Source organism: Nocardia fusca NBRC 14340, from assembly GCF_001618425.1.
GTDB classification, from domain to species: Bacteria; Actinomycetota; Actinomycetes; order Mycobacteriales; family Mycobacteriaceae; genus Nocardia; species Nocardia fusca.
Map to the genome: position 1 here is coordinate 1 of NZ_BDCU01000059.1, position 57,671 is coordinate 57,671.

Annotated in this window: 50 protein-coding genes and 1 pseudogene; 28 read left to right on the forward strand and 23 right to left on the reverse strand. The window is 67.3% G+C overall.

Annotated elements, in window-relative coordinates:
* Positions 1 to 50: 50 nt before the first annotated feature.
* The 3 genes and pseudogenes from NF4_RS37225 to NF4_RS37235 all read left to right on the forward strand — a co-directional run.
* A pseudogene (locus NF4_RS37225) lies at positions 51 to 924 on the forward strand (IS5 family transposase); the annotation flags it as partial.
* A gap of 177 nt (positions 925 to 1,101) precedes the next feature.
* Positions 1,102 to 1,329 carry an AAA family ATPase gene (locus tag NF4_RS37230; RefSeq protein ID WP_157120727.1) on the forward strand — a complete coding sequence of 76 codons (228 nt, stop codon included), beginning with the start codon at positions 1,102 to 1,104 and terminating at the stop codon, positions 1,327 to 1,329.
* Positions 1,330 to 1,377: 48 nt separating this feature from the next.
* The gene (locus NF4_RS37235; protein ID WP_063131282.1) at positions 1,378 to 1,644 is read left to right on the forward strand and encodes a P-loop NTPase family protein; all 267 of its coding nucleotides are present in this window, start codon (positions 1,378 to 1,380) and stop codon (positions 1,642 to 1,644) included.
* A 169-nt stretch (positions 1,645 to 1,813) separates the two neighbouring features.
* Here NF4_RS37235 and NF4_RS32770 read toward each other — a convergent pair whose 3' ends face one another.
* The gene (locus NF4_RS32770; RefSeq protein WP_063131346.1) at positions 1,814 to 2,140 is read right to left on the reverse strand and encodes a histone-like nucleoid-structuring protein Lsr2; all 327 of its coding nucleotides are present in this window, start codon (positions 2,138 to 2,140) and stop codon (positions 1,814 to 1,816) included.
* A 971-nt stretch (positions 2,141 to 3,111) separates the two neighbouring features.
* Between NF4_RS32770 and NF4_RS32775 the strand changes: the two genes are divergently transcribed.
* Entirely contained in the window at positions 3,112 to 3,318 is a 207-nt protein-coding gene (locus tag NF4_RS32775) for an SHOCT domain-containing protein (protein ID WP_232330754.1), read from the forward strand.
* 344 nt (positions 3,319 to 3,662) lie between these two features.
* Here the strand turns inward: NF4_RS32775 and NF4_RS32780 are convergent, their stop codons facing one another.
* The 4 genes from NF4_RS32780 to NF4_RS32795 all read right to left on the reverse strand — a co-directional run bounded on the left by NF4_RS32780 (position 3,663) and on the right by NF4_RS32795 (position 6,850).
* Complete coding sequence (locus NF4_RS32780; protein WP_063131284.1) at positions 3,663 to 4,085, reverse strand: DUF302 domain-containing protein; 423 nt, start codon at positions 4,083 to 4,085, stop codon at positions 3,663 to 3,665.
* Between the two features lie 43 nt (positions 4,086 to 4,128).
* Entirely contained in the window at positions 4,129 to 4,374 is a 246-nt protein-coding gene (locus NF4_RS32785; RefSeq protein WP_063131285.1) for a YgaP family membrane protein, read from the reverse strand.
* Between the two features lie 42 nt (positions 4,375 to 4,416).
* Positions 4,417 to 4,683, reverse strand: coding sequence for a metal-sensitive transcriptional regulator (locus tag NF4_RS32790; RefSeq protein WP_063131286.1), 267 nt, complete (start codon positions 4,681 to 4,683; stop codon positions 4,417 to 4,419).
* A gap of 82 nt (positions 4,684 to 4,765) precedes the next feature.
* Complete coding sequence (locus NF4_RS32795; RefSeq protein ID WP_063131287.1) at positions 4,766 to 6,850, reverse strand: MMPL family transporter; 2,085 nt, start codon at positions 6,848 to 6,850, stop codon at positions 4,766 to 4,768.
* 265 nt (positions 6,851 to 7,115) lie between these two features.
* Between NF4_RS32795 and NF4_RS32800 the strand changes: the two genes are divergently transcribed.
* On the forward strand, positions 7,116 to 7,724 hold the full coding sequence (locus tag NF4_RS32800; protein WP_063131288.1) for a mycothiol-dependent nitroreductase Rv2466c family protein: 609 nt from the start codon (positions 7,116 to 7,118) through the stop codon (positions 7,722 to 7,724).
* Positions 7,725 to 7,729: 5 nt separating this feature from the next.
* On the opposite strand, the gene NF4_RS32805 is transcribed toward NF4_RS32800, so the two are convergent.
* Both NF4_RS32805 and NF4_RS32810 read right to left on the reverse strand, forming a co-directional pair.
* Positions 7,730 to 9,097: a wax ester/triacylglycerol synthase family O-acyltransferase gene (locus NF4_RS32805; RefSeq protein ID WP_063131289.1), complete on the reverse strand. Its 1,368-nt coding sequence runs from the start codon at positions 9,095 to 9,097 to the stop codon at positions 7,730 to 7,732.
* Positions 9,098 to 9,185: 88 nt separating this feature from the next.
* Positions 9,186 to 10,547, reverse strand: coding sequence for a wax ester/triacylglycerol synthase domain-containing protein (locus NF4_RS32810; RefSeq protein ID WP_232330755.1), 1,362 nt, complete (start codon positions 10,545 to 10,547; stop codon positions 9,186 to 9,188).
* A gap of 266 nt (positions 10,548 to 10,813) precedes the next feature.
* On the opposite strand from NF4_RS32810, the gene NF4_RS32815 reads away from it, so the two are divergent.
* Entirely contained in the window at positions 10,814 to 11,740 is a 927-nt protein-coding gene (locus NF4_RS32815) for a universal stress protein (RefSeq protein ID WP_063131291.1), read from the forward strand.
* 40 nt (positions 11,741 to 11,780) lie between these two features.
* On the opposite strand, the gene NF4_RS32820 is transcribed toward NF4_RS32815, so the two are convergent.
* From NF4_RS32820 to NF4_RS32840, 5 genes are all read right to left on the reverse strand, one after another.
* Positions 11,781 to 12,692, reverse strand: a complete 912-nt coding sequence (locus NF4_RS32820) for a universal stress protein (RefSeq protein WP_063131292.1) — start codon at positions 12,690 to 12,692, stop codon at positions 11,781 to 11,783.
* 16 nt (positions 12,693 to 12,708) lie between these two features.
* On the reverse strand, positions 12,709 to 13,596 hold the full coding sequence (locus NF4_RS32825; protein ID WP_063131293.1) for a universal stress protein: 888 nt from the start codon (positions 13,594 to 13,596) through the stop codon (positions 12,709 to 12,711).
* 58 nt (positions 13,597 to 13,654) lie between these two features.
* Complete coding sequence (locus NF4_RS32830; protein ID WP_063131294.1) at positions 13,655 to 14,632, reverse strand: Acg family FMN-binding oxidoreductase; 978 nt, start codon at positions 14,630 to 14,632, stop codon at positions 13,655 to 13,657.
* Positions 14,633 to 14,701: 69 nt separating this feature from the next.
* The gene (locus NF4_RS32835) at positions 14,702 to 15,451 is read right to left on the reverse strand and encodes an SDR family NAD(P)-dependent oxidoreductase (protein ID WP_063131295.1); all 750 of its coding nucleotides are present in this window, start codon (positions 15,449 to 15,451) and stop codon (positions 14,702 to 14,704) included.
* Positions 15,452 to 15,588: 137 nt separating this feature from the next.
* Positions 15,589 to 16,125 (reverse strand): flavodoxin family protein, encoded by a 537-nt coding sequence (locus tag NF4_RS32840; protein ID WP_063131296.1) that lies wholly within the window; start codon positions 16,123 to 16,125, stop codon positions 15,589 to 15,591.
* 332 nt (positions 16,126 to 16,457) lie between these two features.
* Here NF4_RS32840 and NF4_RS32845 point away from each other — a divergent pair, with 332 nt between their 5' ends.
* The gene (locus NF4_RS32845) at positions 16,458 to 16,910 is read left to right on the forward strand and encodes a CBS domain-containing protein (protein ID WP_063131297.1); all 453 of its coding nucleotides are present in this window, start codon (positions 16,458 to 16,460) and stop codon (positions 16,908 to 16,910) included.
* Between the two features lie 28 nt (positions 16,911 to 16,938).
* Here NF4_RS32845 and NF4_RS32850 read toward each other — a convergent pair whose 3' ends face one another.
* Genes NF4_RS32850 through NF4_RS38920 form a run of 3 tightly spaced genes read right to left on the reverse strand, consistent with a single transcriptional unit; the run spans position 16,939 to position 21,241 of the window.
* Positions 16,939 to 18,417, reverse strand: coding sequence for a bifunctional aminoglycoside phosphotransferase/ATP-binding protein (locus NF4_RS32850; RefSeq protein WP_198165559.1), 1,479 nt, complete (start codon positions 18,415 to 18,417; stop codon positions 16,939 to 16,941).
* 50 nt (positions 18,418 to 18,467) lie between these two features.
* Positions 18,468 to 20,768 (reverse strand): phosphoenolpyruvate synthase, encoded by a 2,301-nt coding sequence (gene ppsA / locus NF4_RS32855; RefSeq protein WP_157120728.1) that lies wholly within the window; start codon positions 20,766 to 20,768, stop codon positions 18,468 to 18,470.
* A complete protein-coding gene (locus tag NF4_RS38920; protein WP_063131299.1) occupies positions 20,768 to 21,241 on the reverse strand; it encodes a DUF2267 domain-containing protein in 474 nt (157 codons plus the stop codon). Before NF4_RS38920 ends, ppsA begins: the two co-directional genes overlap by 1 nt.
* Positions 21,242 to 21,752: 511 nt before the next feature.
* On the opposite strand from NF4_RS38920, the gene NF4_RS32865 reads away from it, so the two are divergent.
* From NF4_RS32865 to NF4_RS32900, 8 genes are all read left to right on the forward strand, one after another.
* On the forward strand, positions 21,753 to 22,706 hold the full coding sequence (locus tag NF4_RS32865; RefSeq protein WP_063131300.1) for a 1-phosphofructokinase family hexose kinase: 954 nt from the start codon (positions 21,753 to 21,755) through the stop codon (positions 22,704 to 22,706).
* A 101-nt stretch (positions 22,707 to 22,807) separates the two neighbouring features.
* On the forward strand, positions 22,808 to 23,683 hold the full coding sequence (locus tag NF4_RS32870) for a hypothetical protein (protein ID WP_063814777.1): 876 nt from the start codon (positions 22,808 to 22,810) through the stop codon (positions 23,681 to 23,683).
* Positions 23,684 to 23,804: 121 nt separating this feature from the next.
* The gene (locus tag NF4_RS32875) at positions 23,805 to 24,878 is read left to right on the forward strand and encodes a CBS domain-containing protein (protein WP_063131301.1); all 1,074 of its coding nucleotides are present in this window, start codon (positions 23,805 to 23,807) and stop codon (positions 24,876 to 24,878) included.
* Positions 24,875 to 26,662, forward strand: coding sequence for an acetate--CoA ligase (gene acsA, locus NF4_RS32880; RefSeq protein ID WP_232330756.1), 1,788 nt, complete (start codon positions 24,875 to 24,877; stop codon positions 26,660 to 26,662). Before NF4_RS32875 ends, acsA begins: the two co-directional genes overlap by 4 nt.
* Positions 26,663 to 26,664: 2 nt before the next feature.
* On the forward strand, positions 26,665 to 27,663 hold the full coding sequence (pdhA, locus tag NF4_RS32885; protein WP_157120733.1) for a pyruvate dehydrogenase (acetyl-transferring) E1 component subunit alpha: 999 nt from the start codon (positions 26,665 to 26,667) through the stop codon (positions 27,661 to 27,663).
* Positions 27,660 to 28,631, forward strand: coding sequence for an alpha-ketoacid dehydrogenase subunit beta (locus tag NF4_RS32890; RefSeq protein WP_063131303.1), 972 nt, complete (start codon positions 27,660 to 27,662; stop codon positions 28,629 to 28,631). Before pdhA ends, NF4_RS32890 begins: the two co-directional genes overlap by 4 nt.
* Before the next feature lies 1 nt (position 28,632).
* On the forward strand, positions 28,633 to 30,201 hold the full coding sequence (locus NF4_RS32895; RefSeq protein WP_063131304.1) for a dihydrolipoamide acetyltransferase family protein: 1,569 nt from the start codon (positions 28,633 to 28,635) through the stop codon (positions 30,199 to 30,201).
* Positions 30,198 to 30,455 carry a hypothetical protein gene (locus tag NF4_RS32900; protein WP_198165561.1) on the forward strand — a complete coding sequence of 86 codons (258 nt, stop codon included), beginning with the start codon at positions 30,198 to 30,200 and terminating at the stop codon, positions 30,453 to 30,455. Before NF4_RS32895 ends, NF4_RS32900 begins: the two co-directional genes overlap by 4 nt.
* 22 nt (positions 30,456 to 30,477) lie before the next feature.
* On the opposite strand, the gene NF4_RS32905 is transcribed toward NF4_RS32900, so the two are convergent.
* Positions 30,478 to 31,029, reverse strand: a complete 552-nt coding sequence (locus NF4_RS32905) for a flavodoxin domain-containing protein (RefSeq protein ID WP_063131306.1) — start codon at positions 31,027 to 31,029, stop codon at positions 30,478 to 30,480.
* Between the two features lie 232 nt (positions 31,030 to 31,261).
* Here NF4_RS32905 and NF4_RS32910 point away from each other — a divergent pair, with 232 nt between their 5' ends.
* The 3 genes from NF4_RS32910 (at position 31,262) to NF4_RS32920 (ending at position 34,383) form a co-directional block, all read left to right on the forward strand.
* Positions 31,262 to 31,933, forward strand: a complete 672-nt coding sequence (locus NF4_RS32910; RefSeq protein WP_063131307.1) for a DUF2267 domain-containing protein — start codon at positions 31,262 to 31,264, stop codon at positions 31,931 to 31,933.
* Positions 31,934 to 32,114: 181 nt separating this feature from the next.
* Positions 32,115 to 34,151 (forward strand): erythromycin esterase family protein, encoded by a 2,037-nt coding sequence (locus NF4_RS32915; protein ID WP_063131348.1) that lies wholly within the window; start codon positions 32,115 to 32,117, stop codon positions 34,149 to 34,151.
* Between the two features lie 16 nt (positions 34,152 to 34,167).
* The gene (locus tag NF4_RS32920) at positions 34,168 to 34,383 is read left to right on the forward strand and encodes a hypothetical protein (RefSeq protein WP_063131308.1); all 216 of its coding nucleotides are present in this window, start codon (positions 34,168 to 34,170) and stop codon (positions 34,381 to 34,383) included.
* Between the two features lie 45 nt (positions 34,384 to 34,428).
* On the opposite strand, the gene NF4_RS32925 is transcribed toward NF4_RS32920, so the two are convergent.
* Entirely contained in the window at positions 34,429 to 34,851 is a 423-nt protein-coding gene (locus tag NF4_RS32925) for an Hsp20/alpha crystallin family protein (protein ID WP_063131349.1), read from the reverse strand.
* Positions 34,852 to 35,217: 366 nt separating this feature from the next.
* On the opposite strand from NF4_RS32925, the gene NF4_RS32930 reads away from it, so the two are divergent.
* On the forward strand, positions 35,218 to 35,478 hold the full coding sequence (locus NF4_RS32930; protein ID WP_063131309.1) for a DUF1918 domain-containing protein: 261 nt from the start codon (positions 35,218 to 35,220) through the stop codon (positions 35,476 to 35,478).
* 32 nt (positions 35,479 to 35,510) lie between these two features.
* On the opposite strand, the gene otsB is transcribed toward NF4_RS32930, so the two are convergent.
* Entirely contained in the window at positions 35,511 to 39,497 is a 3,987-nt protein-coding gene (gene otsB, locus NF4_RS32935) for a trehalose-phosphatase (RefSeq protein WP_063131310.1), read from the reverse strand.
* A 40-nt stretch (positions 39,498 to 39,537) separates the two neighbouring features.
* Complete coding sequence (locus NF4_RS32940; RefSeq protein ID WP_063814778.1) at positions 39,538 to 40,524, reverse strand: Acg family FMN-binding oxidoreductase; 987 nt, start codon at positions 40,522 to 40,524, stop codon at positions 39,538 to 39,540.
* Positions 40,525 to 40,858: 334 nt separating this feature from the next.
* Here NF4_RS32940 and NF4_RS32945 point away from each other — a divergent pair, with 334 nt between their 5' ends.
* Positions 40,859 to 41,728 (forward strand): universal stress protein, encoded by an 870-nt coding sequence (locus NF4_RS32945; protein ID WP_063131311.1) that lies wholly within the window; start codon positions 40,859 to 40,861, stop codon positions 41,726 to 41,728.
* A gap of 86 nt (positions 41,729 to 41,814) precedes the next feature.
* On the opposite strand, the gene NF4_RS32950 is transcribed toward NF4_RS32945, so the two are convergent.
* Entirely contained in the window at positions 41,815 to 42,816 is a 1,002-nt protein-coding gene (locus NF4_RS32950) for a zinc-binding alcohol dehydrogenase family protein (protein WP_063131312.1), read from the reverse strand.
* A gap of 26 nt (positions 42,817 to 42,842) precedes the next feature.
* Complete coding sequence (locus NF4_RS32955) at positions 42,843 to 43,298, reverse strand: pyridoxamine 5'-phosphate oxidase family protein (RefSeq protein WP_232330757.1); 456 nt, start codon at positions 43,296 to 43,298, stop codon at positions 42,843 to 42,845.
* Positions 43,299 to 43,679: 381 nt separating this feature from the next.
* Between NF4_RS32955 and NF4_RS32960 the strand changes: the two genes are divergently transcribed.
* The 7 genes from NF4_RS32960 to NF4_RS32990 all read left to right on the forward strand — a co-directional run bounded on the left by NF4_RS32960 (position 43,680) and on the right by NF4_RS32990 (position 52,761).
* Entirely contained in the window at positions 43,680 to 44,621 is a 942-nt protein-coding gene (locus NF4_RS32960) for a DUF302 domain-containing protein (RefSeq protein WP_063131313.1), read from the forward strand.
* Between the two features lie 216 nt (positions 44,622 to 44,837).
* Entirely contained in the window at positions 44,838 to 45,485 is a 648-nt protein-coding gene (locus NF4_RS32965) for a response regulator (protein WP_063131314.1), read from the forward strand.
* A 75-nt stretch (positions 45,486 to 45,560) separates the two neighbouring features.
* Complete coding sequence (locus NF4_RS32970) at positions 45,561 to 47,300, forward strand: sensor histidine kinase (RefSeq protein ID WP_063131315.1); 1,740 nt, start codon at positions 45,561 to 45,563, stop codon at positions 47,298 to 47,300.
* A 182-nt stretch (positions 47,301 to 47,482) separates the two neighbouring features.
* Positions 47,483 to 48,574 carry an Acg family FMN-binding oxidoreductase gene (locus tag NF4_RS32975; protein WP_063814779.1) on the forward strand — a complete coding sequence of 364 codons (1,092 nt, stop codon included), beginning with the start codon at positions 47,483 to 47,485 and terminating at the stop codon, positions 48,572 to 48,574.
* Entirely contained in the window at positions 48,571 to 49,473 is a 903-nt protein-coding gene (locus tag NF4_RS32980; protein ID WP_063131316.1) for a universal stress protein, read from the forward strand. The genes NF4_RS32975 and NF4_RS32980 overlap by 4 nt, the downstream gene beginning before the upstream one ends.
* Positions 49,474 to 49,530: 57 nt before the next feature.
* The gene (locus NF4_RS32985; RefSeq protein ID WP_084533763.1) at positions 49,531 to 52,263 is read left to right on the forward strand and encodes a cation-translocating P-type ATPase; all 2,733 of its coding nucleotides are present in this window, start codon (positions 49,531 to 49,533) and stop codon (positions 52,261 to 52,263) included.
* Between the two features lie 57 nt (positions 52,264 to 52,320).
* The gene (locus NF4_RS32990; protein WP_084533757.1) at positions 52,321 to 52,761 is read left to right on the forward strand and encodes an HIT domain-containing protein; all 441 of its coding nucleotides are present in this window, start codon (positions 52,321 to 52,323) and stop codon (positions 52,759 to 52,761) included.
* Between the two features lie 191 nt (positions 52,762 to 52,952).
* Here the strand turns inward: NF4_RS32990 and NF4_RS32995 are convergent, their stop codons facing one another.
* A complete protein-coding gene (locus NF4_RS32995; protein WP_063131317.1) occupies positions 52,953 to 53,942 on the reverse strand; it encodes an Acg family FMN-binding oxidoreductase in 990 nt (329 codons plus the stop codon).
* 419 nt (positions 53,943 to 54,361) lie between these two features.
* Between NF4_RS32995 and NF4_RS33000 the strand changes: the two genes are divergently transcribed.
* On the forward strand, positions 54,362 to 56,944 hold the full coding sequence (locus tag NF4_RS33000) for a cation-translocating P-type ATPase (protein WP_232330758.1): 2,583 nt from the start codon (positions 54,362 to 54,364) through the stop codon (positions 56,942 to 56,944).
* Positions 56,945 to 57,014: 70 nt separating this feature from the next.
* Here the strand turns inward: NF4_RS33000 and NF4_RS33005 are convergent, their stop codons facing one another.
* The gene (locus tag NF4_RS33005) at positions 57,015 to 57,584 is read right to left on the reverse strand and encodes a CBS domain-containing protein (RefSeq protein WP_063131318.1); all 570 of its coding nucleotides are present in this window, start codon (positions 57,582 to 57,584) and stop codon (positions 57,015 to 57,017) included.
* Between the last annotated feature and the right edge of the window lie 87 nt (positions 57,585 to 57,671).

Consider the following 57,671-nt stretch of genomic DNA (forward strand, 5'->3'; position numbering starts at 1 on the left):
GGCAGTGTCCTCAAAGCCTGTGCGGTCGAGGTGCGGGTTTGATTTGATGTGTGGTCGTGGCGCGTAGGCATGAGTTGACCGAGGAACAGTGGCGCACGATCGAGCCGTTGTTGCCGGTCTCGGGGGCAAAAGGCCGTCCGCGGGTGGATGACCGGCGGATCCTGAACGCGATGCTCTACAAGGCCAAGACCGGTGTGGCGTGGCGGGACCTGCCCGAACAATACGGGCCCTGGAAAACGGTCTACAACCGGTTCTGGCGGTGGTCCCGCAACGGCACCCTGGCGATGCTCGTGGCGCAGGTGCAGGTGATCGCCGAAGCGATCGACGAACTCGATCGTGAAGTGTCGGTGGCTTCCTCGCTCGTGCGCGTTCATCAGCACGCCGCCGGCGCTCGAACGCGTGTGGTTCACAGAGGAGGACAACGGATCCGGGTGCGGGCACAGCGAACCAGTTGATCATGCCATCGGACGTTCTCGTGGTGGCCCGACTACGAAAATCCATCTGGCTTGTGACGGCCACGGCCGGCCGCTGACGCTGCTGCTGACCGCGGGCAACGTCAACGATTGCACCATGTTCACCCAGGTCTTGGCCGGGATCTGGATACCGAAACCCGGTCGAGGCCAATTATGGAAGCGACCGCGGCGGATCCTGGCGGACAAGGGATACTCCACCCGCGCTATCCGCGCTCATCTGCGCACTCGTGGGATCGCCGCCACGATCCCCGAACGCGTCGATCAGCAGGCCAACCGGCGTCGCCGTGGCAGTGCCGGTGGCCGGCCGCCGGTGTTCGATCCGGTGGCCTACCGGCGGCGCAACGTGGTCGAACGCTGCTTCAACTGGCTCAAAGAGTATCGAGCGATCGCCACTCGTTACGACAAAACCGCCACTTCCTACCGCGGGATGCTCGACCTGGCTACCCTGCAATGCATATTTAATTGCGCATATCTGAGTATCACAATTCCACGAACAGCGTGGAAGAGCCCGGTCCGCGAGCCAATCCACTGAAGCTGGAGTCCGCAAGCCGCGCGGCCGTGTCGACTCGATCGACTTGGTGTCACCGGACACGAAACGTGTCCTGCCGAGCGCCACTACCGTGAGGCTATGCCCGGCCCACTCCCCCAGCCCGGAACGCTCCTCGTGCTGCGCGGCAACTCCGGATCCGGCAAATCCACCATCGCCCGCGCCCTGCACCAGCACTTCGACCACGGCCGAGCCACCCTGATCGCCCAGGACAACATCCGACGCACCATCCTGCGCGAACCCGACACCCCCGACGCCTTCAACATCGAACTGATCGAACTCATCGCCACCACCTGCCTACCCCGCTGACAACTGGTCATCGTCGAAGGAATCCTCGACACCGACCACTACTGGCCCATGCTCGAAACACTCACCCGAGCACAACGCGCCTTCTTCTACGCCTGGGACCTCACATTCGAACAAACCCTCACCCGGCATGCCCAACGGCCACAAGCCACCGAGTTCGGCGAGACCGCAATGCGGTCGTGGTACCACGGATGGCAACCACTGCCCTTCGTCACCGAAACCCGCATCGACCACACCTGGACCCAGAACGCCACCACCGAACGGATCCTTCACGACCTACACGAATCAGAACATCAGGACCAGACCGCGTCGAGCTGAGCTCCGAGCGAAACATCGGACTACTCCCCCCTGGGGGACCCAGACCAAGTCTCTCGCAACACCGGTTCACGGCCCAGGTCAGTCATTCATGCCCATACAGGCCGCCGGAAACACCTTGCAGCACAACGACAGTTCCGCGGACACCTGACCTGTCAGGCTCGCCCTGGAATCAGCTCGCCGCCCGCTGGTATGCCTGCAGCACCGTGGAGGGAATCCGGCCACGCTCGGGCACGTCATGCCCATTGCGGCGCGCCCACTCCCGCACCGCCTTCGCATCCTTGTGCCGACCCGCCGCATGAGCCTTGACCCGGCTTCGTCCCCCGACCTTGCGCGCGAACGGAATCCACTTGTCCAGGCCGGCACGGAGATCCCGCGCATTCGCCTCGGACAGGTCGATCTCATAGTCCACCCCGTCGATCCCGAACGAAACGGTCTCAGCGGCCGCGGACGCGCCATCCAGATCGTCGATCACGGTCACCACAACCTTGCGCGCCACTCTCCACACCTCCACTAACCAAAACCCGCCCGACCACTGCACTCTCCGGCAGAGTAACAGCGCCTCACCGGCCCCCGCGCACAACACCGACGAAAACAGTTCCCTGCCGGGACGGCATCCAATGGATACATCCAGCGCTGCGTGCCAAGATCAGCGCCTGGACACTCAGGACGAGGATTCGCGGTGCCCGCCGACAGCGCCGGTCCATGTCAGAAAGCGCTTACGGTGACCAATCCTGTCCCGCAACTGCGCCGGTCCCAACCATGACAGGAGCCTGTCGCAGGCTGGTTTCTCATCCTTGATGCCGGTCACAAACGGTCTTTCGGAATGGCTCGTGACTCCGGTCCGAGGTACACCAGCCACTCTTGGTGCCCGTTGACGACGATGCGGGGGAATGTATCCCAACCACAGGTCAGTCGGCCGATATTGCAGAACCGGAATGACATCAGCGATATGGCGAAATGTGGCGCGCTACGATGACCTGCCGTTTTCTCAGTACTCTCTCAGCTCAACCCGAGTTGAACCCCCACAAGTACCCACCTGCGGCTTCGCGTTGATCCAATGAAACAACCCGCTCCACCCGCGTAGATAACCGCAGGTAGAACGGGTGACACGGCATAGTGGTTGTGTCCGGAGGGGGAATCGACCACTACGCCCACGCATTCCGTCAGCGCCATCTTCTGGTCGTCCAATAGGGCGGCGCTGGCCTGTTTCGGAACGCGGGGCTATTGCTCTGGACGGAGCACCCGGCATCGCCGGTAACCGCGATCGATCCCGAGCCAGCGAAGGTCGATCGCACCCACCACGAGCAGAAGGGCCTTATGGCCCTCGGGTAGCGACTCGAGGCACTGGTGGTACCGAGCGGGCGCGACCACGCTCGATGGCAAAGAACAATCTCGAGCGAGGAGATTTCGACGTACTGGTGCGGGCACGGTATGAACGGTTGGGGCGTTGTCCTGATGGTCATAGCGATGGTGCTGCTTACCGGACTGATCACGGTTGCCGTCGTCGCGATCATCCGCACGGTGTCGGCCTCACCGCGGTCTTGGGGAACTTCTTCTCTGCCGGGAACGAATGCCGAGCAGCTGCTCGCGGACCGCTTCGCGCGTGGGGAGCTCGACGACGAGGAGTACCGCCGCCGCCTGCACACCTTGCGCACCGGATCTCCTCCGCGTTGACCCGGCCGCCGGCACCGGCCACGCACAACGGGCGAGGTCGATCCGCTGAATCGTCATCGGACCGATCGCGCGCCACCATAACCGGGCCGCAGATCGCAGCCATTTCGTTGGGCGCCTCGACACCGAACGCCTCCAGCGGAGTGCGCTCACCCGGTAGTCAACGCGCGATACGTCATTACGTCCTCTACCGGGCCGAGCGTCGCGCCGGGTAATCAACCGGTGGCAATCCGCGATGGTGCCGTCGACAGCGCTACCGGAACATCACGGCAGGGGTCCGCGGCGGCGGCGCTTCTGTCTCCCGGCCGTTCGGCCGTGGGCATACGCCGAATATGGAGCTCGCCTTGTCAATGCGTGGTTGCATGGAGAGAGTTGATGGCAGCCCGGAGTCTCATCGAGGCCTCCTCGGCGACGGATGTCAGTGCTGATTCTCCGGTGACCTGAACCATAACGTTCGGATTCATCGCTTCGACCAGTACATCGGTGTCCTTTGCGGGATCACGACGAACGATAACGTTGCAGGGCAACAGGAGCCCGATCTGGCGATCGATGTCGACAGCGCGGTGGGCCAGCGGTGGATTGCAGGCACCGAGGATGAGATAGTCCTCCATTTCGTGGCCGAGCTTGGCCTGGAGCGTGGCGCGCATATCGATTTCGGTGAGTATGCCGAATCCTTGCTCCGACAAGGCCGCGCGCGTGCGTTGCACCGCGTCGTCGAACGTGGTGGTCAAAGTGGTGGAAATCGCCAGTCCGGTGGTGGTGTCGGTCATCTGCTCATCTCCTGTTCCGGTGGGTGGCTGTGTCCGCGCGGATTCAGGTGCGCGGGTTCGTGCAGGTGAAGGAACCGGCGGGGACGCCGAGACGTGCCATGATCAGTGTCGCTGGGCACCAGCCGACCGCACTGTAGAGCAGCAGGTTCGCTCCGACGAGCATGGCAAGGACCAGCCACCACGGGGACAGCACGGCGGCCAGGCCGGTACTCACCAGGACCAGGACTCCGGCAAGCGACGGGACCAGGCGGTCGATGGTCCATTCGCGGTGACGTACAAGGGTCGACATATTCGTCCGTCCTTCTGCTGACGGTTCCTGGACACGCGGAGGTCAGGCCAACGCGAGGAACAGTTTTTCCAGCTCGTCGACAGTCATCGGGTTGGTGTCCGCATCCTCGCGGTCGAGGCATTCACGCAAACCGGTGGCGACGATTTTGAATCCGGCGCGGTCCAGCGCGCGGGATACGGCCGCGAGCTGGGTGACCACGTCTTTGCAGTCGCGTCCGGCCTCGATCATCGCGATGACACCCGCGAGTTGGCCGTGGGCGCGGCGCAGCCGGTTGAGTACGGGAGCGATGGTGTTCTCGTCGCCGATCATGGTGTGTTTCTCCTCTTCACGTCCCCCACCTCATAATACCCCCCAGGGTATCGGGTCAGCGTGAGTCGGGCAGGGACATCGGTCAGTGGTGAGCGAAACTGATGCTCGGCAGCACTCTGCGCAACCAGCGGGGCGACCACCACGCACCGTGGCCGGTCAATCGCAGAATGACCGGTAGCAGGACCAACCGCACCACGAGCGCGTCGAGCAGGACCGCGACGCCGAGGATGATTCCCATTTCCTTGGGTGGCAGCGGCTGGGCCAGAGCGAAGGTGAAGAACACCGCGACCATGACCGCGGCCGCCGCGAAGATCACCCGCCCGGAATGCGCCAGTCCGTCGATGTGGGCGGCCTTCGGGTCCTCGGTGCGCTCGTAGTGCTCTTTGGCGGTTGCCAGCAGGAACACGGTGTAATCCATGGCGATCGCGAAGATCATGGCGAAGAAGAACACCGGACCCCAGCCGTCGAGGAATCCCTGCGGGGTGAAGCCGAGCAGGCTCGCGCCGTGACCGTCCTGGAAGATCAGTTTCGCCACACCGAACGCGGCGGCGGTCGACAGCAGGCTGACCAGGGTGCCCAGCGCCGCGATGAGTGGAGCCTGCAGCGCGACCAGCAGCAGCACGAAACCGAGTACGAGGATCACGCCGACGATGATCGGCAGATAGTCGTCGAGCGCCTGCTGCAGATCCAGGTTCTCCGCGGGTGCGCCGCCGACGATCGCCTGGTCGGGTAGCCGCTCCCGCAGGTCGTCGAGGATCGCACCCATGCGTTCGTCGGAGGGGTCGACTTCGGGCAGGGCCTGCAGCATCACCAGATCCGATCCGTCACCGGAGGACTGGGCGGGGGTGACCATGGCGACACCGTCGGTGGCCGCGGCCAGACGTCCGGTTTCGGCTGCGTCTCCGGCCGGGGCGACGATCTGCAGCGCTCCCGGAGCACCGGGGCCCAGCTGCCGTTGCACGAGTTCATACCCTTGACGCACCGGTGCGTCCGCGGGCACGACCTGGATCGAGGGCATCGCGACCTTCAACCCCAGCACCGGAATCGACAGCCCGATCAGCACGGCGAGCGCGGCGACCGCGAACGGCCACGGGTGGTTGTGCAGCGTCGCGCCCCATCGCGCGAAATGCGGGGACCGGTGCTGTTGCCGTTTCGCGTACGGGAGCGCACCTGCGTTGATCTTCTTGCCCAGGGCGCCCAGCGTCGCGGGTAGCAGCGTCAGGGTAGCGGCGAGTACGAACACCACGGCCAGCATGATGCCGACGGCCATCGTGCGCACCGCCGGAGCCGGGACGAGCAGCACCGCCGACAAACTGACCAATACCGTGATGCCCGACAGCACAACCGCCTTGCCGGCGGTGTCCATGGTTTCGGCGACCGCCCGCCGGGTGTCGGCTGTTCTGGTCAGCGCGTCCCGGAAGCGCGCGACGATGAACAGGGCGTAATCGATTCCGAGCGCGAGGGCGAACATCATCGCGAAGTTCATCGCCCACACCGAGATGGGTGTGATCTGGTTCAGCAGCACCAGTCCACCGGCGGAGGCCACCAGACCGGCGACGGTCAGCAGCAGCGGCAGCCCCGCAGCGACCAGGGACCCGAATGCCAATACCATGATCGCGAGCGTTACCGGCCAGGAGAACAACTCGGCCTTGACCATGGCGTCGTGATTGGCCTTGTTGAAATCACTCCAGAGGGCGGACGCGCCCGTCGGATAGACCTCCACTCCCCCGTCCGACAGCGCCGTCAGGGCCTCTTTGTGGTCATCGACTGCCCGAACCATATCGTCGGTGGATGCGTTCGCGCCCGCGATGAGGATCCCGGTGTGACCGTCGGGACTGATCGTCGTTCCCGGCTGCGGAGCGATCACGGGCCCGAATCGGTCGTCCCCGGCGAACACCTGAGTGATCTCGCCGATCACCTGGGTCATCGCGGGACTGCCGACGGTCTCGGTGCCGGAGTGCACGACCACCTGCACAGCGGCCGAGGAGTTCCCGCCGAAGTGCTGTTCGGCGACTTCACGCACGCGCACCGACTCCGACCCGTCGGCCTGCCAGCCCGCACCCGCGAGCGAGGTGAACACACTGGGCGCGGCGGCGCCGAGGGCGATCAGCACTACCAGCCATACCCCGAAAACCAGGCGCGCGCGCCCGGCCATGGTCGCACCCATTCGCGCGAGCGGCCCACCCAGCGGCGTGGGCGAGGGTGTCGGGGCGACCGCGGTCGCAACGCGTGTCGACCCGCCGCCTCCCCGCTTCCGAGTTTCTTCGCTCATCGGCACACTCCTCCGTTCATATACCCCCGGGGGTATTCATCCCGGCCGACTATACCCCGGGGGGTATATTGATGCCATCGGGCCACTCGTGCATCGCGCTTCCACGGAGGACTCGCACAAGCCGTCCCGGCCCACGAGCCGCACTGAAGGAGGAACGACCATGATCGAGATCGATCTGTATCTGGACCCGGTGTGCCCGTTCGCGTGGGTGACGGCGGGCTGGTTGCTCGACAGCGCAGCCGACGCCCACCGGGTGACTCTGCGGCAGATGAGCCTGGCGGTGCTCAACGAAGGTAACGACGCCGATACCGGCCACCAACCGATGATCGATCGATCGCGTCGGGTGGGCAGACTATTCGCCGCGGCTGCCGAACGGTACGACGAGGCCGTCTTCACCACGCTCTACCGGGAATTCGGATCACAACTACACATGGAAGGCCGACCGCCGGAAACTGCCTCGTTCAACGCCTTGTCCGGCGCCGGCCTCGACCCCGCGTTGACCGGTGCACTCGACGAGGCCGCATACGATCCCGCGGTGGCTCGCTTTCACCGAGCGAGTCAGGACACGCTCGGCGGCCCGGGCGGCAGCCCGATCATTTCGATCGACGGACGCGGATTCGCCGGACCGGTCCTCACCGCGCCGCCGCGCCCCGAGCGGGGCCGTGCATTGCTCGAGGCCCTCGTCACCACGGCCACTGTCCCGGAATTCGCCGCTCTGCAACGCCCCTACCAGGGACCGCCGTCCTTCTCCCCCACCGAAGACCGGTGAGACGCCTACCCGTTCTCCCCGTCCTTCGCGGGCGGACCGGAAGAATCGCGACCGCAGGCGGCGCGCGCGGCGAGTTCACTTACGGCGCTTCGGATCCCGTCCGCCAGCATGTCGATATCGGGGGTCGTGTCGTAATCACCGGTGATTCCGAACACCAGGTGATCGTGGTAGCTGAGAATCGCGATCGCGGTCCGCAGGCGCATAGCGATCGGCACCGCGGGCAGCAATTCCAGCACTTCATGGCCTTGGAGTGTGAGCTCGTGCCGCGGTCCTGGGACATTGGTCGCCACCGCGGCGACACTGCGCTGGGGAAACCGCGTCGCGAGTCGCAGAGTCCACGCCACTGCGGCGAAGGGTAGCCATTGAGCCAAGCCGAGGACCGTATGCTCGGCACCCGCGGCACCACCGGATTTCTGGGTCTGCATGGACGTATGGACGGCGCGCAGGCGGTCGACCGCGTCGGTTCGGTCGATCGGCAGGTACGGCAGAACTGCCGAGACCTGGTTGTCCAGAACATATTTCGCGTGCTCGGCCCGCATGGACACCGGCACGAGGATGCGCAGTCCGTGTGTGGTCGGTGTCTCGCCGCGCCCCAGTAACAGTTCGCGGTAGCCCGCGGTGATCGCGGCGAGGACCACGTCGTTGACGGTGACCCGGTACTTCGCCCCGATATCGGCGACCACCGGAAGCGACACCCGTACTGCGATGTATCGACGCCGGTGCCCGATGGGCCCGTTGAGCGAGGACACCGGTCCCGGTTCGACCACGGCCGCGCCGACCGGAACGAGACGACGCACCGTGTCGAAGGCGATCCTGGGCATCGACACCGGAAGCTTCAGCAAGGCCGGGAGTTCGGGTGGCCGCTGTGCACGACGCGGAGGTGCCCGCTTGCGCGCGGCCGACGGCGGCGGATCACAGAGGTTTGCGAAAACTGCCACTCCGGAGATTCCGTCCACCAGGCTGTGGTGTGCTTTCAAGACCAACGCCCAGCGGTCCTCGGTCAGGCCCTCCACCACGACGCATTGCCACAGCGGGTGGTCGCGATCGAGACGCTCTTCGATTTCGGTGGCCACCAACTCCCACAGTGTCCTCTCGTCGCCGGGTCGTGGCAGGGCTGTCCACCGAATATGGTGAGCGAGGTCGAAGGCGGGGTCGTCCTCCCATTGCGGGGCGGTCACATCGAATGGGGCGCGATGTACTCGTTGCTTCATCCGGGGCATCCCGCCGAGCCGCTGCCCCAGCGTCGCGGTGAAAGCGTCGCGTGGGGGCGGCGGACCGTCCAGGATCGCGACAACCGCGATACCGAGGCTGATCCGCCGATCGGCGTCCTCCAATTCGATGAAACCGGTGTCGAGTGCACGGAGCTCGGTCATCACGCACTCCTGTCGCGAGGGTGTTGCCGCACGGTCGGCACGCCGCCGGTGGCTGTGGCGTAGATGTCCGACCGGCCGGTCATGATCCTCATCTCGCAGCGGCATCCGCGCCGGAACCGAGCGCCGACACTGCGCGGAACCCGGAATCGAGGCAGGCGGTGAATTCCGGCAGATCCGGCACCGCCGCCGTATCGACATTGATTCCCACACAACATGTTCCGAGATAGGAGATCAATGTCGCGTTGAACGCGGTGCCGATGGTCGGACCGAACGCGTGGATGCTCTCCACCTCGGCGCCCGCGAGGTAGAGCGGGACCGGTGAGCCCGGTACGTCGGAGGCGACGAAGTCGATGTGCTTCAGCATCTGCGCCAGCGCACCACTGGGCAGCCGGTTGAATACGGCCGCCACCGCGTTGGACAGTGGGATGGCGGGTTCACGACGCCAGCGGTCGACGAGATCGTGCACCACCCACATCAGGTCCAATACGTCGTCGGTGTGGACCGGAATACCGAATCTGGCCAGGGTGATCCGGTTTCCGCCGATCGGATCGTCTTCGGCGCGGATACTGATCGGGACCGTCACCCGCAGCTGCTCTATCGGCGCGTCGTATCGAGCGTGGTAGGAACGCAATCCCAGGAGCAGGGCGGTGAGGAAGGCATCGTTGACGGTGCATCCGGCCGTGAGTGCGGATTCGGTCAGCTGTTGGAGCGGCACCTCGAGTACCGTCAACCGCCGTCCGAGGCTGCGTTCGGTCATCACCGGCGACATCGTGGTGACCACGGGACGGGCCAGGCGCGCCAGCGAGGACGTGAGGGCCGCGCCGCCGCGTGCGGCGGCGACCGGATTCCAGGCCGCTCGTCCGAGCGCCGCCACCGCGGACACTCCGCCACGGAGCAGTCCATACCCCGTCGACCAGTTCCACGCCAGCGTATCGGCGACCTGCCCGGACACGGACCCGCTCAGTCCGCGGACCGGTCCGCGTTCTGTCCCCGCTCGGGTGATATCCAGTATCTGCCCGGCGATCTCCATACCGCCGACGCCGTCGGTCAAACTGTGGTGGACCTTGAGAACAGCCGCCGTGCGCCCTTCGGGCAAACCTGTCAACAGGGTCAATGTCCACAATGGGCGGGCGGGGTCAAAGGCTGTCATCACCTCGTTCCGGGCGAACTCGAGCACATCGGACCGATCCGCCGCACCCGGCAGCGCGGCGCGGCGAAGATGCCAGGACAGATCGAAGTTCGGGTCCGGTTCCCAGCGGGGCGGGGCGAGACCCAGCGGCACCGTGGACAGGATGTGCCGGAACCTCGGGACCACCCGGGTTCCCCGGTCCACTACCCGCACCACCGTGTCCCATTGTGGCTCCGCGTCGAGAACGAGCACCGAGACGATGGTCGAACGGAGCACGGGATCCTGTTCCATGCTCCAGGTGAACAGGTCCGACTGGGTCATATGAGAGGCACCGGAACCCATCCTCGGCTGCTTTCGTTGTGGGCGATCGGTAAGAACGTCGTCATCTTCACTGTTCCCCCACCGTCCGATCGCCGGCAGAGGCGAAGGTCACCGATCCGCGGTATCGGAACCGCCACGCCGTCCACCGGAAGGAATGGACTATCGCCTTTCGGCCCCCGGGTTCGTGACAAACGACAGGCGTGCCGGGCCGGGAGGGCTTCTAGCCTAGGAATACTGTGCCCCGTCGAGCCGAAGGGACTCACGACATGGCCGCCCACCGCACGGACCGACCACACAATCTGGCCTCCGCTGCCATCGTGGTGGGTACCGACGGTTCCGCCGCCTCCCACCGGGCAGTGCACTGGGCCGCGGAAACCGCGGCCCAGCGTGGCCGGACCCTGCACATCGTGCACGGGCTCGATCTCACGGCCGCCGCGGCCGCACTGGGCTCCTACGACGTGCTGGCTCCCGGCGTCATCGACGACATCCGCCGGTGCGGGGCGGAGTACATCACCTCGGCGACGCACCTGGCCAGGGCAGTCGCTCCCAGCGTCCGGATCCGTACCGAGGTCCGCGAGGCGGAATCTGCGCGCCTGCTCATCGCGCGATCGGCCGACGCGCATATGGTCGTCCTCGGCGCGGCCGGCGACAGCGGGACGTTCGCCCACCTCGGCTCCACGCTGCTCGCTGTCGTCGCACACGGGCGAGGGACCGTGGCGGTGGTCCGGCATCGTGGTGCCGAACTCCGGTCCGGCGGCGGATACCCGGTGGTGGTGGGCATAGACGGCAGCGCCCGGAGCCAAGCCGCCCTCGCCGCCGCCTTCCACGAGGCCGCCGAGCGCAGGACCCGGCTCGTGGCGGTACACGCCTGGTGCGATCAGCGCTTCGATCGCTTTGCCGGATACCCGAATACGATCACGGACCCGGTAGTAGCCGCCTCCGCACAGGCCCTCCTGTCCGAACAACTCGCTGGTTGGCAGGAGAAGTATCCCGATGTCCCGGTCCTCCGCAAGGTCTACCCCGCCGGGCCGGTTCATCAGTTGATCGAGTGGTCGAGGCTGGCGCAGCTGGTGGTCGTCGGCAACCGCGGCCGGGGTGGGTTCCGCGGCCTGTTGCTGGGATCCACCGGCAATGCGCTCGTCCAGCATGCGCACTGTCCGGTCATGGTCGCCCATACCGAACAGCACCGCTGATTCCTGCTTCCGGCCCACGAATTGACCCGCGCCTCGCAGCTCATCGGGCGTCCCGCGCGCGGACGATGATCATCGGAGTATCCACGGCATGCAGCAGCGCGTTGCTGGTCGAGCCGAGCAGCATGCTCGGGAAACCGCCGCGCCCGTGGCTGCCCACGACGACCAGCTGCGCGTCGTCCGAGGCATCGAGCAGCGAGCGGACCGGCCGGTCCGCTGTCACGATCCGCTGGACGGGGACGTCCGGATATCGCTCGCAATAACCGGCGAGGTTCTCGGCCAGCTCCGCTTCCGCCGATGCCCGGGCGCTGTCCCAGTTGCGGACCGGGATATCGAGCCCGCTGGTATCACTCCAGGCGTGCAGCGCGGTCAACCCGACTTCGCGGCGCGCCGCCTCGTCGAAGGCGAGTTCCACCGCCGCGACGCTGTTGCCGGTGCCGTCGACGCCCACCAGCACCGGCCGGCCGGCCGATACCACGTCCAGTGGGGTGTCGGCGTGGATCACCGCGACCGGGCACTGCGCGTGGCGGGTGACCGCCGTACTCACCGATCCGAGCAGGCCGCGTTGGAAGGCGCCCAGGCCACGGCTGCCGACCACCAGCATCCGCGCCGTGGACGACTGCGTGATGAGTGCGGGCACGATGAGCAGATCGGTCGCCTCGGTGGTGATGGCGAGTTCGTGGCCCGGGGTCGCTGTCCGGGCCACGTGCGCCGCCTCGGTGAGGATTCGCTCACCCTCTTCACGCATCCAGCGCAGATCGTTCTCGGTCGCGATCGCTTCGGGTCCGAAGCCGGACGGAATCGTCCACGAATTGACGAGGTGCAGCCCGCAGTGATGCATACCTGCTTCGACAGCGGCCCAGGCAACCGCCCGGTAGGCGCTCGGTGAACCGTCCGCCGCCGCGACTATCAACGCCTCGGAGTGTTCCTGCGGGCCGGATCCATGGTCTGCCATCGGCTTTCCTTTCCTGCTAATTCCTCATCGGCCGACCGTGCACGACCATGAGCGGGCATTCCGCCGCGTACAGCAGCGCGACTGTGGTCGCCCCCAAGACGGTGCCCGGGGCTCCGCCACGGCCGCGGCGGCCCACGACCAGCAGCTGGGCCCACGCCGATTCGGCGGTCAGCGTCCGCGCGGGCGCATCGGTCCGGACGACCCTTTCGACCTTTACCTGGGGATAGCGCCGGGCGGGACCGGTCATCCACCGGCCGAGCAGAGCTTCGTCGGTGGGACGCCTATCTGTGGGTAGTGCGATTCCGCTGGTATCGCTCCAGGCGTGCACCGCCACGAGCCCCACCCCGCGACGCGACGCCTCGGCGAAAGCGGTCTCCAGCGCGACCAGGCTGTGTGGGCTACCGTCGACCCCGACCGCTACCGGTTTGTGCCGGGAGACGGGGTCGGTGCCGGATTGCCCGGATATGACAGCGACGGGACAGTGCGCGTGCGCTGTCACCGCGGAGCTGAGCGAACCGATGACCGTCGGGGCGACCCCACCGCGGCCGCGCCTGCCGACAGCCAGCATCGCCGCCCGCGCCGAGCGGTCCAGGAGGGTCGGGGTGACCAGTTCGAAGGTCAGCTCTGTCGTGATCGCCACCGAGCCGCCGACCGTCGCGCGTGCCGCTCGCACCGCTTCGTCGAGCACCCACTCCCCGTCCGCCCGCAGCCATTCGATCTCTGCCTCGGCCGGCACCGAGGTCCCCGAACGAGGCGGCAGTGCGCACGAAGTGAGCAGATGCAACCTTTGCCCCTGCAGCTGGGCTTCCAGCCCGGCCCATGCCGCGGCACGCAGCGACGGGAGTGAGCCGTCGACACCCACCACGATGGGTGTGCCGGCTTTCTCGGCCGGGACCTCTGCCATCGGTTGCTCCGTCCTGGTCCGGCGGCGCGTAGCCGGTCTTCACCTACCGACAAGCGATCTAGCGCAGGGGGCCGATCATTTCGTCGAGCGGGCGGCGCGGCGAGACCGGGATATCGTCCGCGCCCGCCGGCGCCGACCCGATCCGGACGACCAGCTGCGGATAGCCGATACCCTCGAGCACCCGGCCGCGCACCATCTCCCGGGTATCGGGTAATTCGAAGGGTTCGGTCATCGGACAGGTCGCCATGCCGAGCATCGTGGCCGTCAGCAGCACTGCGCTGCCCGCTTCTCCGGCCCGGAGCCGGGAGAGCCGATCGTCGGAGTCGGTATGGATCAACAGGAGGCTGCCGCCCTCGGTCATCTCCCGGACACCGGATTCGCGCAGTGTGGCGCCCGCGAACTCGCGAGTGAGCGGGTCCGCGGCCACGGGTACGGCGTTGCGCGCGGGTACACCGTCCGGTGCGGCGTGATGGCCGCTCCACATCGAGAGTTCGGCGCGATAGTCGGGGTCGGTCCGGTGCTTTTCGGCGGCCCGCGCGAACGCCGCCACCAGGACCGGGCGGTCCGCGTCGGTGGTGATCTCACGGATATCGGCGCCCTGCTCGGTGGCCGCGGCAGCGAGGGTGGCGAGATCACCGGCCGGGGTCTCCCGGGCCGAAACCCGGCGCCGGTCGGTATGTCTGCGGTTTATCGCGCGCGCCAGCTCTTCGTCGTCCGCGGTCGGAGTCGCACGGGCGAATTCGATCGCCGCGAGGTGCGCCGGGTCAGCGGGGTTCGGGAGCCGGTGGACGATGGTTCGCCACCCCATCGATTTGGCCGCGACGCGGAAGTGGTGCAGCGCCACCCCGCAGCTGAGGATCTCGTCACGTCCGTCGGGATCGGTATGCGGCAGCCGTCGGCTGTCGTCGGCATACAGGTGAACGGTTCGATCTCCGATCCGCCACTGCCAAGGTTGGGTGTTGTGCACCGAGGGTGCCCGGACGGCCAGCGCCAGGGCGGCACGAACGGCCTCGGTGTCCGGATGAATCCCGGCCATGATGGGTCCTCGCTCTCGGATCGGCGTCTTCTTGCGGAAGTTCCGGTCATGCGGACGGCACCGCCTCGGTCACGACGGTGCGGGAAGGTTCAGGACTTGTCCCGCGGTGGCGCCGCCGTCCAGGACGAATTCCGAACCGGTGGAGAAGGTCGCTTCGGTGATCAGGAAACGGACCATCGCCGCTACCTCCTCCGGTTCGCCGAAACGCGGCAACGGCTGGGCCGCGGCAACCGATTCGTCCATCACCTCGGTCATCGGAGTGTGAATCGGGCCGGGGTGGACCGAGCACACCCGGACACCGGCCCGGCCGAGTTCGAGCGCGGCGGCTTTGGTCAGCCCGCGCAAACCCCATTTGCTCGCAACGTAGGCGCCGAGTCCCGCGTACCCCATCAGACCGGCCGTCGACGAAATGTTCAGGATGACCCCGCCGCCCGCCGCGCGAAGCCGGGGGGCCGCGTAGTGCATACCCAGCCAGGCGCCGTAGAGGTTCACATCGACGACATGGCGGAAAGCCATCGGCGATTCCGTTTCGACATCACCGAAATCGAGGATTCCGGCGTTGTTGACCAGGATCGCCAGCGGCCCGTACACGGCCTCGGCTTCGTCGAGTACCCGCCGCCAGTCCGCTTCGTCGGTGACGTCGAGCCGTTGGAACAGCGCGTGGGGTCCCACCGACTCGGCGAGTGCTGTACCGGCGGGTTCGAGCAGGTCGCCGATGACGACGTCGATATTGTCCTTGGCCAGGGCGCGGACGATGGCGGCACCGATACCTCGGGCGCCGCCGGTGACGAGCGCGCTGCGGCCGGTGAATGCACTCATCTCTGCACCTCTCGTCGCCGGATCATCAGTCCTCAGCCTCCCGTTTTCCCCCGCCGGGCGAGACAGTCGAAAGTCACCTGTCCTGGTGTCCTCCGGCAGCAGATGACGCCGCACCGCCGATACGACCGAGCGGCCCGCTATCGAGACTGTTGTGCGCGGCGATCGGCTTCCTCGGACGCCAGGTGCTCGGCCCATAACCTGGCGCGGTCGAACTCGCCCGGGGCGAGGGGTCCTGTCATCCCTACGACGTAGAAGTCGATCGGGCGCCGGACGAGTGCGAATCCTGCCCGGCGCAGCCGTCTGCCGATACCGCGGGCCGCGGAGCCGGGCAGGTGGCCGGGGTGTTGCATCTTGGTCCCGAACGCCGCCGCTCGCGCACCGGCCGAGGTCCGGTGTTCGGCCTCGAGCCATTCCCGGATACCTGTCGCGCCGCCCGTGACGTCCGGGCCGCCGAATCGGTCGGCCGCCTCTTGGCGCGTTCGGCGGCGGCTCAATCCGAAGGCATGTGTGGGGCCGCCGACGACGAGCAGATCCACCGGCGAGTGAGAGGTGGGCCCGGCGGCGGCCACGTCCACCGATTCGACCTCGGCGAATTCGCCCAGGCCCCGGGCGATGGCGGCGGCTGCGGCCTCGGTGTTGCCGAAAACGGACTCGTAGACGACGCGTGCACGCATGTCGGATCTCCTCGGCGTTCTGTGAACAGCGACTGTGTATATCGCGTCTCCGAAGCTAATGATGGAGGCGTCGCGCCGACAGAGCCGAACGAGGGGATTGTCGAGTGACCTTCGGTCATCGAACCCAGCGGTCGACGCAGTGGGCGGCACCCCGGAGATCGCGCAGCACGCCGATGAGAGGGCGGTACGAGGAGGTGCAGCGCCGTCGCGAAGCAACCCGTTTCACATCGACTACAGAAGACCTGCCGCAGAGTACTTAGTCCCCTGACGCCACCCGATTCCGGCGGCGAGTATGGGCACATCACCGAAGATGTGACATCAGGGAGGCAACCATGACGACCGCGCAGGCTGTGATGCACGAAGAAGTGGCCCATATAGGGGTCCGTGACACGCTGGACATCGCGGCACAGCAGATGCGTCAACGCGGCATCGGCGCCCTGCCGATTTGCGATGGCGAAGGCAACCCGGTAGGCATCGTCACCGATCGCGACATCGTCGTGAACTGTGTCGCGCTGGGACACAACCCCGCTACTGCCACCGCCGGTGAGTACGCCCAAGGGGACGAACTGCACACAGTGGAGACTGGTACCGATATCGGCGAGGCTCTGGCACTGATGGAGCGCTACCAGATCCGTCGGCTCCCGGTTACCGACCACGGCCGGCTGGTGGGCATCATCACCGAAGCCGACCTGGCCCGGGAACTGCCGGAGCAGGAGGTCGGCGAGTTCGTCGAGGCGATATGCGAACCTCAGCTGCCCGCCCAGGCCGAAGCACCTACGGCGTAGGCACCTACGGCGTAGCCGTCGCCACCGCTCATGGGTTCGGATTGCGGGAGACCGTAGCGGCCCGCGCCGCAGCCCCGTTCATCGGCGCTGCTGTCCGCTCCTCGCCGGCGAGATCATCCCAAACCCGGCAGGCCGCCGAGACCGACAACACCCGAGGCGCGTCGGTGTCGATATCCACTGCGTCCGGCCAGGGGTCAACGGCACCGGCCAAAGCAGTGGCGATCTGCGGGGTGGCCTCGGAAAGACTGTTGCCGCGGTGCCGGATCCGGTCAAGCGCCACGGTGGCCGGACAGACACAGCGTATCGACCCGGTACATGCGCCCGCGGCCGATGCGGCGGTCTGAGCGACCTTTCGCTGGTCGGCATCGAGCCAGCTGGCGTCCAGAACGACCGAGACGCCGGCACTGAGCAGCGTCTGCGCCCGGCGCACGAGCTCGGTGTACACGCGGTCCCTGTTCGCGAGGGAGTACGCGCCCCGATCGTAGACACCACTTTCGCCGGCGATATCGCCGGTGGACCGTAGCTCCCGGCGCAGCCCGTCGCTGGACAGCACCACGGCTCCGGTCCGCGCCGCCAGTCCAGTGGCCAGTGTGGATTTGCCGGAACCGGGCAGACCGCCGACGAGGACGAGTCGCACCGCCGACCGTCGCAGATGGCCCACCGCGATCCGGAGATGCCGGTGCGCGCGGTCACCCGCGGCGGCATCGCCCTGCCCGGCACGGATCGCGTCGACCTTCGCACGGACCAGCGCACGGTAGGCGATGTAGTGGTCGACCAAGGATTCCGGGGCGGTGTCGCCGGATCGTCGACGATATTCATGCACAAGGGTTTCCGCGTGACCGGGGTGGCCCAGGAACTCCAGGTCCATAGCGAGGAACGCGATATCGTCGAGACAATCGACGTAGCGCAGCCGATCGTCGAAATCCAGGCAGTCGAGGATCCGGAACCCGTCGGACAGTTCGAAGATATCCTCGGCGAGGAGGTCACCGTGGCCGTCGACGATCCGTCCCCCGGCGATGCGGGTCTCCAGCAGCGGCCGCCGGCCGGACAGGTACCGCTGCGCCAGTGTTCTGATCGTGTCGAGCACCTCCGGGTCGAGGACATCGCCCCACTGTTGCCGCATGTTCGCCATAAGGTCGTTCCATCGCTCCGCCAGCGCCTCGACGGTGCCGGCGCGGTCGATATCGGGTCCACGCCGGGCCGTGGCGTGGAATGCCACCAGTGATTCCACCAGGCCCGACAGGTCGGGAGATCCACCCGAGCGGCCCTCGAGCCGGTTGGACAGCCGGGATTCCTCGGGCAGGCGGCGCATCACGATCACCGGTTCGTCCGGCCCACCGGTGGGGTCGGTGAGGTGGGCGACGCCCAGGTAGATATCGGGGGCGAGTCTGCGATTCAGTGCGACCTCACGTACACAGGCCCGCTCTCGTAGTTCCGTGGTGCCGAAGTCGAGGAAATCGGTCGTGATCGGTTTCTTGGCCTTGTAGGCCCGGTCCCCGCACAGCACGACAACACCTGTGTGCGTTTCCCGCAGCTGAACGAACGTTCGCCCGACGATCATCGCGGACCGGTGGCCGCACGGGCGTGGTCGAGGAGTAACCGTCGTTCGGCGGCATCGATCGCACGACGCGCGGCGGGGACGGCGTCGGGCGTGACCGATACGGAGGTGATCCCCATCCCGATCAGTTGCTCGATGAACTCCGGGTGGCTGGACGGCGCCTGCCCGCACAGCGAGGAGGTGATCCCCAGGGTGCGGGCCGCGGACACGATATTCGAGATGGCGTCCAGCACAGCGGGGTCGGATTCGTCGAACAGCGGCGCGCATTCTACTGAGTCGCGGTCCACTCCCAGGGTCAGCTGGGTGAGGTCGTTGCTGCCGATCGAGACTCCGTCGATACCCAGGCCGACGTATTCGGGGAGCCAGTAGAGGACCGACGGGACTTCGGCCATCACCCAGCGATGCATTCCGCGCTGGTGGCGTAGCGGACCGGCATCCACCAGTTCCAGGCACGCTTCGAGTTCCCACCGGGTCCGGACGAACGGGATCATCAAATGCAGGTTGGGGGTTCGTTCCCGGACCTCGGCCAGTGCGGTGAGCTCGAGCTGGAAGACCTCGGGATCCTTGGTGTAGCGATAACAGCCGCGGTAGCCGATCATCGGATTGTGTTCGAGCGGCTCGTGGCGTTCCCCACCGACGAGTGCCCGGAATTCGTTGCTGCGCAAATCGGTTGCGCGGTAGATCACCGGACGCGGGGCGAACGCGGTGGTGATATCGGTCAGGGCACCGACCATACGGTCGAGGAACGCGCGTTGCTCGCCACGAGCGATCACTTCGCGTGGGTGCATATTGTCCAGCGCCCGGGTCAGCAGTATCTCGGCACGCAGCAATCCGACGCCGTCGGTATCGGCGGCCGCTGCCCGCTGCGCGGCTTCGGGAAGGGCGATGTTCACATACAGCCTGGTCGCCGTGGGCGTGAGTGGCGCGTGGACGGTAGCGGCCCGATCGGCCGGCGCGGTGAGTACGGGAGCGCCGGTGGGCCTGCCCGCGCGGACCTCACCCGCCGAGCCGTCGACGGTGACCGTGTCACCGTCGGTGAGGGTAGTGGTGGCCGATCGTGCGCCGACCACGCAAGGTACTCCGAGTTCGCGGGCGACGATCGCCGCGTGACAGGTCATTCCACCGCTGTCGGTGACCACGGCGGCTGCCCGGTTGATGGTCGGCAGCCAATCCGGGTTGGTCATCGGGGCGACCAGGATCTCACCCGGCTGTAGGGCGTCACCCTGGTCGGGGGAGGACAGTACGCGGACGGTTCCCCCGGCGGTGCCGGGCGCGGCGCCCAATCCGCGCACTAGCACCGTTGCCGGCGACAGGTCGGGGGAGGAAGCAGGTCGCGATTCGCGCATAGTGGTGATGGGTCGGGCTTGCACCAGCCACAGTGAATCTTCGTCGTAGACCCACTCGACATCTTGGGGTCGGCCGTCGTGGTGCTGTTGTACCGCCATCGCGAGCTGGGCCACCTCGACGGCTTCGTGCTCGGTCAGGGGCGGCGTCGTTTTGTCGTCGTCGGCGACTTCGATGCGGCGGTCTCCGTCCGGTCCGGCGACGATGGCGAAATCCTGGTGGCCGGGCCGGTGTTCGAGTAGATGAGGTCCGGCGGTGTCGAGAATGTAGGTATCGGGACGGGTGGTCCCGGACACCACGACCTCGCCCTGGCCGCGGGCCGCATCGATGACGATCCGGTCCCGGCGGCCGGTGGCCGGGTCCGCCGTGAACGCGACCCCGGCCCGGCGGGCGTCGACCATCTGCTGCACCACCACAGCCATGGCCGGGGTTTGGTGCATACCCCGGCGGGCGCGATAGGTCAGGACCCGCGGAGTGAAAAGAGAGGCCCAGCAGTCGAACACCGCCTCGACAAGGTGCTGTTCGCCGCGCACATTGGTGCGGGTGAGGTTCATCCCGGCGAAAGAAGAGGTGGCGCTGTCCTCACCGACCGCTGAGGATCGAACAGCCACCCGGAGGTCCTTGCCGAGTGCGTGGTAGGCGGCGAGAAGGGCGGTCCTGGCCGAGGGATCGAGGGTGCAGGCGTGGACGAGTTCACGCATGCGCCGGCACAGGACGTCCACGCGATCGGGGTCGGCGGCCTCGGCGGCTCGTAGGGCTTCGCCGTGCAAGGAGGAGAGTTCGGCGCCGTGCGCTCCCTGTCCGATCACCTGCTCATAGCAGGAGCGCAGTATGACGAAACCCGGCGGTACCGGGAGGCCGGCGGCTACCAGTTCACCGAGGTTGGCGCCTTTACCACCGGCCTCGTCGGTATCGGCCAGGCGCAGTTGATCGAACGCCGCGACGTAGGCACCCATCATCGGCTCCCTTCGTTGTCGGTACCGGCTGTGGTGAATGTGCTGTTCAGCAGATCGCCGGTCAGCAGTCGGCGCAGCGGTGCGGGAAGTTCCGCCAGCAGGCGGTGCAGCTGCCCCGCGGAGAAGAGTTCGCTCAGGGCTTCGGTGACCGCGCCGAGCAGGGCGGCTGCCTCGTCGTCGGAGACACCGGCCTCGGTGGCGAACTGCGCGAGAAACAAGTCCACTGTATGTAGGCGTGGCGGCTCGGCGGGCACCCAGCCCTCATAGAAGGCGCCGCGGAACAACTCCGGCAGTTGAGCGGCCAGCCGCGCCGCGGTCCCGGCACCGACGCTGTCACGTACCGTATGCAGCCATGCCCGCAGTACCCGGTGCGCGAAAACACGGTCGTAGGTGCCCAGATCGTTCGTGACCGTCCGCAACCATTCATGCGCGGTGTGTACGGCCGGTGCCAGTGGATCACGCGAATACGACACGGGCGGTCCTCTCCGCGGGAGCGGCGACGGCAGCCCAGGTGATTCGGCAGCCGTTCGGTCGCGCTCCGTTCGGCACGACGAGGGACGAAGTGGCTCCCCACGCGACCACGCACAGGGACACGGGCGCGGGAGTCTGCGACTGCATGGGTTCAGGGTCGTCGATGTGTGGTGTGCCGGATCAGAGGCGTCGTGCCCGGGCCACCGAGACCTAGGACCTCTCTTGGGCAGGGTCGGGTGTTCGGGCCTGGAATCGGACCCGAGACGCAGCGGTCGATAATGGGCGGTGAAGTCGCCACGCCCGTAGAGCCCGTATCTGCCGGCACCTGCCGCTTCTCGTAGCAGCGATCGGGCGCGGGACCCGTGTCCGAGGGTGGGGCGAGGGATTTTCGGCCCTTTCGGCGTCGACGTGAGTCGTTGTGATCGATGACCGCCGCCTCTATGGCATAGGGCCGGGCGCGGTGTGGAATCGGCGTGTGCCACACGCTGGACCCGACTCTCCAGGAGGCCACTTGTGCCGCCCATTGTCACAGTGACGATGAATCCGACGATCGATCTGTCCACCAGCGCCGACCGGGTGGTGTCAACGGAGAAGATACGGTGCGCACAGCCGCGGATGGATCCGGGCGGCGGCGGTATCAATGTCGCGCGCACCGCTCTCGCTCTTGGTGAGCCGGTATTGGCTGTTCTACCCGCCGGTGGACCCACGGGTGATGTGCTGCAGGGATTGCTCGATGATGCGGGCCTACCGCGACGAGTCGTCCCGATCGGCGGATCGACGCGAGAGAGCTTCGTGATTACGGAGACCAGTTCCGGTCGGCAGTTCCGCTTCGTCCTGCCCGGACCGACGCTGACCGGTCCCGAGTGGAACGACTGTCTCGACGCCGCCGTGCACGCGGCACGCTCCGCGCACTACGTGGTGGCCAGCGGAAGTCTGCCGCCCGGCGTACCGGCCGATTTCTATCGGACACTCGCGGAGCGAGTCGCACAGCTGGGGTGCCGATTCGTACTCGACACCTCGGGCGAAGCCCTGCGGCGGGTTCACCACGGCGTGTTCTTGATGAAGCCGAGCGCGCGTGAACTCGCCGAATACGCCGGCCGTCCACTGCCCGACCGTGCCAGCCAGGTGACCGCGGCCCGGGAACTGATCGCCGCCGGGGCCAGCGAGTTCGTCGTGGTGTCACTGGGCGCCGACGGGGCACTGGCGGTCGGCCCGGATTCGTGGGAGGCATTGCCCGCGACAGCGGTTCCGATCGCGAGCGCAGTCGGGGCCGGAGATGCGATGGTCGCGGGCATGACCGTGGGATTCGCCCGGGGGCTGTCCCGGACCGAAGCGATGCAACTGGGTATTGCCGCGGCCTCGGCCACCCTGGTGACCGCCGGAACCAGCCCCGGCCACCCTGACGTCATCACCCGGCTGTTCGGTTCACCCACCGCGACCTCGGTACCGGCGGTACGGGACGCGTAGTAGGGACCGAGGACCGGATACCCGGGACCATCGGCCCTGACCCGCGCGGACCGGCATGGGTGGACTGGGGATGACGAATCACTTCGGCACAAGGGGCTCCCATGCGCTCGATGCTGCTACCCGTTGCCACCGTGGTCACCGCGACCGGGGCGGCCGTTCTGCTGAGGCATCGCATGCTGCGCTGGGGCGCGACCGGCGAAGAGATCTCGGCGAGCTATCCCGGCGACGACTTCATCGGTCGACCACGTTCACGGTCGACCATGGCGACGACTCTTCCCGCTCCCCCGGCAGCAGTCTGGCCGTGGCTGATTCAGATGGGCGCCGACCGTGCCGGGTGGTACAGCTGGGACCAGTTGGACAACGCAGGCCGTCCCAGCACGAACGAGGTCGTCGAAGAGTGGCAGGACCTGCGAGCCGGCGATCGGATCCCGGCGACCGCCGACGGCCGCTTCTTTTTCACCGTGGCCGCGGCCGAGTACCCGTCGACCCTGGTCCTACGGAGCGACTTCGCCCTCCCCGATGGTCGCCCGCTCGACCCCGCGGAACCCGACCCGCGTGCCTTCGCCCGCGGAGTATGGGGCTTTCACCTGCGCGAACTACCCGATAACAAGACGCGACTGGTGGTCCGGACCATCGGCCGGGACGCCCCGCGCGCCATCACCGCCGTGTTCGACACGCTTTTCGGCGAACCCGCTCACCTGATCATGCAAGCACGCCAGTTCCACAACCTGGCACAGCGGGTGCGGTCCGCTGCGGCAAGTAGCTCCTCGGCCGGGTCGGCCGCTGCGGTAGCGATGCGGCCGCCGCAGGTCACCGACGAGGCCGACCCCGGACCCCGGCAGTCATCGGCGATAGCGCCCCGGGCCCGCAGCAGTACCCCGACCCCGACTCCTCGGCCTACCTCGGCGACTACGGCGGCACCGGACACAGGCACGGAAAGCCGGCCACCTGCGGCCCCCGACCGGTCGAAGAAGTGACTTTGGTACCGGAGCACGGGGGTTTTCGCCTGTGGAGGACGGGGGCGGGCCCGACCCACACTTGTTTCGTGGATGCTCCGGTCGCCGAGATCGATCGCCGACCGGCGAGAGGAGGCGGGCCATGAGACATATGACAGTCGCCGAAGTGATGACCGAGGACGTCGTCGGCATCGATGTGGACACCTCCTTTCACGATGTCGTGCAGACACTCGCTCACCATCGGATCAACGGCGCACCGGTGCTCGATGCCGACCGACATTGCGTCGGCATGGTGACCGAAGCCGATCTCCTCGCCCGGCAGGCACGCCTCGGTGGTCCGATCCCGGGCACCGTGTGGTCGGCGGTGTGGCGGAAGATGTTCGCTCGCAAGAGCGAGGCCGTCACCGCGCGGCAACTGATGAGCGCACCGGTGGTCACGCTCATGTCCGAAACCAGTGTGTCGGCCGCGGCGGCCACCCTCGCCCGGCACGATCTGCACTGCGCTCCGGTGATCGATTCCGGCGGGCGCCTGGTCGGCATCGTGAGCCGCAAAGACGTACTGGGTGTGTACCTGCGCCCGGACGCCGAATTGACAGTGGTGATCCGGGACAAAGTACTACGCCGCAAGTTGCGGCTTCCGCCCGGTGCGGTCTCGGCCGAGGTACACGACGGTGTCGTCACGTTGAAGGGCACGACCGAGCCGACCATGATCGGTCTGATCGGTGCACTGGTCGCGGCTGTCGACGGTGTCGTCGAGGTGCGCAATCTGCTCATTGCCGATACCGCTCGCGCACTGATGCATACGGGTGTGCACAGCCTCACTGCCCAGGAATCGGTCGCCACGGCCGCACGACAGATGCGCACCGAGGATATCGGGTCGTTATTGGTCCTCGACGACGCCGGTGCGATCACCGGTATCGTCACCGATCGCGATCTGGTGCTGCGCTGCGTGGCCGACGGTATGGACGCGGAGCAGACGACAATCGGGACCGTCGCATCGGACGATGTGGTCACCGTGGATGCCGACCGCCACGTCGCCGACGTCGTGGCCACCCTGCGCGCACACAGGCTTCATCGCGTACCGGTCGTCTCCCACAACCGCCCGGTCGGGATCGTTTCCGAAGCGGATATCGCCCGCCGGCTTCCGCGCGGTGCCTGCGGGAATCTGATGGCAGATCTACACGCCGCACAGCGGACCGGAACGACCCGCAGATGATGGAGTACGAGTCGACCCGTTGGGGGTCGATCGAGAAGTCCGCCGCACAGCGGACGCAGGCAAACCTGACCGATTACGGTCGTGCCCGGGTGGACTTCGATTGGGACAGTGCGGCCCGGGAGCTGGCGATGCTGCCCGGCGGCGGCCTCAACATCGCGCACGAGGCGGTCGACCGCCATCTGGATACGCCGCTTGCCGGGGCGCCGGCATTGCACTGGCTGCGCGACCCCAGCAGCCGTGTCACCTTCTCCTATTCGGATCTGGCGATATCGAGTAATCGGTTCGCCGGTGTGCTGCGAGAACTCGGCGTCGGTCGCGGCGCCCGGGTGTGCACTCTGCTCGGGCGCAGCCCCGAGCTGTACATCGCCGCGCTCGGTACCTGGAAGGCCGGCTGTATCGTTTCGCCGTTGTTCTCCGCTTTCGGTCCGGAACCGGTTCGGCAGCGCATGGCCCTGGCCGGAGCAGAAGTGCTCGTCACCAGTCGAGCCCACTATCGGCGCAAGGTCGCGCCGATCCGCGAGGCATTGCCCGCACTGCGGTATGTGCTCATCACCGATGCCGAGTCGGCCGAAGCTGATGATCACCTCGTCGATCTCCGTGCGGCCATGGCCGCGGCCTCGCCCGAGTACACCATCGTGCGCACCGAACCCGAGGACGCCGCGCTACTGCATTTCACCAGCGGCACCACCGGCACACCGAAAGGCGCGGTGCATGTGCACAATGCGGTGCTCGCGCATCGGGTGACCGCACGCTACGCCTTGGATCTGCGGGGCGGCGATATGTTCTGGTGCACCGCCGATCCCGGCTGGGTCACCGGCATGTCCTACGGCGTGATAGCGCCGCTGAGCCTGGGCGCCACGCTGATCAGTGACGAGGCCGAGTTCGATATCCGACGCTGGTACGACATCCTGACCGCCGAAGGCGTCACGGTCTGGTACACCTCCCCCACCGCGCTGCGCATGCTGATGCGGCACGGAGACGACCTGCCGCCGGGAACCGATCTGTCGCGTCTGCGTTTCATCGCCAGTGTCGGTGAACCGCTCAACCCCGAAGTCGTGGTGTGGGGCGAACGAGCCTTGGGCAAACCCGTGCACGACAACTGGTGGCAGACCGAGACCGGCGCCATCATGATCGCCAATTTCGCTGCCGAACAGGTCCGGCCGGGCTCCATGGGGCGGCCCTTGCCCGGTATCCATGCCACGATCCTGCGCCGCGGTCCGGACGGCCGGCCACTGACGCGCGGGGGCGTCCAGCACGCCGACGCCGGCGAGATCGGCGAATTGGCGCTGCATACTGGTTGGCCGTCGATGTTCCGCGAGTACTGGCAGCAGCCGCAGCGCTATGACAAAGCCTTCATCGGACCCTGGTATCTGTCCGGCGACCTGGCCCGCCGTGACGCCGACGGCTACTACTGGTTCGTCGGGCGCGCCGATGATGTCATCAAGTCCGCCGGACACCTGGTCGGACCGTTCGAAGTGGAAAGCGCGCTGATGGCGCACCCGGCCGTCGCCGAGGCCGGTGTCATCGGCACCCCGGACCCGGTCGCGGGGCAGCTCGTCAAGGCTTTCGTTCTGCTGCGCCCCGGCTATACCGGCTCCGAGCAGTTGCACGACGAGTTACTCGCCTTCGGCCGCCGCGGCCTGGGCGCGGTCGCCGCCAAGGAGATCGTCTTCGTAGACAGCCTCCCGCACACACGCAGCGGCAAGGTGATGCGGCGACTGTTGCGGGCCCGCGAACTCGGATTGCCCGAAGGTGACGTGTCTACTTTGGAGGCCCCGCCATGACCATGACCGAATCCCCGACCGGAGAAGCACGCGCTCATACCGAACCCGGCCACCGGCTCGAACTCCTGCGTCAGATGATGCGCATCCGGCGATTCGAAGAGCGCTGCATCCAGCTCTACAGCACCGAGAAGATTCGAGGATTTCTGCACCTCTACATCGGCGAGGAGGCCGTCGCGGCGGGTCTCCTGAGTGAGATCGACGCGGACGACGCGGTGGTATCGACCTATCGCGAACACGGACACGCGCTCGCGCGCGGCATCCCGATGACCGCACTGATGGCGGAAATGTTCGGACGCAGTACCGGATGCAGTGGCGGCCGCGGCGGTTCCATGCACCTGTTCGATGCACAACGGCGGTTCTACGGCGGGAACGCCATCGTGGCCGGCGGTCTGCCGCCGGCACTCGGCCTCGCGCTGGCCGACGTGCTCACCGATACGCCCCACATCACCGTCTGTTTGTTCGGTGACGGCGCCTTCGCCGAAGGCGAATTCCACGAATGCGCGAACCTCGCCGCCCTCTGGCACCTTCCGGTGCTCTTCGCCTGCGAGAACAACCAGTACGCGATGGGCACCGCACTGCGCCGGGAACACGCCAACACCGATCTGGCCCTCCGCGCGGCGGGCTACGGGATGGCATCGTGGCCAGTCGACGGTATGGACGCCGAGGCGGTCGCCGAGGCGGCACGTCGCGCTGTGCAGTCGATACGGGGCGGCGGCGGGCCCTGCTTCCTGGAATTCCGTACCTATCGCTTCCGCGCGCATTCGCTCTACGACGCCGACCGCTACCGCGACAAAGCCGAGATCGAGCAGTGGAAGGCCCGCGATCCGATCAAACGCCTGTACGGGCAACTGCGGAACGCCGAGATCATCGACGACCGCGGATACGCCGAGATCGAAACAGACATCGACGCTGAGATCGACGCCGCCATCGTCGAGGCCGAGGCCGCTCCACTGGAACCCGTCGCCGACCTGACCCGTCATGTGTACGCGGAGCGGCAATGACCACCACCTATCGGCAGGCCTTGACAGACGCGCTGCGTGAAGCCCTGGACCGCGATGAGCGGGTCTTCCTGATGGGCGAGGACGTGGGCGCCTACGGCGGGTGCTTCGGCGTCAGCCGTGGCCTGCTCGACGACTACGGGCCGCGCCGTATCCGCGACACCCCGTTGAGCGAATCGGCGTTCGTCGGTGCGGGCATCGGGGCGGCGATCGCCGGCCGACGCCCGATCGTGGAGATCATGACCGGCAACTTCAGCCTGCTCGCCCTGGACCAGATCCTCAACAACGCCGCTACGCTGCGGCATATGTCGGGCGGGCAACTCGGTGTGCCGCTGGTGATCCGGATGGCCACCGGAGCCGGCCGCCAGCTCGCGGCGCAACATTCGCACAGTCTCGAGTCCTTCTACGCCCACCTGCCCGGCCTGCGCGTACTGTCCGCGGCAACCGTCGCCGACGCCCGGGGCATGCTGTGGCCCGCCCTGCAGGATCCCGACCCGGTAGTGATATTCGAACCGATCGCGCTGTACAGCAGCAGCGGCGAATCCCCCGGCCCGGATACCGTCACCGATATCGATACCGCCGAAATCGCCCGGCCGGGCAACGACGTCACCGTCATCGCCTACGGCGGCACCCTGCACACCGCGCTGGCCGCCGCCGACCAGCTCGCCGAGACCGGCGTCGACGCGGAGGTGATCGATCTGCGCACACTGCGCCCGCTCGATACGGCCACGATCGTCGAGTCGGTGAGCCGTACCCATCGTCTGGTGATCGTCGACGAGGGCTGGGGCCGGGTCGGGATAGCCGCCGAGATCGCCGCGGCCACCGCAGAGCACGCCTACTACGACCTGGACGCGCCGATCCGGCGGGTGTGCACCGCCGACGTGCCGATCCCCTATGCCCGCCAGCTCGAGGAGGCGGCCCTGCCCTCGGCCGGAGCCGTCGTCGAGGCAGTGCAGGAAGTGGTGAGCTGAGATGACCGAATTCACAATGCCGTCACTGGGCGCCGATATGGTCGAGGGCACCCTGCTGCACTGGTATGTGCGGCCCGGCCAGGTCGTGCACATCGGAGATGTGGTCGCCGAGGTCGATACGACGAAGTCGGCGATCGAGGTGGAAAGCTTCGACGACGGGATCCTCGCGGCGATTCTGGTGCCGGAAGGGGCCACGGTTCCGGTAGGAACTCCATTGGCAACCATCGAACCCGCCGCAGGGTCGGTCGGCGCCCCACCGCCTGCCGAGCGTACGGACGGTGAACCCGCGCCGGAAGGCACCCCGGTAGGTACCCACCCGGATGCAGCCACAACACCGGCAGCCGACCACACCGGCCCTACCCCGTTGCCGCCGCACACCGCCGAGGCGATATCCGGTGGCCGTGAGATCTCACCGCCGGGCGGTGGCAGGACCGGTAAGAAGGCCGGGCACGACCTACATGCCACCCCACTGATCAGGAAACTGGCCGAGGAAGCCGGAATAGATATCGACACCGTCCACGGCTCCGGTCCCGCGGGCCGCGTCGTGCGCGCGGATATCGACCGCATCAAAGCCGCCGGAAGCTCGAATGCGCCGAGCTCGGAGACCGAGAGAGTAGCGGCTCGTCCTGCCTCCACAATGAGCACCGTCCCTGGCGACCAAGCTGTCCAGGGCACACCGAAGACATATACGGGCCGCGCGTCGGGGTACGCCCGTCGCCTGGCCTCCGCAGCGGATATCGAGTTGAGCGGTGTGCAGGGCTCGGGCCCCGATGACGCGATACGCGCACGAGACCTCCCTACCGGCGTATCCGAGCGGCAACCTGTCCCCGACAGCGTCCGCCCGTCCCCACCGCGGAACGTACCGGGAGACAACGCGACAGCGGAAACCCCCCGGCGCTCCCCCGCCACTGCCCGCCAGATGATCGCGGCGGCGATGACCCGGTCCAAACGCACTGTGCCCCACTACTATCTGTCGAGCACCGTCGATATGGATGCCGCGATGCGGAGGTTGCGGACAGTCAACGAGCAGATGCCGGTACCGGAGCGCATCGTGTCATCGGCGCTGCTGCTGTGCGCCGCAGCCCGGGCGGCGCGCGCGGTACCCGAACTCAACGGCTTCTGGCTCGACGAAGAATTCCGTCCCGCACCCGATGTGCACGTGGGCATGGTGGTGTCGCTGCGCGAGGGCGGCATTCTGGTGCCCACCATTTCCGACGCCGACCACCTGTCCGCGACCGCGATGATGCAGGCCGTGCGCGATGCGGTAGCTCGGACCCGTGCCGGCCGACTGCGCTCCCGCGACATCCTGCAGGCCACCATCACCGTGACCAGCCTGGGCGATCTGGGCGCGGATGCGGTCTTCGGCGTGATCCCGGTCCCGCAGGTCGCGATCGTCGGATTCGGTGCCGTCACCGAAAAGCCCTGCGCGGTCGCCGGAATGGTGGGCGTCCGCCCACAGGTCACCGCCACGCTGTCCGCCGATCACCGGGCCAGTGACGGGGCCGTAGGGGCTCGTTTTCTACGGTGCCTCGCCGATCACCTACAGCATCCGGAGGAGTTGTGCCCATGACCACTGGAATGGCTTCCCGCGCGGAAGCAGTCGCTCTTGTCCGACATTCGCTCAGTGGCTTCGCCACCGAAGCCGAGCTCGCCGAGTTGGGCGAGACGCAGCCGCTGCGCAGCACGCTCGAACTCGACTCGATCGACTTCCTCACCTTCGTCGAACGGCTCGCCGCAGGCAGCAACCGAAGGATCGACGAAGACGATTACCCACGCCTGTCGACAATCGGATCCTGTGCGCAGTTTCTCACCGAAAGCCGTTAGCGAGCACACCGCCGTCCCGGGATCAGGGATGGATAACGTGTGTGCTTGCCGCGGGCAGGCCCAGCGAGTCACCGATCCCGGTGGCCCACCCTTGGATCGCGGACCAGTCCCGCAGATCGCCGTAGCGACCACCGCCCAGGAGACGGTAGAGCGTACGTGCCTTCCGGGATACGCCACGACGCTCGTAGATCCCGGCGAACGCACTGTAGTCACGGGCGCGTACCGCGTCACGCAGAGCTGCGATCTTCTTGGGAACGACCCGCCCGAGGCGCCGTCCGACCGGACCGCGTAACGCCGGTCCGAGCCCGACACCGAAGAGGCGGACATCGGTCGCGGCAAGCTCCGCGCGATTACGGCCGATATAGTCCACTGCGGCCGGCAGGAAATCCATATTGTGGATCGCGCTGCCGAGGATCACCATGTCGAAGTCCGCAGGGCCGGGTGCGTAGCCGACCTCGCGCAATTGCACCTCGGCGCCACGGTCTGCCAGATCAGCGGCGATGAACTCGGCGATATCGCGGGTGGAACCCTGTTCCGTGGCGTAGATGACCGCCACCTTCCTGGTCGGAGTCATGGTTCGAGTGTCGCTCGGTTCCGGACGCCTCGAGCAGAGTCGACAAGCCTTTGCCCCGGGGACCATCGACCCGCCGGGTCCGCTCCGGGCGTGAGCTTCGGGCAACCGATTGTGGTCAGGACCATCGCCCCGAGCATCGGCGACTTCCGGCCCTGCACGATTGCGGTACGGGAATCGAGGCTGGAAATGCACCCCACCGGTGTTCTCGGACGAGCCGCGAGGAGGCGACCGCATGGCGCACCGTAATGATCCGCTTGCCGCAGGAGTTCACACGGCACACGCCTGGCTGAACGCTGTCGCCGACGAACTGGGCACCGAGGACCGCCAGTTCGCCTTCCGTGCGCTGCGCGCGTGGATGCATACCGTCCGCGACCGGATCGGGGTGTCCAACTCTGCCCATATGAGCGCGCAACTGCCCGAACTCCTTCGTGGAGTGTGGTACGAGGGTTGGGTACCTGCCAGAGTGCCGGTCCGGCACAGCATCGCCGCGTTCATCGATCAATTCGCCGAACAAGCGCGCATCGACCGCGGTGAGGTCGTACCGATCGCCGGGAAGATCACCCGAGCACTGGACCAACTCTTCGCGCCCGGCCAGCTGACCCGGGTCTTCGCGGTGCTGCCCGGCCCCCTCGGCATCGCCCTGTGGGGTGATTTCCTCGGCGAACCCGAGACTGCGTACGCCTCACCTCGAGCGCCTACCCAGCGATACGCACCTGACCAGAACCACGACCTCGCCCAGCAGCTCCGAGTCCTGGGCGAGGCGGTAGCGGTGCTGGTCCGTGGACTCGAGCAGCTGCCCGCACTGCCCCCGGACGAGCAACGAGTTGCCGCCGCGGCACAGTCGGCGCACCGCATCTTGCTGGCCGAGGGGCTGGTCGATCAGCGCGCCACGGAAGTGAGTTGAGCATGCTGCAGTCCACAATGTCGCTCGGCCGTGCGCCCGGTCGGCGGAGGGGACCGGCTGCCGTGCGCGCCGCCGACCGTGAGACCACGAGACCAGGACGGAAGGCGCAATTATGCGCGGAATCGGCCGAGACCCACCGGCGAGACGATCGCATCACCCGATGAATCGGGAGGAGAACACCATGTCGGCACCGGAGACGGGAGCAACGCGGCCGAGCATCTTCCAGGACCGTCGCGAAGCGGGACGAGCACTGGCCCGGCTGCTGGAGCATTATCGCGGCGACCCCGACGTTGTGGTGCTCGGTTTGGCGCGGGGTGGTCTGCCGGTCGCGTGGGAGATCGCCGCCGCGCTGGGAGCGCCGATGGACGCGATGATCGTCCGCAAACTCGGTGCGCCCGGCAATCCGGAATTCGCCATCGGCGCGCTGGCCTCCGACGGCCGTATCGTACTCAACGACGATGTCGTACGCGCCCTGCGACTCTCCGCCGCTCAGGTTCGGGAAATAGCACGCGACGAGGCGGCGGAGCTGTCCCGGCGTGAGGCGGCCTATCGCAGCGGGCGTGGGCCGCTCGAGGTGGCCGGCCGCACAGTGGTCCTCGTCGATGACGGGCTCGCGACCGGCGCGAGCATGTTCGCCGCCGTCGAGGCGATCCGCGACGCGGAACCGAAACAGATCGTCGTCGCCGTCGCAGCCGCACCCGAATCCACCTGCCGCGAACTCGGCGCCGCGGTCGATGAATTCGTCTGCGCGACGATGCCCTCACCGTTCCGGGCCGTCGGCGAATCGTATTGGGATTTCACCCAGGTCACCGACGAAGAAGTCGCGGAATTGATGGCGGCCCCCACGAGGGGCGCACCCCCGCGCCGTGCTCCGGATGCGGCGATCGTGCGCGATGCGGGCATCGATGCCCCCGCCGGGGTGCCACCGGGGGAGGTACTCGATGATCTCGTCGGCGACGCCCGGTTCGTCCTCATCGGAGAGAGCTCGCACGGTACCCATGAGTTCTACTCGGCGCGCGCGGAGATCACCAAATGGCTCATCGAACAGCGCGGGTTCACCGCGGTGGCGGCCGAAGCCGACTGGCCCGACGCGCACCGGGTCGACCGATACGTCCGGGGGCACGGCGACGACCACGACGCGGAGAGCGCCTTGGCGGGCTTCGAGCGCTTTCCGTCGTGGATGTGGCGTAACACCGTGGTCCGGGACTTCGTCGAATGGTTGCATGCCCACAACGCACGATGCCGTGCGGCCGGTGTCACCGAATCCGGGTTCTACGGGCTCGATCTGTACAGCCTGCACCGTTCGATGCGCGAAGTGGTGCGCTACCTCGACAAGGTCGACCCACGCGCGGCACGGCGGGCCGAAACGCGCTACTCGTGCTTCGACCAGGTGAGCGGTGACGAAGCCGAGGCCTACGGTTTCGCCGCGGCGTTCGGCGCCGGCGAGTCGTGCGAAAGTGAAGTCGTCGATCAACTGATCGAACTGCAGCGCGGGCTGCTCACCGCCACGATGTCACACGGCCGGGGTGCCGACGAACAATTCGACGCCCTGCGCAACGCCTGGTCGGTCCGCAATGCCGAGGCCTACTATCGTGCGATGTTCGCGGGGCGGGTGCACTCGTGGAATCTCCGCGACCGGCATATGGCGCAGACCTTGGAGGCCCTGGCCACCCACCTGGCACGACCGGGAGAATACGCTCGGATCCACGGCGAACCACGCATCGTGGTGTGGGCACACAACTCCCACGTCGGCGACGCGCGCGCCACCGAACTGGGTTCCGAAGGCCAGGTCACTATCGGCCAACTGGTCCGCGAACGCCACGGCGCGCAGTGCCGGACCATCGGTTTCAGCACCAGCTCGGGTACCGTCACCGCGGCCCGGTCCTGGGGCGGACCCGCGCTGCGCGAAACCGTTCGTGATCCGCTACCGTCCAGCCTCGAATGCCTGTTGCGCGATACCGGGAGGCCGGAGTTCCTGCTCCGGCTCGATACCGCCGGAACGGCCACCGAAGTGCTCGACACGCCCCGGATACAGCGCGCCATCGGTGTCGTGTACAGCCCCGGCACCGAGCGACAGAGCCACTACTTCCACGCTCGCACGGCCCGGCAGTTCGATGCCCTCATCCATATAGACACCACGACCGCGCTGCAGCCACTGCCATCGGACAGCCGCCGCGGCCGGGGCACCATACCGGAAAGTTACCCCAGTGGCCTGTGAACCGTTGCCGGCGTAGGTGGCTGTTGACGCGTTCGAGTCCGTTGTCGTCCGCGACGCCGGTGGCCGCGGCAGTTCGTGCGGCAAGCCGTTCAAGTGGACCCGGGCCCCGCTTCCCGACCGGCACGGCATCGAGGTGCCGGGTGCGCAGATCCTGCATGAGTTCTTCGATGAACGGCATCCCTTGCTTCTGCGCGCATGCGTTCCTACGATCCACGTGACGTTCTCCCGGTGACCGGCTCCCGAGCCGGGCACCGGCGTCCGCATCGGTGCCCGCTGTTCAGTCGGCGGTGGTGACCTCGATTTTTTTGGCGGTTTCCTGCGGTTCCCGCAGCGGGACGCCGACAGTGAGGATGCCTCGAGCGTAGTCGGCTTCGATCTTGTCCGTTTCCGCGTTCTGGGGCAGCGCGACGGTGCGGTAGAACGAACCGTAGCTGAACTCGGAATGGCCGTTCTCGACTTTCTTTTCCGATCGTTCGGCCTTGATTACCAGCTGGCGTCCCTGGACGCTCACGTCGATATCCTTGTTCGGATCGACGCCGGGGATCTCCGTGCGAACGGTGTATCGACCGTCTTCGACCGAATCCTCGACGCGTAGCAGGTGACCGCTGAACATCGGCCCGAGACCGGTCGGGGCGAATGTGTTCCACAGATCGTGCAGTTCCGGAAGCAGTGGCTCACGGTGAGCAGGGAGCAGTCCCATGATGTCTCCTTCGATGACGCCGGATATATGACCCACCGATTCCACCGTGTCACGGTGCGTCCGGGCCAGGGTCCGACGTCGCCGCATCCACCGCCGGGCGACCACTCACCGAAGGACGGAAGTCCCCGACATTCGTCGGTGTCGGCACCGTGCATCGCACGCCGTGCCACATCGCCCTTCGCCTGTCCGCCGAGTAGGACCAAGTACCCATGGTGTGACGACGATCGGACCTCGTGGAACACGCTTCCGTGGTCGAGCCTTGAGGAAGGTTGCGTAACTCGCACGAAGATACGCGCAGTCCGCGGGAGGCGACGGCAGAAGCGTCCCCCCGCGCGACCGGAACGAGCCGGAGGAGGCCGAGTTGCGATGCGAGCCCAGGTCGGGGATTGGCTGATCGTCGAGGGACGGGCACTCGGTGGCACTGTTCGCCGGGGACTGATCGAAGAAGTCCACGGCACTGACGGCGCGCCACCGTACCTCGTGCACTGGACCGATACCGGGAGCCGCGCACTCACGTTTCCCGGTCCCGACGCCCGCGCGGTGACGAGCGCGGAGTTACGGGCCGAGGAGGAGATCGTGGCGAACCATTTCTCCTCGAAGCACTACCGGCCGACGACGCGCACCTGATGGTAGCGAGCTGTTCCGGCCGGAAGTGTTCGCTACGCATCCGTCGCCGGGGCCCGACGATCCTCCAGGCGAACGGTGTCCCCTGGCGACAGGCGTACCGCCTGGTCCCGGCAGACGATATCGATCGGCGGTGCGTACCCGGGTTCGGAACCTATCTCGACTCCCCTGCCGCCGACTCGCACCATCAGCCGATGACCCCGGTACAGCATGGGAAACGACAGCGTGCCCAGCGTTTTCGGCCAGTAGGGACAGAAGATGAGCCGGTCACCGCGTAACTCCAGTCCGGTGAAGCAACGCTGGAGCAGGTCGACGCTGCCCGCCATCGCGGCCAGGTGGATTCCTTCGCTGGTGGTCCCACCCTGGATATCGCCCACATCGGATTCGACCACCCGCGCGAAGAATTCCAGCGCGCGTTCCCGGTTGGCGCGGGCGAGCACCCAGGAATGCACCAGGGCGCTCAAGGTCGAACCGTGCGATGTCCGGGTCAGGTAGTAGTCGATCGTCCGGGGGATCATTTCCCCCGGTAGCTCGTAGCCGAGGCGTGCGAACAGTTCGCGCAGTTCGTCCGCCGAGAACAGGTAGAACAGCATGAGCACATCGGCTTGTTTTCCCGCGCGGTATCGGCCGATATCGTCGCCCTCGGCTTCCAGTATCCGGTCCAGCCGCTGGATATCACCGTAACGGCGCCGGTAGTGGTCCCAGTCCAGTTCCTGTAACCGGTCGTAGCCCTCGAACTGACTGATGACACCGTCGTGGAAGGGCACGTACATCCGGTGGGCGACCTCGCGCCAATGCGGTAGCTCCCTGGAAGCCACACCGAGGCGCTCGAGCAGTTCGGCGCGAGCGCGGGGTGCGATCACCTGGAGCGCTTCGAGTGCGCAGTGGATCGTCCAGGCGGCCATGACATTGGTGTAGGCGTTGTTGTCGACACCCGCTCGCGGTGCGTCCGGGTAACCGGCATGGAATTCGTCCGGGCCGATGACGCCGGTGAGTACGTAGCGATCGAGCCGCATATCGAAATCGGCCAGCGCCGCCCAGAACCGGGCTGTTTCCACCAGCAACTCGGCGCCGCGCTCGGTGAGGTACTCCAGATCGCCGGTCGTCTGGTAGTACTGCCAGACGGTGTAGGCGACAGCGGCACCCACGTGGTGCGCGCGTCGGCTCGGGTCCGGATTCCACCGGCCGGACAGCGGATTGAGGTGGAGCTGCTGGCTCTCCTCGCGCCCATCGCTTCCGGACTGCCAGGGAAACATCGCTCCGACGAGCCCGGCCGCGGCGGCCGCCCGGCGGGCTTCGGGTAGGCGCCGGTACCGGTAGCGCAGCAGTGACCGGGTCAGCCCCGGAAATCGTGGGGTCAGGACGGGCAGCACGAACAGCTCGTCCCAGAAGACATGGCCGCGATAGGCCTCACCGTGCAGGCCGCGCGCGGGAACTCCGGCATCCAGGTCGGCAGTGCTCGGCGACAGTGTCTGGATCAGATGGAGCAGATGCAGGCGCAGGGTTCGGACCGAGCCGTGGTCGTCGAGGTCGATACGCAGACGTCCCCAGATCCGATCCCAGGAAGCGGCGTGTCCGGCGAACAAAGTTTCGTAGTCCTGCGCAGTCTCCAACCCTCGTGCTGCCTCGTCATCGGGGCCGGCCGAGGCGTGATCACGACCTGTGCACACCACCACCGTTTTCTCCAGGACGACCGGATCACCTTCGCCGGCTTCGACGGTGAACTCGTGGCCGATAGATCTCTCCTCACATACAGTCTCCGGCGCTGCGGCCCTGCCGGATCGCAGGATATTGCGGATCGCGACGGTTATCGGTACCAGCGAACTGTTGGTCTGTGTCGCCAGGATCGCCGAATCGCCGGACAGCCGGGTTGTGCGCACCGCACCCAGATGGGTACCGGACAGATCACGGTAACGCTCGACGAGGCTGTTGGTCACCGATCCGTCCACGGTCGAGCGAAGGCGCAACGCTCCCGTCCAATTCTCGGCGGTGATCGTGGTGACGAGTGCGGCCAGGTGGGGCCGGTGTACGGCCACGAAACGCCGCTGCTCCACTCTGGTTATCCGCCCGGTGGCGTCGCGGAACCGGAACCGACGGGTCAGCTCGGCGCGGCGGATATCCAATCGCTGGCGGTAGTCCAGCAGTTCCGCGGTGTCGAGTTCGAACCAGTCGCCGTCGGATATCCGGAAGGTGACCGGCAGCCAGTTCGGCACATTCACCAGGCTCTCGTTGTCGATCTCCTGCCCCGCCACACGGTCACGGAGCCGGTTGTAGAGGCCGGCGACGTAGGTTCCGGGGTAGTGCGATTCACCCGCTCGGCATTCCGGCGCCGCACCGCGGGTGGCAAAGTAGCCGTTGCCCAGGGTGCACAGCGCTTCGCGGAGCTTCTCTCGCTCCGGCTCGTAGCCCTCGTAGACCAGTGACCAGGTCTCCGTCTCGGTTGCGGCCGGTTCGGCGCGCACGAAATGTACCAGTCGTTTCAGGAAATTGCCGACCCGGCGTGACCCGGCCAGCGAGTAGCGGGCGGCGGTGTACCTGCCGGTGTTCTCCACGTCGTGCACGACCAGGGCGAGCCCGTCCGGCTCGATCGCGTCGAAGGCGTCCTCGTCGGTCACATCGTCGCCGAGATATACCGGGAGGACGGCGCCATCGAGATGCCGCAGGATCCAGCGCACCGCGTCGCCCTTGTCCCAGTCGACGTCCGGCCGCAGCTCGACGACTTTGCGACCGGTGCTCACCCGCAGACCGGCGGAACCCCCGGTATCGCGCACCGTGGTCATCACCTGCCCGGCGGCCTCGGCGGCGGCGGTGCGGAAGTGCACGGCGACCGCGAACGGCTTGTGCTCGACCGCTACACCCGGGATATCGCGGAGTCGCGATCTCAGGTGTTCGGCGGCATCGGCCAGGGTTGTTTCGGCGCCGGGCACCACATCGTGTACATGCCGGGTACCGTCGGGGGCCATCAATTCGAACCCGTGACTGCCGGCGAGCCATACCCCGGGTACCGGCATTCGTTCGCGGAGATCGTCCAGACCCCGGCCGCTGATCACCGCGACCGGGCAGCGTTCGGCCAGTTCCGTGAGGGCGGTCGCCACGCCCTCCACCATCTCGGCGACAGCCGGGTCGGTGACGATCTCGGCCAGGGTTCCGTCGAAATCCAATAGCACAGCAGGCTTCTCGATGCCAAGTAAATCTGTGACCCGGGGCCAGAATTCGAACGCGTCCGGCACCTCCCCGATCCGGCGGAAACCTCCCCGTACCCCTATCCGCACCGCGTCGTCGACGGCCGCGTCGGCTCCCGCAGCCACCAGCCGACCGCCGCGACCGGTCCGCTCGATTCCGATGACCAGCGCGAAACCTCCGGCTCGTCCGGCTGCCACTCCCGCTTCGGCATCCTCTACGACTACCGCCCGGGCCGGAGCGATGTCCAGGCGCGATACCACCTCACACAGCATCGCGGGATCGGGCTTTCCCGGCAGTCCCAGCTCCGCGGCGTCCACCCCGTCGACCCGGACCTCGAAGAGATGAGCGATACCGGCGGCCGCGAGTACCTGCGCGCAGTGCCGGCTGGCCGAGAACACCCCCGTACGTATTCCCTGGAAACGGAGGCGGCGCACCAAGGCGACGGTCGAATCGAATGCCGCCACCCCGTCGCGGGCGAGAATCTCCCGGAAGAGATCGTCTTTCCGGTTACCCAATCCGCATATGGTCGCGGCCGAATCCGGATCGGCCGGATCGCCGCGGGGCAGTTGGATATGCCGGGCAGTCAGGAAATCCTCGACGCCGGAGTAGCGGGGTTTACCGTCCACGTATTTCAGGTAGTCCGCCTCGGTGAACGGCGACCGATCCTCTCCGGTGCCGGGCGGTCTCGCCGCCAGAAAGGCGTCGAATGTCGCAGTCCAGGCGGCAGCGTGTATCGAGGCACTGTCGGTCACCACGCCGTCCATATCGAAGATCACCGCGTCGTATCGGCGGGTGTCGATCTGCGGCACCGGATCGTGGGCCGCCGGCTCGATGTGCATGGAACCTACCTGTCTCGAACAGGGACACGTCGTCCTGGGTTCAGCGGTGGGGCGGGGCCACCTGGAGGATCTCGCCGGTGCCGCGCCGTGGGGTACGCGGTGGCGGCGGCGCCACAGCCCTACCGATACGGACGAGGACCTGCGGGAACGGGTCACCGACCAATTCGGTGACGTGGGCCCGGGCGGCAGGAAGCTCTGTCATATGCGTGAGAACACAGCTGGACATACCCGCGGCGGTGGTCTCCAGCAGTACCGCCGATAGCGCCTCACCGCAGTAAAGCAGCGACTCGACCGTGTCGTCGGTGCTCGACAGCACCACGATGGTTGCCGCATCGGGCACGATATCGCCGTAACCTGCGCCCAGCGGTCCCGGCGAAAAACTTCGCTCGCTCGGCACCCGGGCGGCGACAGCCGGCGCGGGCAATCTCTCGGCGGGGATGCCGCCCGCCTCCTGTGTGCCGCTACCTGTCCACCAGACGAGCTCCTTTCCGTAGAGCGGATCGTGCCGGCGCACAGTCGCAGTGGTACGCGACAGCTGATCCAATTCGCCTCGCCGACCTTCGTCGACGGTGTGCACATGTGAATTGTGGCGCCGGCACAGAGTGCGCAGCGTGAGCTCGAGCTCCGCCCACGCTTCCGGGGCGGCGAGAGGCGCTCGGTCGGTGTATCGGCGGTCTATCGCATCGCTGTGCCGCCGGTCGGTCGCGAGCGGTTCACACTGCCCCGCGAACGACAACGCGGCCAGACGCGCGCGGTCACCCGGCTTCGGAAAACGGGCTGTGCGGGCCGCCCAGCCCGCCGCCGCCCACGCCACCCGGGCATGGTCCAGCAACGCGCCGCAGGCGAGAATGCCCTGCCGGTTGAAAGCATCGGTCGCGGGCAGCAGGCGATCGGCATCGACGAACAGATCGAGCGTGGCACCGTCCCAGCGCCACCGCCAGGGTTGGCTGTTGTGCAGCGACGGCGCGCGGCAGGCCCGCGACAGCACCGCACGCACCGTGCCCACATCCGGACTCTGCTGGAGCATTCGACCTCCTCCGCCGTTCGATGTCCCGGCGCTGAAACGTTGCGGGACCACCACCGGCCGTGGGCAGTCATCGCAGACCTGTTCGCACGTATCGTCCCGCACCCGCCCGCGCCGGCGGGAGTGCCGAAAGTCCCTGCCGACGATATTTCGGGCTCCGGCCGGTCCGGCCCGGCGGGAAGACGACTTTGGACTCCTGGGCCCGGGACCAAGGTCCGCATCGACGGTCCCGCCGACCTTCTAACGTCGCACCATCGGCACCAGCCGGAACGGTTCGGAAGCCGCGACCGGACGCGTCGCGGATTCTCGAGCCGGTGAGCGGGAGGAATTCGCCCCAGTGAGTACACACACCGAACCAGCCGTCGTCGTAGGTATCGACGGTTCGTCCGTTTCTCTCGGCGCCCTGCGCTGGGCCGCCCGAGCCGCCGCCCGGTACGGCGTCCCGTTGGACCTGGTCTACGCCGTCGGCGCACCTATCGATTTCGGCCCCGGGCTCGGCGTCGTGGCCTTCGATAATCAAGCGATGCGGGCCGACGGCGAGGCCGTCTGCGCATCCGCCGAGAAGCTCGCCCGTGAAATCGCCGGCGAACTGGAGATCAGCACAGTCGTCGTCGATCCGGCGCCCGCGCCCACGCTGATCGAGCGATCTCGCGACGCCCGGATGGTCGTCGTCGGAACGCACGGGTACGGCGCCCTGGGCAGGGGGCTTCTGGGATCGGTGAGCACGGCCCTGGCCCGGCATACGCACTGCCCGGTCGCAGTCATCCCGGAAACTTACGCTGAGCACGAGGACGAACGTTCCAGCTTGCCCGTGGTCGTCGGAGTGGACGGCTCCGCGCGCGGCGCGGAGGCTGTCGGGATCTCCTTCGAGGAGGCCTGCCGGCGCGGTGTCGCTCTCGTGGCGGTCACCACGTGGTCGGAATTCTTCCGATACGTCTCTCGCTCCGAGATGCAGGAGCAGGCCCGCGCGGTCCAGGCCGAAAGCCTGGCCGGTTACGCGGAGCGGTATCCCGATGTACCCGTCACCCACGTCGTGGTCGAGGAGCGGCCCGCGCGGCGTCTGCTGCGCGAGGCCGACGGTGCGCAACTCGTGGTCGTCGGTAGTCACGGCCGCGGCGGTTTCGGCGGGATGACGCTCGGCTCGACCGGTCAAGCCGTGCTCCACGGTCTCTCCGTCCCGCTGATCATCGCTCGGCAGCGAATCTAGCGGGCAATTCGTCTGTACGGCAGGCCGTTGCGGCTGCACGACGGTCTGCCCTGACCCGGTCGGCGCCGAGCGGCGCCCGGATCCGTTCAGGGCACCAGGACCGCGGCCCCATCGAAACGTCCGTGCGACAGATCGGATAGAGCTCGATCGGCTCGATCCAGCGAGTACGGATGCGTCGTGACCCGCAACCGGTGCTCTTGCGCGAAGGCCATGAATTCACGCGCATCGACCCGGGTATTGGACGTGACACTGCGGAGCTGCCGTTCCCGGAACAGGTGGCGCTGGTAGTTGAGCGGGGGAATATCGGTGAGATGAATCCCCGCGAGAGCCAGTGTGCCTCCCGCGCCGAGCGCCTCCAGCGCGGGGGGCACCAACTCACCCACCGGCGCGAAGAGGATTGCCGAATCCAGCTGTTCCGGCGGCGGGTCGGCTGCCCGCTGGACAGAGGAGACTCCGAGCTCCGAGGCCAGCTCACGCGCAGCGGCGCCTCTGGTCATGACGTGGACACGGGCACCCCGCGCAAGAGCGACCTGGGCCGTGAGATGGGCGCTGCCACCGAAGCCGTAGATGCCGAGCACGCCCCCGTCCGGCAGTGCTGCGCGGCCGAGGGCTCGGTAGCCGATGATGCCGGCGCACAGCAGAGGCGCCAGCTCGCGGTCGTCGTATCCGGTCGGCAAGGGCAGCGCGAAATCCGCCGGGACGGTGACGTATTCGGCGTAGCCGCCGTCAGCGTCCCAGCCGGTGTAGCGCGAGCCGGGGCACAGGTTCTCCGCGCCGCGCTGGCAGAACTCGCATATTCCGCAGGTATGGCGCAGCCACGGGATCCCGATGCGGTCCCCCACCGCGAACCCGGTGTGATCCGTGTGGTCGGTATCGACAACTTCCGCGACGATCTCGTGGCCGGGTACGACATGGCGGCGATGGACCGGTAGGTCACCCTCCACGACGTGGAGGTCGGTCCGGCACACACCGCACGCCAGTACCCGGGCCAGCAGCTCGCCGGGCCCCGGCTCCGGAACCGGCTCGTGGCACGCGCCGAGCGGACTCCGGTCGATACTGCCCGCAGAGCCCACCCGCCAAGCTCGCATGGCCGCGGGCGCTGGTCGCGAACGGTTCACACCGCGACCTCTTCGATCATTCTCGTACCGGAGACCAGGGTGGGTTCCATGCCGAGCACCACTCCGGCCGGGTCGTCCCATGCGCCGAGCCGGCGCGCGTACTCTGCCGCCAGTTCACCGGCGGCGATGGTGTGGGCCGGACCGATGGCCAGCACCGACCATCCGGTCCATCGCACCGGATCGATATCGTCGGCTTGGTAGGCGACGATCACCGATCGCCCCAACGCCGGTACGAGCCCGGCGGACAAGCGAGTACAGAACACGATCGACCCGTCCGCACCGATCACATGGTTCACCGGGCGCACCGCGGGTAGCGCGTCGTGGGTGAACACGATCCGCCCGAACGGGGCGGCCGCGAGCAACCGCAAAGCCTCCGCCCGCTCGATTCCCACGGTCAGCCGCGTACCCGCGCCGTGGTCCGGGGTTCTCTCCGAACCTGGCACCTGTGTCACCGCTTCCTCGCTCGGCCCATACCTCGATAGCACCATCGAGCCGAAACTCAGGACAGGGTCGAAATCCCTTTCCGTAGTGCAGGAGGTCATGACCTGAGCGGGCGCCACGCAACACACGAGATGGGCGAGAATGCAGTTCGGTCGGGTCGCGGCGATGCGTCACCGGATAAGCCGAAGGTCCTCTTCGCGAAGGTCGCGCGGCACTGTGCACTCGGCGTGGCGGTTCGTAGCGTCGAGATCATCGGGTGATCCGGCACCCGGTCCCCGTCGAAGGCGTAGTTCCGCCAAAGGAGGCAGGTCCTTCGCTTTCGCACTCCGGTCGGGGCACCCACCGGGGATATCGGACTGCCGCACCTCGGCCCGGCATCACGGAGGCGAAGCATGCGCTACCAGGTCAGCGTGGACGAGTCCGGCCCGCATACCGTGCTCGCCGTCCGTCGGAGGGTGCGGGCCGACCAGGCCGGGGACGATATCGGCAACGGTATGGCCGAACTTTACGAACTGGCCCGCACACTGCGTCTCGTACCGATCGGCCCACCACGCACGACCTACCACGGTGACTTCCGCCCCGGCGCCGCGACCGGTGTCGAATTCGAGCTGCCGGTCACCGGACCGGCAGGGGATACCGACCTCGACTTCACCATCCGCCGCACCGAACAGCACTCCTTCGCACACACCTACCACCACGGTGATTACGCCGGCATCGCCGCGGCCTACCAGGCGATCGACCGCTGGATCCAGGACTCCGGCCGCCACGCCACCGGTCCGCCCACCGAGATCTACCACGTGGCACCGGATGGGACTGTTGCCCCCGCCGAGCTGCTCACCGAGATACGCGTTCCGGTCACCCCGGTCGTCCTGGCCGTCCGGGTCCACGGCCCGTTCGCGACCATTGTCGACACAACCCGCGAGATATTGCGTGATCAGGGCTTCGAGGTCATCGGCGAGTTGGACGTCGCGAAGGCGATGGCCGCGCGATCGGGGAACGAGTTCGCGAGCTGTTCGATCATCGACGCCTACCACCCCGGCCTCGCTCTCCGGATGATGGAAGCAGTCGGCGCTATCGCACCACTGCTGCCCTGCTCCATAAGCCTGCGAGCAGACGGTGCGCTCACCGTCATCGAAACGACCGACCCGGACCTGCTCGTGAAACGAGGCGACCTCGGCGCACTGGAACCGATGGGTCGGGAGATGAGGCAACGACTGGAAACCCTGCTGCGAACCCTCGCGGACAAGTGCGCGGCCGACGACGAAGTACCGGGTGCTACCTCGCGGGTTACGACACAAGCCCCGGGACGAGCACAAGTGCGAGGTGACCGGTGATCATCGAACAGTTCGCCTCCTGACCGACCGGGTCGAGCGACTCCTGACCGACCGGCTACAGCGGCACCACCGGATTCCGGAGCCACCGAACGGCACGCGGGAGCGCCGGGCCGGACAAGAGGTCTTTGGTCCCGGAAAGCGGGGCCCTCTATCACCGCACGGCCGCCTGTTCACTCCGTAGTCTGTAACGACCTGTACCTGAGAGAAGGTGGGTCCATGATCAAGGTGTTCTTGGTCGACGACCACGAGATCGTGCGCCGCGGAGTGGCCGATCTGATCGAGTCCGAACCGGATATGGAAGTCATCGGCGAGGCCGCGAACGCCTCCCAGGCGCTGGCCCGTATTCCCGCCCTGCGACCCGATGTCGCGGTCCTCGATGTGCGGCTGCCCGACGGCAACGGTATCGAGCTGTGCCGGGAACTGCTCTCGGCCGGCCGCGGGCTGCGCTGCCTGATGCTGACATCGTTCACCGATGAGCAGGCCATGCTGGACGCCATCCTGGCCGGAGCGAGCGGCTACGTCGTCAAGGACATCACCAGCCTCGACCTGACCAGCGCCATCCGGCAGGTCGGCACCGGGAAGTCGCTACTGGACAACCGCGCCGCGGCCACCCTGATGGCGAAGTTCCGGGCCGAAGCCGAAGCCGCCACCGGACCGCTGGCCGGCCTGACCGACCAGGAACGCACCCTGCTCATGCTGCTCGGTGAGGGTCTCACCAACCGGCAGATCGCCGGACGGATGTTCCTGGCGGAGAAAACGGTGAAGAACTACGTATCACGATTGCTGACCAAACTCGGGGTCGAACGCCGGACGCAGGCCGCCGTGATCGCGTCGAAGATGACCCTGCCCGACAAGAAGGTGTAGCTCCGGTCACGCCTGCCGCCTGGTTGATGCCGCTCGCGCATTGGCCGGGGCCGGAGACGGTGGAAGAATGCAGTCATGAAGCGGCGGGTTTCCCCGACCAGCGATCGGCCAGCGGTCACCGAAACGCTGTCACAGCTGCGCCTGCGTGAACTACTCGACGAAGTGCAGGACCGAATCGCCCAGATCGTCGATGTACGCGACCGGATGGACCGCCTCATGGAGGCGATGCTGTCCATCACCGCGGGGCTCGATCTGGACGACACCCTGCGGTCCATCGTGCACACTGCCATCGAGCTGGTGGACGCCGGGTACGGCGCACTCGGCGTATACGGAACCGACAAGGCGAAAGATCAGTTGGCCCAGTTCATCTACGAAGGCATCGACGACCACACCCGCGTCCTGATCGGCGACCTCCCCCGCGGTCACGGGGTACTGGGACTACTGATCCAGGACCCCAGGCCCATCCGCCTCCCCAATATCTCGGGCCACCCCGCTTCCGTCGGCTTCCCACCGCACCATCCCCCCATGCACAGCTTCCTGGGGGTACCGGTGAAGGTCCGCGACGAAGTATTCGGCAACCTCTACCTCACCGAGAAGATCGGCGCCCAGGAGTTCACCGAGGACGACGAGGTCGTGGTGCAAGCACTCGCCGCGGCCGCCGGTATCGCCATCGAGAACGCCCGGCTCTACGAACGTTCACAGGCGCGCCACCGCTGGCTGGAAGCGACCCGGGACGTCGCCACCGACCTACTCGCGGGAGGCACACCCGAGGAAATCCTGGATCTCGTCACCGAACGAGCCCTGAAACTCACCGGAGCCGCCTGCACCTTCGTGGCACTCCCGGAAGATCCCGACCTGCCCTGCCGAGAGGTCGGTCAACTGTACATCGCCGCCGCCGCGGGCGAGCGAGCCGACGATCTGCGAGAGCAACGCCTCCCGCTGCACAGCTCCCGGGCCGACCAGGTGTTCCGGCACGGTCGTACGGTCGCCCTCGAACGCCTTCCCGACGACTTCCTACCGAATACGAACACCGATTGGGGACCCGCGCTCGTCCTTCCGCTCGTGGTCGGTGACGAGGTCATCGGGCTCCTCACCGCAGTACAGCCCGCCGGCAGCCGCCCCCTCGACCCCGCGGTCCAGGCCATGATGTCCGTGATCGCCAACCAGGCCGCGCTGGCCCTGCAGCTCGCGGAGACCCAGCAGCGGATGCGGGAGCTCGATGTGGTCGCCGACCGCGACCGGATCGCCCGCGATCTGCACGACCACGTCATTCAGCGGCTCTTCGCCGTCGGTCTGGGCCTCCAGGGCACCCTGCAGCGCACACGCAGCCCGGAAGTGAAAGCACGGCTGAGCGAAACGATCGAAGACCTGCAATCCATCGTGCAGGAGATCCGCCACTCGATCTTCGATCTGCACAGCAATGCGTCCGCGACATCGACCGATTACCGCAAGCACCTGTACAACATCGTCACCGAGCTGACCGCCGAAACGGATCTGCGCACCACCGTCCGACTCGCCGGGCCTCTCACTGTGCTGATGCCGCCGCTGTCCGACGATGTGGAAGCCGCACTACGCGAGGCGGTCAGCAACGTGGTCCGGCATGCGCACGCCACCACCCTTTCGGTCGAACTGCGCGTGAACGACGAGGTCGCACTCGAGGTCACCGACGACGGAATCGGCCTGGCGCCCGAGATCGACCGGCGCAGCGGGCTGGCCAATCTGACGGCCCGTGCGCAACGAGCGGGCGGCAGCTGCCGGATCACCGGGAATCCGACCGGAGGAACCGTCCTCCGCTGGAGTGCCCCTCTCCCCTGATAGCTCCGGAATCGGCAGACCGCGCGGTACCAGCCACGCCCACTCACCTCCGTGGTCGTGTGCGGCGACACCATATAGGGCAGATGGACCCGACCGGACAGGGCCGAAGGCCCGGCATTCCGCTGCCAGATCCGATCCGACGGACTCTGGCCGGTCACGGCGAGCGGAAACACACTGGGACTATGACCGGCCTCGACATTCCTGCTGCGGCGTCGCAACCGGATCGGGCCACGCTGCTCGCGGCCATGCGGATGGCGGCCCGTGCCCCCTCGGTGCACAACACCCAGCCGTGGCGGTGGATATACCGCGATCATCGCCTGAGCCTCTACCGCGACGACGAGCGCCTACTCGGCACTGCCGACCCCAACGGGAGACAGCTGGTGATCAGCTGCGGCACGATGTTGCACCACACCCGGACCGCCTTCGCCGCGGCCGGCTGGCGGACCGAGACCGTGCGCCTGCCCGACCCCGCCCGACCCGACCACCTGGCAACACTCACCTTCCGTCCGTTACCGGACGCACCCACCGCGCCGCGGAACCGCCCCGAAACCATCGAGCGACGCCGGACCGACCGCCTACCGCTGCGGGACCCGGGCGATCTGACCGGCCTAATCCGGTCGGCCCGGCTGCTCTCCCAGCGGTACGAGGTGATGCTCGACCTCCTCGACGCGGCCACAGCGGGGCGCCTGAGCGCGGCCTCCGAACAGGTGGCGGCACTACGCCACTACGACATTCCCTATCTGGCCGAACTGTACTGGTGGAGCGGCCACGAACAGATCCCCGAAGGGGTGCCTGCCGCCGCACTGGTCTCGGCGGACGAGGCGGCTCGGGTGCCGGCCGGTCGCGAGTTCCCTCTGTCCGGTGACACCTCGCGCCGAGCAGACCAACAGGATCGGGCCCGGCTCTGGGTACTCGCCACTGAGGACGACTCCGCCCTCGCCTGGTTGCGAACGGGCGAGGCGCTCTCGGAGATCCTGCTCGAATGCACGGCCGCGGGCCTGGCGACCTGCCCGTTGACACATATCACCGAACTGCCCACGACGCGGCGCATCGCCTCGAATGCGGCCGGCGGCCACGGCACCGCACAGGTGATCGTGCGGGTCGGGCTGGCACCGGGCCGCGAAGACCACCCACAGACTCCCCGTCGTCCGATATCCGATTTCCTCACCATCCACCCCGACACCTTCGCCGCGGGCAGTGGCGAAAGGCCGAATGTCTCCTCTGCCTGCTCTCCCACAGCCGAAGAACCGGGGCCGAAGGATTCGACCCGATGACCGGTACCGAAGACAGTGATCCGCCTCGCCCGATCGTCGTCGGTGTCGACGGCTCCGAGGCGTCGGCTCTCGCCGTGCGGTGGGCGAGCGAAACCGCCGCTCTGCACAGGTGCGGGCTGCATATCGTGCACGCATTCGACCTGGCCGGCGCCAGAGCTGTCCGCAATGTCTACGACACCATGGAGCCACCCGTCACCGAGGCGATCCGCCGGCGCGGCGATGACTTCCTCGAGGAGGCCCGGCAGACCGCACTCCGGATCGATCCCACGCTCACTGTCGAGACCGAACTCTCGGAGCTGGGCCCCGCGCACCTGCTCATCGACCGATCCGCTGTCGCCGGCCTGACCGCCATCGGCGCCACCGGGGAGGGGTCCACTACCGCTCACCTGGGCTCGACCCTGCTCGCGGTGGCAAGCCACGGTCACGGCAGGGTCGTTGTAGTACGCGGCACCGGCCATGCGGCAGATCGTCGCGAGGGGCCTGTGGTCGTGGGCCTCGACGGATCTCCGAGCAGCGATGCCGCCGCGGCCGCCGCCTTCGCCGAAGCCGACTTACGCCGGGCACCCCTGGTCGCGATCCATACCTGGCACGACTTGCGATTCCACTTGTTCGCCGGGATGCCGGAGATGATCAGCGACCCACCCGTTGCCGAAGCGGCCGAAGCCGAGTTGAACGAATGGCTGACTCCTTGGAGCGAGAAATATCCCGAGGTCGATGTCGGCCGGAGAACCTATCTGGCGGGACCCGGCCTGCATCTCATCCACTGGTCGGAGTCCGCGCGACTTGTCGTCGTCGGCAGCCGTGGCCGCGGCGGCTTCCGCGGCCTGCTCATGGGGTCCACGAGCAATATCGTCGTACAGCGCGCCCACTGCCCGGTCCTCGTCGCCCACGCGACCTGAATCGACAGCGTGGCCCACGTCGACGCACCGAAGCCGCCCCCAGACCGAGGCGGAGTGGTGGCCGGGCCCCGCCTCCGGCCACCGAGGAGATCCGGCTCCGCCGACGATCCGAGTGGAATCGACCCACGCGAACCCGTCACCGCTCTGATACGTGATCTGCGCACGACCCCGGACGGGCTGACGTCCCGCGAAGCGGCGCGCAGGCTCGATGTCTACGGCCCCAACGAACTGCCCATCCGCCGCGGGCAGTCCCGGTGGGTGGCGTTGGGCCGCCAGTTCAGCCATCCGCTCGCATTGCTCTTGTGGGTGGCATCGGCACTCGCCTTCGGCAGTGGGGCGGTGGCGCTCGGTATCGCGATCTTCGTCGTGATACTGCTCAATGCGGTACTCGCCTTCTGGCAGGAGAATCAGGCCGAACACGCCGTCCGTGCCCTTCGAGATTTCCTGCCCGAGCAGGTGTCGGCGCTGCGTGACGGGCAGCGGGTCCGAGTTCCGGCCGCGACCCTGGTGCGGGGTGACGTACTCCTGATCGAAGAAGGGGAACGAATTCCCGCCGACGCACGCCTGATCGCCGGAAACATCGACGTGGACATGTCCGCGCTCACCGGGGAATCCGAAGTACTGAATCGCAGTGCCGCCGAATCCGACCAGGCCGACCGCGCACTGGATTCTCCGGTACTGATCTTCAGCGGCACCGCATGCCTCGACGGTTCCGGCCGCGGGCTGGTGCACAGCACCGGCGTGCACACCGAGCTCGGCCGCATCGCGGCGCTGTCCCAGCACGTACACAAGGAGGAAAGTCCACTCGAACATCAGGTGCGGCGGGTCGCCTGGCTCATCGCCGCCGTAGCAGTGGGTGCCGGCGCAGCCTTCCTCCCGCTGGGTCTGCTCGCGGGTCTGTCCCTGAGCGCCGCATTCCTGTTCGCCATCGGCCTCCTGGTCGCGAACGTCCCGGAGGGGCTGTTGCCGACCATCACGCTCGCGCTCGCGGCCGGGGTCCGATCGATGGCGCGCCGCGGCGCGGTCGTCAAACGACTGTCCGCGGTGGAGACGCTCGGCTCCACCACGGTCATCTGCACCGATAAAACCGGCACGCTGACCATGAATGCGATGCGGGTCGCGGAGGTCACCGGCAGCCCGGCCGAGACCGCCGAGATCGTCGCCCGGTGCAGTACTGCCGAGATGGGGGCGCATGCCGGGGGCGACCCCATGGAGATCGCGCTCCTGCAATACGCCGCGGACCACGGCGACCCGGTACCCCCGGCACAGCGCGACGCCGGCCGCCTCGCGCTCAACGCCTTCGATTCGAGCCGGAAAATGATGTCCACCGTGGACACCGTGGACGAAACGCCCAGAGTTCACGTCAAGGGGGCCCCGGAGGCGATACTCCCGCGCTGTGCGCGCTGCCCGCCGGGAGTGACGCGAGAACAGGTCCAGGCGCAGGTCGACCAGCTCACCGGCCGAGGGCTGCGGGTGCTGGCAGTGGCCTGGCGGCCTTGGGATACCGGCAGCCCGTCCGACGCCGAGCACGTGGAGACGGACCTGCGCCTGGTGGGTCTCGTCGGCCTCCTCGATCCGCCGCGCCCGGAGGTACCCGACGCGGTGCGGGCCGTGCACGCTGCCGGGGTCCGGGTTCACGTCATCACCGGCGACAACGGCCGGACGGCTGCCGAGATCGCGCGGCGTGTCGGCCTCGGGGCGGACCGGATCGTCGACGGCGCCGAGCTCGACACGATGTCCGACGAGGAACTCGACACCATGCTCGCCGAACCCGGTGAGGTGGTGTTCGCCCGCGCCACCCCGGAGATGAAACTGCGCATCGCCGACGCCCTACGGCACAACGGGGAGGTCATCGCGATGACCGGCGACGGTGTCAACGACGCCCCCGCGCTGCGGCGCGCTGATATCGGGGTCGCGATGGGCCGGGGCGGCACCGACGTCGCCCGGGAAGCGGCCACGCTCATCCTCACCGACGACAACTTCGCGACGATCGTCACCGGAATCGAAGAAGGCCGCCGGGTTTTCGACAATGTACGGAAGTTCGTCCTCTACATCTTCGCCCACGCGGTCCCCGAAGTCGTGCCCTTCCTGCTGTTCGCGCTGTCCGGCGGCCTGATTCCACTACCGCTCACTGTTCTACAGATTCTCGCCATCGATCTCGGTACCGAGACGGTGCCCGCGCTGGCGCTCGGACGCGAACCCGCCGAACCGGGCCTGATGAGCCGGCCGCCGCGACCGCGCCGGGAAGGTGTCATCACCGGCCGGCTGCTGCTGCGTGCGTGGGCGCTGCTCGGGGTCGTCTCCGCGGTACTGGTGATCGGCGGATTCTTCGCCGTACTGTGCGAGTCCGGTTGGCGGCCGGGAGATCCGGTGGGGCCGGATTCGCCACTGAACCACGCCTACACCCAGGCGACCACGATGACATTCGCCGGTATCGTCGCCTGCCAGCTCGGCACCGCCTTCGCGGCCCGCACCGAATGGGCGTCATTGCGCTCTGTCGGTGTAGCCGGTAATCGCCTCTTGCTCATCGGCTGCGCGTTCGAGGTCGTTTTCACCGCCGCGCTCATCTACGCACCGCCCCTGCAGAACGTATTCGGCACCGCTGCGCTGGAGCCTTGGATGCTCGTCGTGATACTGCCGTTCCCCGTGGTGGTCTGGGGCGTCGACGAAGCCGTGCGATACCGGCGCCGACATAAGGAAGCGCGGCAGCGCCCGAGCAGGACCCCGGCCGACACAGAACTACCGATGAGGCCTCGGGCGGGCTCCGGCGGTCAGGACAGTGAATTGTGACGCCGTGTCTCGGCGAATCTCGATCTCACCTGGTGATTCGGAGGTCGGGCAGTACCGATGAAAATCGACATCACCGGCTTGGGTGTCGGCGGGCTACGTGGTTCGGCCGAGATCGGGGTATGTGATCGTAGAGTCGCTGGGGTGAGGGACAAAGATTGGTATTGCGACAAGGTAATTCCCCGGCTGGTCGAGGTGGATGTCGTGATCGAGACGGACCAGGTTCTGGCCTTCCGGCCACCTGATCCCGGTTTCGGTGTCGAGCACGTGATCGTGGTGCCAAAGAAGCACGTTCGTTCTTTGCTGGAGCTGGATCCGGTGTTGGGAGCACGCTTGCTGGAGGTCGTCCAAGCCGTTGCTCGGCAGGTCGTGAGTGAGCACGGCGGTTGTCAGGTCCTGACGACTCTCGGCGACGAGCAACACAACAGGCACCTGCATATGCATGTGGCCGCCGGAGCGGGCGTGGCGAGATTCGTGACTCGCAGCGAACTGCGGGAGTAGGCCCAGATGGACCCAAGACCAAGCACACCGATCCTTGCACCGCAACCAAGATCACGACGTCAAAATTCGCCGATACGCACATCTTCCGATCTCGACCGACGTCCGCATCCACCGATGAGTGACATCAGAGCTGGCCGAAAGACCGACTCCGGAAAGGAGCGCGGAGCGTTCAGCCGATCCGAGTTGGTCGGTCAGGTGGTTGTCATGGAGAGAATATCGCGAAGAGGCAACCGGGGAGTCCGCTCTACGGGGTGGTCCTGCAGCGGTGGGGCACCGACCCTGACCAGGACTTGCGGTAGCCGGTGCTCGCCGCCGATCAGTTCCCGGACCACCTCGCGGCTGCGTGGTACCTCGGTCAGATGAGTGAGCGGACAGGTCGCGTATCCGGCGAGCGTCGATTCCAGCAGCACCGTCGACAGCACCTCACCACAGCGGACCACCTCGTCGTGGCTGTCGGAGGTGGTGGACAATGCCAGTATGGCGGCGCGGTCGATCTCGCCGTCCTCCTCCTGTTCGGATTCGGCCTCGCGGGCCGGGAACTGCCGGCCGACGCCCACCCGCTCCTGTTCACCGGAGGACGCCAGCGCGCTTCGGGGAACTCCCGCCGCGCTGATCACATGTCCGGTCCACCAATGCAATTCGGCGTGATATCCCGAGTCGTAGCGGCGTAGTGCCGCTGTCATCCGCGCGGCGTGCGCCAGCGTGGCCCGGCTGTCCTCGGGCAGCACATCCACAACAGCGTCGTAGGGATCGACAGTGGATCTCAGCACTGTTTCGAAATCGGACCAGCCTTCGGGCTCGCCGAACGGCCTCCGGTCGGTGTAGCGCCGGTTGATCACCTCACTGCGGGCGAGTTCTGCCTCGGTGACGACCGTCGAGCGGTGGAAAGTGATGTTCACCAAGTGATTCCGTTCATTCGGGTCGGGGAAGCGGGCGATCGACAGCCGCCACCCCGCCGCCGCCATCGCCGCCCGTAGATGCGCCAGGGCGGCGCCGCAGCTGATCAGCATCTGCCGGCCGCTGGGATCTGTCGTCGGCAGCATCCGTTCGGGCACGGCGTGCAGGCGCAATACCCGGCCGTCGTATCGCCACAGCCAGGGCTGGCTGTTGTGCAGCGAGGGAGCCCTCCCGGCGAGGAGCACCGCCCGTTCGACCGTCGTATCATTGGGCCCTTCTGTCATGGTCACGACGCTATACAGAGCTGGGCAGACCGCCAGGAGTCTTTGGTCCCTGATCCACATGCCGGTAGCCCACGGCGGCGCCGGATGGGGCAGACCGCAACCGATCGGGGGATCGTTCGCGGCAGGAACCCGGCGAACTTCTCAGGGCATCGAACGCGAGCCGGCCGGGTCGATGGTCCCGTGGTCCGGGGACCCACGACCCTGCTCGGTCACTCGGGAACGGGCGAGACTCGAACCATGACTTCCGACGCCCGCCGAGTGGCCGGCAGATGCATGCATCGTCCACCCTGATCGGTCCGCAAACCCGAAAGAGGTCCGGCCGGTCGAGCACACGAGAAGACCGCCGACCTTCTTGAATATCCCGGGCAGTAGCCGGGATGACCAGGCGAAAGCCGGCGGCACGCGGGAGGTGACGACACGTGGCACTGAGCGAGAGCCACCCGGCGCAGCAAGCCGAAGGATTGACAACTGCGCAGGCAGCCGGCCGATTGGCGACCGATGGGCCGAATGTGCTGCCTCAGCGGCCGCCCACCCGGCTGTGGCAGCGAGTGCTGACCCAATTGCGGGATCCGCTGATCATCGTGCTCTTGATCGCCGCGGCATTGACCCTAGTGACCGGCGACTGGGCGGATATGGCGGTCATCTCGATGGTGGTGGTCGTCAACACGCTTGTCGGCGTCGTCCAGGAGGTCCGGGCCGACCACGCGATTTCGGCGCTCACGGAACTGACCGCGCCCGCTGCCAGAGTGGTGCGCGACGGCGTGCAACGCGAAATACCCGCCGCCGAGGTGGTCGTCGGCGATCTTCTCGTCCTCGGCGAAGGCGACATCCTGGCGGCGGACGCCGCCGCCTGCGAGTCGGAAGCACTCGCGATCGACGAGTCGGCGGTAACGGGCGAATCGGTACCGGTGGACAAGAACACCACCACGGAAGCCGGCCTGGCGGCGGGCACCGTCGTGGTGCGGGGACGCGGCCGAGCCGTGGTCACCGCAGTCGGAGCAGCGAGCGCGACCGGCCGGATCGCCTACCTGCTGGACCAGCGTCACGGCTCGACGCCGCTACAACGCAGGCTGACCGATTTCGGCCGGATACTGGCCGGGGTCGTGGTGGCCCTGTGTGCGGTCGTGCTCGTCCTGGGTCTGTTCCGGGGTCAACCGGTCGAGTTGATGGTGGTGACCGCGATCAGCCTCGCGGTCGCGGCCGTTCCCGAATCACTGCCCGCCGTGGTCACGCTCGCCCTGGCACTCGGTGCGCGACGGATGGCGCTGCGGCGGGCACTCGTCCGGCATCTGCCCGCCGTGGAGACGCTGGGATCGGTGACGGTGCTGGCGACCGACAAAACAGGCACCCTCACCGAAGGACGGATGGCGGCGCGCCGTATATGGACACCAGAGGTGGAGGCCTCCGTCACCGGTACCGGCTACGCACCGACGGGTGTCGTCACCGTGGCAGACCGCCCGCTGCGGCCCGGAGACCAGCCGGCGATCACGGCAGTACTGGCTGCGGGCGCCCTGTGCAACGATGCACGGCTGTCCCCTCCCACCGACACCGAGGCCACCGAATGGACCGCACTGGGCGATCCGACCGAACTCGCCTTACTCGCCGCCGCCATGAAACTCCACCTCGACACCGACGGCCTGCGGGCCCGGATGCCCCGGGTAGCCGAGCGTCCATTCGACAGCGACCGCAAGCGAATGTCGACAGCCCATCGGCACACCGACGGCACGTACCGGATCGTCTGCAAGGGCGCGCCGGAGGCGATACTCACCGCGGCGGTGCTCGACGACGATCCGGCGTTGCCGGCGCAGGCAGCCGAGCAGGCAGAACAGTGGGCACAGGAAGGTTTCCGGGTCTTGGCGGTGGCACAAACCGATCGGGAGACCCCGCCACGCTCCGGTGATAAAGACATGGAACAGCACCTGCGCCTGCTCGGCCTGATCGCGATCTACGACCCGCCACGGATCGCGGCAGCGGCCACCGTCGCAGCATGCGGCCGGGCCGGCATCCGTCCGGTGCTCATCACCGGTGATCACGCGGGCACGGCGCGCGCGATCGCTACCCGACTCGGCATCCTCCGCCCCGGCGAGCCGGTGATCGACTGCCGTCGCGAGGTCGGCGACCCGGATATGGTCACCAGCCCGGTATTCGCTCGAACCTCGCCGGGGCAGAAGTTGAACATCATCGAAGCTTTGCAGCAATCCGGGCAAGTCGTGGCCATGACCGGAGATGGAGTCAACGACGGTCCCGCGCTGCAGCGGGCCGATATCGGGATAGCGATGGGTGGGCGCGGCACCGAAGTCGCCCGCCAGGCCGCCGACCTCGTGCTCGCGGACGACAATCTCGATACTGTCGTCGTCGCGGTGGAAGAAGGCCGCAGGGTCTACGACAACATCCGCAGGTTCCTCGTCTACGGCCTGGCCGGTGGCGCGGCCGAGATCGCCGTCATGTTGATCGGGCCGTTCTTCGGGCTCGGACTCCCGCTGCTCCCGGCCCAGATCCTGTGGATCAACCTGCTCACTCACGGCCTGCCCGGCGTAGCGCTGGGCGGGGAGCCTGCCGAACCGGACGCGATGAACCGGCGGCCGCGCCCGCCCACCGAAAGCATTCTGGGCGGTGGTCTGTGGCAACGCGTGCTGCGCATCGCCGTCGTCCTCACCGCGGTGACTATCGGCGTCGCCATATGGGCCGCGGCCACCGGGCGGCCGTGGCAGAGCATGGCATTCCTGGCGCTGGGCATGACCCAGCTCGGCGCGGCACTGGGTTCCCGCACCAGGGCCCGTTCGCTGGACAATCCGCTGTTGCTGGTAGCTGTCGCCGGCGCGATGCTGCTGCAGCTGGCGGGCCTGTACGTGCCGTTCCTGCGCGACGTTCTCGGTACCGAGAAACTGGCGCTACCCGACCTGCTGACGGTGTGCGCGATCTCCGTTCTCGGCTATATCGCGGTACGACTGGATCGCTTCCTGCATCCGCCGCGGCACCGCCCGGTCGAGGCGACTTCATAGGGCAGAACCGCAGAATCGACGACACCGGACACGCTGGTGCCACGGAGAGACCTGATGAGCACTGACCGGACTAGAGTGCCGCGGTGTCCACGATCTGCACGTCCTCGACTCCCGCGATCGTCCGCGTCATAGCCGCCAGGACGCGCTGTTCGGTCTCGTCGGCGCAGATACCCCGAATCGTGACCGTATTGCCGGCGACCTCGACATCCCATTGGCGGTGGCTGCCGGAGTAGTCGTCGAGCAGCGAACACACCCGCGATTCGATCGCCTGCTCGTCGCGTGCCAGCGCCCGCAGCAGATCACGGCGGGACACGATGCCGACCAGCACCCCGGCCTCCACCACCGGCAGCGACCGGCGATGGTGGTCGAGGATGACCTTCACTATTTCCGGTACCTCGGCGGTGGGGCCGACCACCTGCACCGGTGTGCGCATGGCGACCCCGACCACGCTGCCTTCGCGACCGGATTCGATCGCCGCCATCGCATCCGACTCTGACAAAATCCCCACGACCCGTTCGCCGTCGTCGACAACGGGCAGGGCAGCGAATCCGTGGCCGGTCAGCAACGCGACGGCTTCCGACAGCGGGGTGTCACGGCGGACCGTGACGACTGGGCGGCTGAGAATATCTCGTGCACGCATTCCTGATCACCTCGTGTACCTGTGCGGGCCGAATCGAACGCGCCGGGCGCCATGACATCCGCTCTATTTCGAGCGTCGTCGGGTTCC

Coding starts and splice junctions, on each gene's coding strand:
- NF4_RS37230 (WP_157120727.1), top strand. CDS start 1,102: ATGCCCGGCCCACTCCCCCAGCCCGGAACGCTCCTCGTGCTGCGCGGC.
- NF4_RS37235 (WP_063131282.1), top strand. CDS start 1,378: ATGCTCGAAACACTCACCCGAGCACAACGCGCCTTCTTCTACGCCTGG.
- NF4_RS32775 (WP_232330754.1), top strand. CDS start 3,112: ATGGTGCTGCTTACCGGACTGATCACGGTTGCCGTCGTCGCGATCATC.
- NF4_RS32780 (WP_063131284.1), bottom strand. CDS start 4,085: ATGACCGACACCACCACCGGACTGGCGATTTCCACCACTTTGACCACC.
- NF4_RS32785 (WP_063131285.1), bottom strand. CDS start 4,374: ATGTCGACCCTTGTACGTCACCGCGAATGGACCATCGACCGCCTGGTC.
- NF4_RS32790 (WP_063131286.1), bottom strand. CDS start 4,683: ATGATCGGCGACGAGAACACCATCGCTCCCGTACTCAACCGGCTGCGC.
- NF4_RS32795 (WP_063131287.1), bottom strand. CDS start 6,850: ATGGGTGCGACCATGGCCGGGCGCGCGCGCCTGGTTTTCGGGGTATGG.
- NF4_RS32800 (WP_063131288.1), top strand. CDS start 7,116: ATGATCGAGATCGATCTGTATCTGGACCCGGTGTGCCCGTTCGCGTGG.
- NF4_RS32805 (WP_063131289.1), bottom strand. CDS start 9,097: ATGACCGAGCTCCGTGCACTCGACACCGGTTTCATCGAATTGGAGGAC.
- NF4_RS32810 (WP_232330755.1), bottom strand. CDS start 10,547: ATGACCCAGTCGGACCTGTTCACCTGGAGCATGGAACAGGATCCCGTG.
- NF4_RS32815 (WP_063131291.1), top strand. CDS start 10,814: ATGGCCGCCCACCGCACGGACCGACCACACAATCTGGCCTCCGCTGCC.
- NF4_RS32820 (WP_063131292.1), bottom strand. CDS start 12,692: ATGGCAGACCATGGATCCGGCCCGCAGGAACACTCCGAGGCGTTGATA.
- NF4_RS32825 (WP_063131293.1), bottom strand. CDS start 13,596: ATGGCAGAGGTCCCGGCCGAGAAAGCCGGCACACCCATCGTGGTGGGT.
- NF4_RS32830 (WP_063131294.1), bottom strand. CDS start 14,632: ATGGCCGGGATTCATCCGGACACCGAGGCCGTTCGTGCCGCCCTGGCG.
- NF4_RS32835 (WP_063131295.1), bottom strand. CDS start 15,451: ATGAGTGCATTCACCGGCCGCAGCGCGCTCGTCACCGGCGGCGCCCGA.
- NF4_RS32840 (WP_063131296.1), bottom strand. CDS start 16,125: ATGCGTGCACGCGTCGTCTACGAGTCCGTTTTCGGCAACACCGAGGCC.
- NF4_RS32845 (WP_063131297.1), top strand. CDS start 16,458: ATGACGACCGCGCAGGCTGTGATGCACGAAGAAGTGGCCCATATAGGG.
- ppsA (WP_157120728.1), bottom strand. CDS start 20,768: ATGGGTGCCTACGTCGCGGCGTTCGATCAACTGCGCCTGGCCGATACC.
- NF4_RS32870 (WP_063814777.1), top strand. CDS start 22,808: ATGCGCTCGATGCTGCTACCCGTTGCCACCGTGGTCACCGCGACCGGG.
- NF4_RS32875 (WP_063131301.1), top strand. CDS start 23,805: ATGAGACATATGACAGTCGCCGAAGTGATGACCGAGGACGTCGTCGGC.
- acsA (WP_232330756.1), top strand. CDS start 24,875: ATGATGGAGTACGAGTCGACCCGTTGGGGGTCGATCGAGAAGTCCGCC.
- pdhA (WP_157120733.1), top strand. CDS start 26,665: ATGACCGAATCCCCGACCGGAGAAGCACGCGCTCATACCGAACCCGGC.
- NF4_RS32890 (WP_063131303.1), top strand. CDS start 27,660: ATGACCACCACCTATCGGCAGGCCTTGACAGACGCGCTGCGTGAAGCC.
- NF4_RS32895 (WP_063131304.1), top strand. CDS start 28,633: ATGACCGAATTCACAATGCCGTCACTGGGCGCCGATATGGTCGAGGGC.
- NF4_RS32900 (WP_198165561.1), top strand. CDS start 30,198: ATGACCACTGGAATGGCTTCCCGCGCGGAAGCAGTCGCTCTTGTCCGA.
- NF4_RS32905 (WP_063131306.1), bottom strand. CDS start 31,029: ATGACTCCGACCAGGAAGGTGGCGGTCATCTACGCCACGGAACAGGGT.
- NF4_RS32910 (WP_063131307.1), top strand. CDS start 31,262: ATGGCGCACCGTAATGATCCGCTTGCCGCAGGAGTTCACACGGCACAC.
- NF4_RS32915 (WP_063131348.1), top strand. CDS start 32,115: ATGTCGGCACCGGAGACGGGAGCAACGCGGCCGAGCATCTTCCAGGAC.
- NF4_RS32925 (WP_063131349.1), bottom strand. CDS start 34,851: ATGGGACTGCTCCCTGCTCACCGTGAGCCACTGCTTCCGGAACTGCAC.
- NF4_RS32930 (WP_063131309.1), top strand. CDS start 35,218: ATGCGAGCCCAGGTCGGGGATTGGCTGATCGTCGAGGGACGGGCACTC.
- otsB (WP_063131310.1), bottom strand. CDS start 39,497: ATGCACATCGAGCCGGCGGCCCACGATCCGGTGCCGCAGATCGACACC.
- NF4_RS32940 (WP_063814778.1), bottom strand. CDS start 40,524: ATGCTCCAGCAGAGTCCGGATGTGGGCACGGTGCGTGCGGTGCTGTCG.
- NF4_RS32950 (WP_063131312.1), bottom strand. CDS start 42,816: ATGCGAGCTTGGCGGGTGGGCTCTGCGGGCAGTATCGACCGGAGTCCG.
- NF4_RS32960 (WP_063131313.1), top strand. CDS start 43,680: ATGCGCTACCAGGTCAGCGTGGACGAGTCCGGCCCGCATACCGTGCTC.
- NF4_RS32965 (WP_063131314.1), top strand. CDS start 44,838: ATGATCAAGGTGTTCTTGGTCGACGACCACGAGATCGTGCGCCGCGGA.
- NF4_RS32970 (WP_063131315.1), top strand. CDS start 45,561: ATGAAGCGGCGGGTTTCCCCGACCAGCGATCGGCCAGCGGTCACCGAA.
- NF4_RS32975 (WP_063814779.1), top strand. CDS start 47,483: ATGACCGGCCTCGACATTCCTGCTGCGGCGTCGCAACCGGATCGGGCC.
- NF4_RS32980 (WP_063131316.1), top strand. CDS start 48,571: ATGACCGGTACCGAAGACAGTGATCCGCCTCGCCCGATCGTCGTCGGT.
- NF4_RS32990 (WP_084533757.1), top strand. CDS start 52,321: ATGAAAATCGACATCACCGGCTTGGGTGTCGGCGGGCTACGTGGTTCG.
- NF4_RS32995 (WP_063131317.1), bottom strand. CDS start 53,942: ATGACAGAAGGGCCCAATGATACGACGGTCGAACGGGCGGTGCTCCTC.
- NF4_RS33005 (WP_063131318.1), bottom strand. CDS start 57,584: ATGCGTGCACGAGATATTCTCAGCCGCCCAGTCGTCACGGTCCGCCGT.